This is a genomic window from Streptomyces flaveus, from assembly GCF_014647675.1.
Lineage (GTDB): Bacteria > Actinomycetota > Actinomycetes > Streptomycetales > Streptomycetaceae > Streptomyces > Streptomyces flaveus.
In genome coordinates this window covers 57,672-104,930 of sequence record NZ_BMPQ01000030.1, presented here as the reverse complement: position 1 = coordinate 104,930, position 47,259 = coordinate 57,672, and the positions used below count along the sequence as shown (strand labels likewise).

At 69.7% G+C, this 47,259-nt stretch carries 38 protein-coding genes and 1 pseudogene (1 of these 39 cut by a window edge); 25 read left to right on the top strand and 14 right to left on the bottom strand.

Annotated elements, in window-relative coordinates:
- The 3 genes from IEZ21_RS37860 to IEZ21_RS37850 form a co-directional block, all read right to left on the bottom strand.
- A partial coding sequence (locus IEZ21_RS37860; protein WP_246568549.1) for an aldehyde dehydrogenase family protein occupies positions 1-326 on the bottom strand: 326 nt, incomplete at its 3' end.
- Positions 323-1,249: a 4-hydroxy-tetrahydrodipicolinate synthase gene (gene dapA / locus IEZ21_RS37855; RefSeq protein ID WP_189326359.1), complete on the bottom strand. Its 927-nt coding sequence runs from the start codon at positions 1,247-1,249 to the stop codon at positions 323-325. The genes IEZ21_RS37860 and dapA, both read right to left, overlap by 4 nt.
- Positions 1,246-2,679: a fumarylacetoacetate hydrolase family protein gene (locus IEZ21_RS37850; protein ID WP_213089407.1), complete on the bottom strand. Its 1,434-nt coding sequence runs from the start codon at positions 2,677-2,679 to the stop codon at positions 1,246-1,248. The genes dapA and IEZ21_RS37850 overlap by 4 nt, the downstream gene beginning before the upstream one ends.
- Positions 2,680-2,872: 193 nt before the next feature.
- On the opposite strand from IEZ21_RS37850, the gene IEZ21_RS37845 reads away from it, so the two are divergent.
- The 5 genes from IEZ21_RS37845 (at position 2,873) to IEZ21_RS37825 (ending at position 9,234) form a co-directional block, all read left to right on the top strand.
- Positions 2,873-4,510 carry a PucR family transcriptional regulator gene (locus tag IEZ21_RS37845; protein ID WP_189326357.1) on the top strand — a complete coding sequence of 546 codons (1,638 nt, stop codon included), beginning with the start codon at positions 2,873-2,875 and terminating at the stop codon, positions 4,508-4,510.
- 203 nt (positions 4,511-4,713) lie between these two features.
- Positions 4,714-5,493: a class II aldolase/adducin family protein gene (locus IEZ21_RS37840; RefSeq protein ID WP_213089406.1), complete on the top strand. Its 780-nt coding sequence runs from the start codon at positions 4,714-4,716 to the stop codon at positions 5,491-5,493.
- Positions 5,494-5,562: 69 nt separating this feature from the next.
- Positions 5,563-6,915: an MFS transporter gene (locus IEZ21_RS37835; protein ID WP_189326355.1), complete on the top strand. Its 1,353-nt coding sequence runs from the start codon at positions 5,563-5,565 to the stop codon at positions 6,913-6,915.
- A 77-nt stretch (positions 6,916-6,992) separates the two neighbouring features.
- Positions 6,993-8,042: an MBL fold metallo-hydrolase gene (locus tag IEZ21_RS37830; RefSeq protein ID WP_189326354.1), complete on the top strand. Its 1,050-nt coding sequence runs from the start codon at positions 6,993-6,995 to the stop codon at positions 8,040-8,042.
- A gap of 148 nt (positions 8,043-8,190) precedes the next feature.
- Positions 8,191-9,234: a LacI family DNA-binding transcriptional regulator gene (locus IEZ21_RS37825; protein ID WP_189326353.1), complete on the top strand. Its 1,044-nt coding sequence runs from the start codon at positions 8,191-8,193 to the stop codon at positions 9,232-9,234.
- Between the two features lie 175 nt (positions 9,235-9,409).
- On the opposite strand, the pseudogene IEZ21_RS37820 reads toward IEZ21_RS37825, so the two are convergent.
- The 5 genes and pseudogenes from IEZ21_RS37820 to IEZ21_RS37800 form a co-directional block, all read right to left on the bottom strand.
- Positions 9,410-9,586: pseudogene (locus tag IEZ21_RS37820) on the bottom strand (alpha-L-rhamnosidase-related protein); the annotation flags it as partial.
- 131 nt (positions 9,587-9,717) lie between these two features.
- Positions 9,718-12,900 (bottom strand): family 78 glycoside hydrolase catalytic domain, encoded by a 3,183-nt coding sequence (locus IEZ21_RS37815; RefSeq protein ID WP_189326352.1) that lies wholly within the window; start codon positions 12,898-12,900, stop codon positions 9,718-9,720.
- Positions 12,901-12,972: 72 nt separating this feature from the next.
- Positions 12,973-14,244: an ABC transporter substrate-binding protein gene (locus tag IEZ21_RS37810; protein WP_189326351.1), complete on the bottom strand. Its 1,272-nt coding sequence runs from the start codon at positions 14,242-14,244 to the stop codon at positions 12,973-12,975.
- 55 nt (positions 14,245-14,299) lie between these two features.
- Positions 14,300-15,121 (bottom strand): carbohydrate ABC transporter permease, encoded by an 822-nt coding sequence (locus IEZ21_RS37805; RefSeq protein ID WP_033328768.1) that lies wholly within the window; start codon positions 15,119-15,121, stop codon positions 14,300-14,302.
- Entirely contained in the window at positions 15,118-16,065 is a 948-nt protein-coding gene (locus IEZ21_RS37800) for a carbohydrate ABC transporter permease (RefSeq protein ID WP_189326350.1), read from the bottom strand. The genes IEZ21_RS37805 and IEZ21_RS37800 overlap by 4 nt, the downstream gene beginning before the upstream one ends.
- Positions 16,066-16,425: 360 nt before the next feature.
- Between IEZ21_RS37800 and IEZ21_RS37795 the strand changes: the two genes are divergently transcribed.
- A complete protein-coding gene (locus tag IEZ21_RS37795; RefSeq protein ID WP_189326349.1) occupies positions 16,426-17,466 on the top strand; it encodes a LacI family DNA-binding transcriptional regulator in 1,041 nt (346 codons plus the stop codon).
- 126 nt (positions 17,467-17,592) lie between these two features.
- Here IEZ21_RS37795 and IEZ21_RS37790 read toward each other — a convergent pair whose 3' ends face one another.
- The 3 genes from IEZ21_RS37790 to IEZ21_RS37780 are packed head-to-tail and all read right to left on the bottom strand — an operon-like array spanning position 17,593 to position 20,300.
- A complete protein-coding gene (locus IEZ21_RS37790) occupies positions 17,593-18,279 on the bottom strand; it encodes a GntR family transcriptional regulator (RefSeq protein WP_189326348.1) in 687 nt (228 codons plus the stop codon).
- 30 nt (positions 18,280-18,309) lie between these two features.
- Positions 18,310-19,041: a cysteate racemase gene (cuyB, locus tag IEZ21_RS37785; RefSeq protein ID WP_246568547.1), complete on the bottom strand. Its 732-nt coding sequence runs from the start codon at positions 19,039-19,041 to the stop codon at positions 18,310-18,312.
- Positions 19,038-20,300: a dicarboxylate/amino acid:cation symporter gene (locus IEZ21_RS37780; protein ID WP_189326347.1), complete on the bottom strand. Its 1,263-nt coding sequence runs from the start codon at positions 20,298-20,300 to the stop codon at positions 19,038-19,040. The genes cuyB and IEZ21_RS37780 overlap by 4 nt, the downstream gene beginning before the upstream one ends.
- A 562-nt stretch (positions 20,301-20,862) precedes the next feature.
- Here IEZ21_RS37780 and IEZ21_RS37775 point away from each other — a divergent pair.
- A complete protein-coding gene (locus IEZ21_RS37775; protein WP_189326346.1) occupies positions 20,863-21,570 on the top strand; it encodes an SDR family NAD(P)-dependent oxidoreductase in 708 nt (235 codons plus the stop codon).
- Between the two features lie 300 nt (positions 21,571-21,870).
- Here the strand turns inward: IEZ21_RS37775 and IEZ21_RS37770 are convergent, their stop codons facing one another.
- The gene (locus IEZ21_RS37770; protein WP_189326345.1) at positions 21,871-22,566 is read right to left on the bottom strand and encodes a TetR/AcrR family transcriptional regulator; all 696 of its coding nucleotides are present in this window, start codon (positions 22,564-22,566) and stop codon (positions 21,871-21,873) included.
- Here IEZ21_RS37770 and IEZ21_RS37765 point away from each other — a divergent pair.
- Positions 22,546-22,947, top strand: a complete 402-nt coding sequence (locus IEZ21_RS37765) for an MmyB family transcriptional regulator (protein ID WP_189326344.1) — start codon at positions 22,546-22,548, stop codon at positions 22,945-22,947. The genes IEZ21_RS37770 and IEZ21_RS37765 overlap by 21 nt on opposite strands.
- A gap of 110 nt (positions 22,948-23,057) precedes the next feature.
- Here IEZ21_RS37765 and IEZ21_RS37760 read toward each other — a convergent pair whose 3' ends face one another.
- On the bottom strand, positions 23,058-26,030 hold the full coding sequence (locus IEZ21_RS37760; protein WP_189326343.1) for a SpoIIE family protein phosphatase: 2,973 nt from the start codon (positions 26,028-26,030) through the stop codon (positions 23,058-23,060).
- 199 nt (positions 26,031-26,229) lie between these two features.
- On the opposite strand from IEZ21_RS37760, the gene rutA reads away from it, so the two are divergent.
- Complete coding sequence (gene rutA, locus IEZ21_RS37755) at positions 26,230-27,294, top strand: pyrimidine utilization protein A (protein WP_189326342.1); 1,065 nt, start codon at positions 26,230-26,232, stop codon at positions 27,292-27,294.
- A 41-nt stretch (positions 27,295-27,335) separates the two neighbouring features.
- On the opposite strand, the gene IEZ21_RS37750 is transcribed toward rutA, so the two are convergent.
- Positions 27,336-28,964 carry a sulfatase family protein gene (locus tag IEZ21_RS37750; RefSeq protein WP_246568545.1) on the bottom strand — a complete coding sequence of 543 codons (1,629 nt, stop codon included), beginning with the start codon at positions 28,962-28,964 and terminating at the stop codon, positions 27,336-27,338.
- 329 nt (positions 28,965-29,293) lie between these two features.
- Here IEZ21_RS37750 and IEZ21_RS37745 point away from each other — a divergent pair, with 329 nt between their 5' ends.
- The 16 genes from IEZ21_RS37745 to IEZ21_RS37675 all read left to right on the top strand — a co-directional run.
- Positions 29,294-29,977 (top strand): LuxR C-terminal-related transcriptional regulator, encoded by a 684-nt coding sequence (locus IEZ21_RS37745; RefSeq protein WP_246568559.1) that lies wholly within the window; start codon positions 29,294-29,296, stop codon positions 29,975-29,977.
- Entirely contained in the window at positions 29,974-32,058 is a 2,085-nt protein-coding gene (locus tag IEZ21_RS37740) for an AAA family ATPase (protein WP_189326340.1), read from the top strand. The genes IEZ21_RS37745 and IEZ21_RS37740 overlap by 4 nt, the downstream gene beginning before the upstream one ends.
- Positions 32,055-35,204 (top strand): eCIS core domain-containing protein, encoded by a 3,150-nt coding sequence (locus tag IEZ21_RS37735; protein WP_213089405.1) that lies wholly within the window; start codon positions 32,055-32,057, stop codon positions 35,202-35,204. The genes IEZ21_RS37740 and IEZ21_RS37735 overlap by 4 nt, the downstream gene beginning before the upstream one ends.
- An 80-nt stretch (positions 35,205-35,284) precedes the next feature.
- Complete coding sequence (locus IEZ21_RS37730) at positions 35,285-35,650, top strand: hypothetical protein (RefSeq protein ID WP_189326338.1); 366 nt, start codon at positions 35,285-35,287, stop codon at positions 35,648-35,650.
- Between the two features lie 5 nt (positions 35,651-35,655).
- Positions 35,656-36,531: a Pvc16 family protein gene (locus tag IEZ21_RS37725; RefSeq protein ID WP_189326337.1), complete on the top strand. Its 876-nt coding sequence runs from the start codon at positions 35,656-35,658 to the stop codon at positions 36,529-36,531.
- A 32-nt stretch (positions 36,532-36,563) separates the two neighbouring features.
- A complete protein-coding gene (locus tag IEZ21_RS37720; RefSeq protein WP_189326336.1) occupies positions 36,564-38,591 on the top strand; it encodes a phage tail sheath subtilisin-like domain-containing protein in 2,028 nt (675 codons plus the stop codon).
- Between the two features lie 37 nt (positions 38,592-38,628).
- On the top strand, positions 38,629-39,063 hold the full coding sequence (locus tag IEZ21_RS37715) for a phage tail protein (RefSeq protein ID WP_189326335.1): 435 nt from the start codon (positions 38,629-38,631) through the stop codon (positions 39,061-39,063).
- A complete protein-coding gene (locus IEZ21_RS37710) occupies positions 39,063-39,431 on the top strand; it encodes a phage tail assembly protein (RefSeq protein ID WP_189326334.1) in 369 nt (122 codons plus the stop codon). Before IEZ21_RS37715 ends, IEZ21_RS37710 begins: the two co-directional genes overlap by 1 nt.
- Complete coding sequence (locus tag IEZ21_RS48535; RefSeq protein WP_373302354.1) at positions 39,425-39,595, top strand: DUF6760 family protein; 171 nt, start codon at positions 39,425-39,427, stop codon at positions 39,593-39,595. Before IEZ21_RS37710 ends, IEZ21_RS48535 begins: the two co-directional genes overlap by 7 nt.
- An 809-nt stretch (positions 39,596-40,404) precedes the next feature.
- Positions 40,405-41,091 carry a CIS tube protein gene (locus IEZ21_RS37705; RefSeq protein ID WP_189326333.1) on the top strand — a complete coding sequence of 229 codons (687 nt, stop codon included), beginning with the start codon at positions 40,405-40,407 and terminating at the stop codon, positions 41,089-41,091.
- On the top strand, positions 41,088-42,185 hold the full coding sequence (locus tag IEZ21_RS37700; RefSeq protein ID WP_189326332.1) for a phage late control D family protein: 1,098 nt from the start codon (positions 41,088-41,090) through the stop codon (positions 42,183-42,185). The genes IEZ21_RS37705 and IEZ21_RS37700 overlap by 4 nt, the downstream gene beginning before the upstream one ends.
- The gene (locus IEZ21_RS37695; protein WP_189326331.1) at positions 42,185-42,910 is read left to right on the top strand and encodes a phage baseplate assembly protein V; all 726 of its coding nucleotides are present in this window, start codon (positions 42,185-42,187) and stop codon (positions 42,908-42,910) included. Before IEZ21_RS37700 ends, IEZ21_RS37695 begins: the two co-directional genes overlap by 1 nt.
- Entirely contained in the window at positions 42,910-43,191 is a 282-nt protein-coding gene (locus IEZ21_RS37690; RefSeq protein WP_189326330.1) for a PAAR domain-containing protein, read from the top strand. The genes IEZ21_RS37695 and IEZ21_RS37690 overlap by 1 nt, the downstream gene beginning before the upstream one ends.
- Positions 43,192-43,200: 9 nt before the next feature.
- Positions 43,201-43,593, top strand: coding sequence for a GPW/gp25 family protein (locus IEZ21_RS37685; RefSeq protein ID WP_189326329.1), 393 nt, complete (start codon positions 43,201-43,203; stop codon positions 43,591-43,593).
- The gene (locus IEZ21_RS37680) at positions 43,590-46,553 is read left to right on the top strand and encodes a putative baseplate assembly protein (RefSeq protein ID WP_189326328.1); all 2,964 of its coding nucleotides are present in this window, start codon (positions 43,590-43,592) and stop codon (positions 46,551-46,553) included. The genes IEZ21_RS37685 and IEZ21_RS37680 overlap by 4 nt, the downstream gene beginning before the upstream one ends.
- 4 nt (positions 46,554-46,557) lie before the next feature.
- A protein-coding gene (locus IEZ21_RS37675) for a putative baseplate assembly protein (RefSeq protein WP_189326327.1) crosses the window boundary here: on the top strand, positions 46,558-47,259 show its start. The gene runs 1,206 nt beyond the window's last position; 702 of the gene's 1,908 nt are visible here — the first part of the coding sequence; it begins with the start codon at positions 46,558-46,560; its stop codon lies off the right edge, out of view.

Below are 47,259 nucleotides of genomic sequence, written 5' to 3'. Positions count from 1 at the left end.
CGGGCCTGCGTGATCGGCAGCCCGGAGTCGTACGACTCGAAGGCGGCGAGCCGGTAATGACGGGCCTCGACGGCGTCGGCGATCCGGTACAGGACACCCGCGCGCGCCCGGTTGGACAGCCCGGCCCACTCGGGAAACGCTGACCTGGCGGCGGAAACCGCCTGATCGACGTCGGCCGCACCGCCTGCCGCAGCCCTGGCGTAGGCCGTGTTGGACACCGGATCGGCCACGGGGAACGTCCGCCCGTCGGTGCTGTCGACCGGTTCTCCGCCGATCCAGTGCCGAATGACGGTCGGCAGGTTCTCGATGGTCGTCGTCATGGTCATGCTCCGATCGGTGCGGTGAGGTCGCCGCCCTCGGCGAGCAGCCCCCGAATGCGGGAAAGGCCCGCCTCGGTCGGGGTGATCAGCGGCGGACGGACGTGGGCGGAGGCGAGGCGCCCCTGCTGGGCGAGGACCCACTTGGCGGGGGCCGGGTTGGTCTCGACGAACAGCAGGTCGACCAGCGGGTGCAGCCGGTAGTGCAGATCGCGGGCCCCGTCGAAGTCGCCCGCTTCCCACAGCTCGTACATCCGAGCCACCGCGCCGGGCGCGAGATTCGCGACCGCGCTCACGAACCCGGCTCCGCCCAGCGCCAGCAGCGGCAGGCACAGCAGCTCGATGCCCGACCACACCAGCAGCGAGCGGCCGCAGGCGTGCAGTACACGGGAGAAGTGCTCGAAGTCCTTCGTCGTCTCCTTCACCCCGACGAAGTTGTCGAAGTCGGTGAACAGCCGCTTCACCGTCTCCGGTGCGATGTCCACCGCCGTGCGCGAGGGCACGTTGTAGGCGACGATTGGCAGGTCCGGGAACTCCCTCGCCACCGTCGCGTACCACTGATACAGCGCCTCCTGCGTGGGCCGCGCGTAGTAGGGCGTGATGACGAGCGCGGCGTCGGCGCCCAACTCCTGTGCTGCTGCGGTCATTTCGAGGGTCTCGTCGAGCTTTGCCGAGCCGGTCCCGGGCAGGAACGGGACGCGGTCGCCGATCTCCTCGACCGCCGTACGCATCCCCGCGATCCGCTCGGCGGCACTCTGCGCGCTCGGCTCCCCCGTCGAACCGCCCAGCGAGATGCCGTGCGAACCGGACTCCAGCTGGAAGCGGATCAGCCCGGCCAGACTGTCGTGGTCGACGGCTCCTTCGGCCGTGAAGGGGGTGACGACCGGGGCGATGGAGCCGCGGATCGTGGACGGGTCGCTGCGGAACTTCACTGTGTCTCTCCCTTGCACCAGGTCTCGTACGCATCCCGCCAGGCCGGGCCCAGCGGATACAGGCCGTCGACGCTCGCCCCGGCCCGCACCTGCTCGGTGATGAACCGCTCCTGCCGCTCCTGCTCCCGGCAGTCGACGATCAACTCCGCGGCGAGATCAGGGGGTACGACGACCACACCGTCGTCGTCGCCCACGATCAGATCGCCGGGCTGCACCAGGGCCCCGCCGCAGGCGACCGGCACGCCGGTGTCCCAGGGGACGTGGCGGCGGCCGAGCACCGACGGGTGCGCACCGCCGTGGAACACCGGCAGCCCCAGTGCGGCGACGGCCGCGCTGTCCCGCAGTCCTCCGTCGGTCACAACCCCGGCCGCACCGCGCTGCTGCGCGCGCAGAGCGAGGATGTCGCCCAGGGTTCCGGCGGAGGTGTCCCGCCGGGCGTCCATCACCAGCACATGGCCGGGTCGCAGCTGCTCGATCGCCCGCTTCTGGGCGTTCATGCCGGTGCCGTACCGCTCGAACAGGTCCTCGCGCAGCGGCAGATAGCGCAGCGTGTGCGCGACGCCCACCATGGTGGCCGCGGGGCTGAGGGGTCGTACGCCGTCGACCGACATGTGCGGCAGACCGTGCCGTCGTAGCTGCGCGCTGATCGTCGCCACGGCCACCGAGCGGAGGCCGCGGGCGAGGCTTTCGTCGAGAAACGGGCCGGGTACGTACGCGGATCCGTACGCCGACTCCTCCTCGGCCCGGTCCACCTTGGGCTGTGCGCCCCACGGTTCGAGGTCGTGGTCGGCGGAGGCGATCGGGCTGCGCAGCACTCCGGTGCTCAACCGGCCGTCGCCGACCTCGACTTCGACCACGTCCCCCGGCTCGGCCACCGAGGCGCCGGCCGGTGTGCCGGTGAGGATCACGTCGCCGGGTTCCAGGGTGACCAGCCTGGACAGATCCGCGACCAACTCCCCGAACGGGAACAGCAGGGTGTCGGTCGTGTCGTCCTGCACCAGCTCGCCGTTCACCCAGGTCCGCAACCGCAGCCCGGCAGGCTCCAGTTGGCGGGCGTCCAGCAACCGCGGGCCGACCGGCGTGAACCCGTCCGCGCCCTTGGAACGGAGGTTGGAACCGCGGTCGGCGTACCGCAGGTCGTACACGCCCGCGTCATTGGCGGCCGTCACCCAGCGGACGTACGACCAACCGTCCTCCGGCGCCACGCGCTGCGCGCGGGAGCCGATGACGAGCGCGATCTCGCCCTCGAAACCCATGAGTTGGCAGCCGCGCGGCCGGATGATCGCTTCTTCGGTGCCGGCCAGCGACGACGGTGGCTTGAGGAAGTAGGAGGGGTGGGCGGGGGTCCGTCCGCGCTCCTTGGCCCGGCTGCGGAAGTTGAGGTGGACAGCGATGATCTTCGATGGGGGGTTCCCCAAGGGATGTGGCAACGGGGCTCCTTCAGCTGCCGGGCGTCTCGCCGAGGCCTCGGGCGCGCTCGCGGGTCGATCCATCGGCCGATGACGGCCGTTCGCAGCGAGCATGCGCCGTGACGCAGCCCGCAACAATGTCGGCACCTACACTCACGAAGGCTCAGTGATGTAGATTCCGACACCCCTTGGATGCCTGAACAGGAGGGTCGGCATGACCGCGATACGCCTCGATCAGCTCGTCGAGGCCCTACAGGGCGGCGTCATCAGCGTGCTGTCCGAAGGCGATGCAGGCGCAGGCAGTGCGGGCGAACAGCCGGTCATCGGCGTCGAGTTGCTGGACTGCCCGGAGGCACTCGGGACCACCGCACCCGGACATCTGCTGCTCGGTGTCGGTCTGGACATCGGGGACCGTACGGCACTGGCCGCGGCCCTTCGGACGGCGGCGGACAACTCCTGCGCACTCGCCGTCAAGTGCACCGCTCCTGCACTCCCGGACGTGGTGGCGCAGGTCCGCGAGGCGGGAGTTCCCGTCCTGGCCGTCGAGCCGCAGGTGCCGTGGACGCGTGTCCAGCGCCTGGTCACGACCATCCTGGCCGCGCGCGCGGCGGGTACCGAATCCGGCGGTGGGACGACGGGCGGCGATCTGTTCTCCCTGGCCAACGCGGTCGCCGGAATCGTCGGCGGGGCTGTCGCGATCATGGATACGCAGCAGGTCGTGGTCGCCTACTCGAACCTGTCCGACCAGCCCATCGACGAGACCCGGCGACGCGGGATCCTGGGCAGGCGGGTGCCCGAGGACGCGCTCGCCGATCACCTGGACCGTGCGGTGTGGGTGAGCGACGCGGTCGTACGCCGGCACCGGCCCGGGGATCTGCCGCGCATGGCCGTGGTCATCAGGGCGGGCGAGGACGTGCTCGGTTCCCTGTGGGTGGCGTTCTCCGACGAGACCGCGGTCACCGACTGCGGGCCGGCCCTGCAGGAGGCGGCCCGGGTGGCAGCGCTGCACATGCTGGCGCTGCGCCGCCAGGTCGACGCGGAGCAGGAGAGGCGTGACCGCGCCCTGCGTTCCACGCTGGAAGGGCAGCCGGAACAGGGCGACCCGCACGGCGGCGTCCGCCTTCCCGCCGTACTGGTCGGGCTGGCCGAGACCGTACGGGAGACGAACGGCGAGGAGTCGTCGGAGGCCGGCCTCGCGGCCCGGCACCGCGCCGCTGCGATGCGGATGCTGGACCTGGCTGTCCTCGACGGCCGCTCCCTCGGTTACGAACCGGCGGCGGCCCTGCTCGGAAACCGCGTCTACGTGCTGCTGCCGGCCGCCGGTTCCGGCTCCGTGTCCACCAGTGTCCTGCTGGACCACCTCCTGGACCGGGCCGGACACAGCCTGCACAGGTCGTTCACCGCGGTCCACTCCCCCACCGTCGGGACGCTTCCCGCTCTCCTCTCCGACCGCCGCGACATCGACGCCGCGCTCGATCATCTCGGGGAGCAGCGCGCGGACCCGGGCGCGTACCGTACCGAGGACCTGCGGCCGGAGCTGGTGCTGCGGCGGCTCGTCGGGGCCGTACGCGACGAGCCCGAACTGCGCACCGGCATCGCGGAGCGCCTACGGGCACACGACGCCGAGCACGCCACCGACTACGCGGCCACGCTCCTCACGTATCTGCGGCACTTCGGCGATGTCGCCGCCGCCAGCGGCGAGTTGCACATCCACCAGAACACGCTACGGCTACGGCTGCGCCGGGCCGAGCAGCTCTTCGGCATGACGCTCACCGATCCGACGCGGCGCCTTCTGCTGACGCTGGAACTGACCGCCCTCGCGGGCCTGTCACAGCCGCCGACGGCGGAATGACGTAACGAGTGTCGTTCCTCTCACGACGGCACCCGCATCCGCCAACTGCCCAGCCATTATGTCGAATCGGACACTGTACGGCGGCTTTCGATGGCGACCTCGACATTGGCTCCCCAGTAGTCGGGCACCCATGCTCCTGCACACCGAGGGGCGCCGCCACGTACGTACCGGCGATGCCCATGGAGCGACCAAGGAGCACGGCAGTGACCGTTCTGGACACCCCGACGAGCACGGCGAAACCGGCGCGCATGAGCGATGCGGAGTGGCGAGCGCGGCTCGAACTGGCCGCGTGCTACCGGATCTTCGATCACCTCGGCTGGGTCGAGATGATCTTCAACCACATCACCGTGCGCGTGCCCGGCGAGGACGGGCATCTCCTGATCAACCCGTTCGGCCTGATGTACAACGAGGTGACCGCCTCGAACCTGGTGAAGATCGATCTCGACGGCAACGTCCTGTCCGACTCGGACTGGCCGGTCAACGAAGCAGGGCTGCTGATTCATTCGGTGATCCACGCCAACCGGCCCGACGCGCACTGCATCATGCACACCCACACCACCGCCGGCACCGGAGTCGCCTGCCTGCGCGGCGGGCTGGACCCGGACAACTTCTACGCCGCCCAACTGCACGACATGGTCGCGTACCACGACTTCGAGGGCATCACCGTCGACCCCGAGGAGAAACCACGCCTGGTGGCCAACCTCGGTAACCACGACCTGATGATCCTGCGCAACCACGGCCTGCTGGCGCTGGGGCCGACCCTGCCCGCGGCGTTCGCCTCCCTTTGGACCCTGCAACGGGCCTGCGAGATCCAGCTCGCCGCCCAGTCGTCGGGGCAGCCGCTGACCCCGGTGACCCTGGAGGCTGCGGTGCGCTCGACCAAGGAGTCCTTCCAGTTGGGCGACCGCACCCAGGCGGGCAGGACCTTGTTCGACGCGCTGCGCCGCAGGATCGACCGCATCGCCCCCGACTACGCCGTCTGACACCGCCACACGTCCGCACCCCCGTCCCCTCCCCGGGCCAACGACGCCCCGACGACGATCGGACTCCCCATGTCCCCATCCGCTCAGACATCCGGCAGCCAGAGTCAGCACCGCACCGTCGCGCTCGCCGCCATGGCGGGCACCACCATCGAGTGGTACGACTTCTTCATCTACGCCCTGTGCACCGGACTGGTCTTCAACAGCCTGTTCTTCGACGGGCTCGGCGAGAACTCACTGATCATCTCCTTCGCGACCATCGGCATCAGCTTCTTCTTCCGGCCGGTGGGAGCCGCACTCGCCGGCCACCTCGGTGACCGCATCGGCCGCCGCGCCATGCTGATTGCCACCCTGTTGCTCATGGGCGTCGCGACCACCCTCATCGGTCTCGTGCCGTCGTCCAGTTCCATCGGTACGAGCGCTCCGGTCATCCTCGTACTCCTGCGGATCCTTCAGGGGCTGTCCGCCGGCGGCGAGTGGGGCGGCGCCGCGCTGATCTCCGTGGAACACGCGCCCGCGGCGCAGCGCGGAAGGTTCGGGGCCTACCCCCAGCTCGGAGCCCCGCTGGGCCTGCTCCTGGCCAACGGCGCCCTGGCCGCCGTCACCGCCCTCACCACGGACGACCAGTTCCTCGCCTGGGGCTGGCGCATCCCGTTCCTGGCGAGCGTCGTCCTCGTCGCCGCCGGTTTCGTCATCCGGCGCAAGGTGGAGGAGAGCCCCGTATACCGGGAGTTGAAGGAGTCCGGGAGCCGGTCGCGCGCCCCGCTCGCCGTGCTGTTCAAGGACCACTGGCCGCTTGTCGTGGCCGGTGCCCTGCTGTTCGCCGCCAACAACGCCGTCGGCTATATGACCACGGGCGGCTACGTCCAGAGCTATTCGGTGAACCATCTCGGCATGGACCCGACGACGATCCTGATCGGCGTGATGGTCGCCGCGGTGGGCTGGCTGGTCAGCACCATGGTGGGCGGCCGGTTGTCCGACCGGTTCGGGCGCCTGCGCGTCTACCGGATCGGCTTCCTCATTCAACTCGCCTGGATGTTCCCGTTCTTCGCACTGCTCAACACGGCGAACATCGGACTCGTCGTCGTGGCGCTCGTCCTCTACAGCTTCGGCCTCGGACTCACCTACGGGCCACAGGCCGCCCTGTTCGCGGAGCTGTACCCCACTGCCGTCCGGTACAGCGGTGCGGCACTGTCGTACGCCATCGGAGCCGTCCTCGGCGGCGCCTTCGCCCCGATGATCGCCGAAGCCCTGCAGTCGAGCACCGGCACCGTGTACTCCGTCGGCGTCTACCTCGTGGGGGTCACGGCGGTCGGACTGGCCGTCACCTTCGTCCTGAAGGAACGCCTGGGTGTGCCGCTCGGCGACGCAGGGGCCGACGAGAAGGACGAGCAGGCGGCACTGACCACCTCGAGTAACCCCTGACCGGCGAAGAAGCCCCCCCACAAAGCCTGCCGCTCCCCGTCCCCACCCATCCCCTCACATCAAGGAGCCACCCCCCCATGAACGAGCCGCACACCGACGCAACCCGCCCGGCACTCACTCGCCGCCGCTTCTGGCAGCTCGGCGCCGCCACGGCGGTCACGGCCGGCGCGGCGGCGCTGCTCGCGGACCGCGCCGACGGGGCCCCGGCGGCCCCGGGCGACACCGCGCAGGACTACTTCGACCGGGCTGCCGAACTCGCCGGTGACAACCCGGTCTTCAAGAGCATCGTCAACGCGCTCACCGCCGGCTACACCCCTCCGCGACCCGCCGCTCCCACACCGCTGCGGATCTTCGACAACGTCGGGGTGGTGAGCGTCGGTTTTGTGTCCGCCACGGCGATCCTCACCTCACGCGGGATCATCCTCATCGACGCCCTGAACAATCCGGACGAGGCCGAGCAGATCCTTGTCCCGGGGTTGCGCGAGCTGGGAGCGGACCCGTCGACGATCAAGTACGTCGTGGTCACCCACGCCCACGGCGACCACTTCGGCGGCGCACAGTATCTGGCCGACACGTACGGCACGCGCGTCATGATGGCCCCGGCCGACTGGGACCTCCTCGCCTCCACCGCCCCGGCCAACGCACCCACCCGTGACCTGGACATCGCCGACGGCCAGAAGCTGACCCTGGGAGACACCACGCTCACGCTCCACCACACGCCGGGCCACACACCCGGCAGCGTCTCGCCGTTCTTCCCGGCCCGGTGGCAGGGCCGCACGCACACCGCGATGACCTGGGGAGGGACCAACCCGCCCACAACCACCGCGAGCAAGGAGACCTACCTCTCCTCCATCCTCACCTTCGCCTCCCGGATGCGGCGGGCCGGCGTCGACGTCGAACTGAGCAACCACGCATTCGCCGACTACGGCCTGGAGCGCATGGAAGAGCTGCGCGCCGCGCCCGACGGTCGCGACAACCCCTTCGTCATCGGCGCCTCCGGGGCACAGCGCTTCATGAAGGTCATGGAGAACATGCTGCGGGGCCGTATCGCCCAGGACCAGGAGGCGGCCACCACCGCGTCGACGACGACGGCAGCCGCGAGTGTGCATACCGCGGGTTGCTGCTGACGACCCCTGGCGCCCTCGGAACCGCCATTACGAGCAGGAAGAAGTTCAGCGACTTCTCTTGACGTGTGCCCTGCAACTGCGTAGACATGACCGCGCGGTCATGCAGTTGACCTCGTTCGATGCAGGCATACGGCTATGAGGAGACGTGATGGCACCAGGGGTGGGACGCACCTCGGACTCGCCTGCGCCGCGCAGCGCGGACGTGGCCCGTGTGGCCGGAGTCTCGCGCAAAACGGTTTCACGGGTCCTCAACAACGAGCCGTACGTCTCCGACGATGCCCGCCAACGCGTCCTCGCAGCCGCCGGCGAACTGGGCTACCGGCTGAACCACGCGGCCCGTGCACTGGCTTCCGGGCGTACCCGCTCCATCGGGGTGGTCGCTCTGGGTACGGCCGGATACGGAACCGCCTCGCTCCTTGTGCGCATCGAGCACGCCGTGCGGGACGCGGGGTACACACTGCGCGTGGTCAACACGCCGGACGGCGACCCGGAAGGGATCGCCGGCGCGGTGGAGTCACTCATCGAGCAGGGCGTGGACGGAGTCGTCGTCTCCGAGCCCGTCGTGGAAGGAGAAGTCCCCGTCCACGCCGACGTACCGGTCCTCTTCCTGGGGGCACCGCCGGCCTTCGACGCCGCCCGCACGCTGACCGTGGGCGTGGCCGCCCACCAGCTGGCGCGGGTTGCCACCGAACACCTGCTGGACCTGGGACACGTGACCGTCCATCACCTCTCCGGACCGCTGCGGTGGTATGCCTCCAAGGACCGCCTGGAAGGATGGCGGGCCGCACTGGCGGCACGGGACGCATCCGAACCACCTGTCGTCGAGGGTGACTGGTCACCCGCCTCCGGGTACGCGGCGGGCCGCGAGCTGGCCTCGGACCCCTCCGTGACCGCCGTGTTCGCGGCGGGTGACGAGATGGCCATCGGCCTCATCCACGCCCTGCGGGAAGCCGGGCGCCGTGTGCCGGAGGACGTCAGTGTGGTCGGGTTCGACGGCACTCCGGTCTTCGCCTACGTCACGCCTCCCCTGACCACCGTGCGTCAGCCCTTCGACGCCGCGGCACGGGAAGGAATCAGGCGGCTCGTGCACGCCATCGAGAAGCCGGACACCGACCTGCCGCCGGCGAGCGACCCACCGGTCGAACTCGTCGTCCGTGGCTCGACCGCGCCCCCGCCGCTCCACCAGGGCTAAGCGGTCTCAGGGAAGTGGCCGGTCTGCGGTACCGGCGCTGGTACCGCAGACCGGGGTGCTGCTCAGTGCAGCCGGGCGGTCAGGTGGTACCGGCCGGACGGGATCCGGTACGAGGCCACCCCGTCCGCGTGACCGAGGAAGCGCGCCCCCTCCACTCGCGCCAAGGGCGTGCGTCCCTCGCGGACGGCGTCGGCGGCGCCGGCCAGTCGCCGGTGAGGGGCCCCTGTCCGGCGTAGGTGTCGCCGGTCTGCTGCCGGATCCAGTCCAGGTAGCGGGTCATCGCGGGCCAGTTGCCCCTGACGACGGTCGCGTCACCGGTCATCTGCCACACGGTCCACGGCACGATGACACCGGCCCCTACCGACACGGCGCCGGCCGTCGCGGCGAGCACGGTTCGGCGACGTAATGCCGGTCCGTGTCGGCGGGGTGGAATTCCCTCGCCGACATCGCGGTCGGCATCGTCTGCACTGCGCCCTTCATGGCTCACACCTTGTCCCTTTCGGTTTTCCCGGAACCGGTCAGCGGGTCGCGGCCGGCGAACGTGTGCTTCCCCGAGCCGACGACGTGGGTGGCACGGTCGTCCGTGGGCAGCCGGACCTCCGCCGTGGTGTTCGGCGGGAGCTCCACGTCGAGCCGGAACCTGCCGTTCTCACGTATCCACTGCGCGGACACCACGCCGTACGGCGTGCGGTAGCTGCCCTCGGCGTGGGTGAGTCCGCCGACCGGGCGAGGGTCGATCACCAGCTCGCGGTAGCCGGCCTTGCCGCGCGCCTGGCGGATGCCCACCAGGCCGCTGTGGAACCACTCCTCGATCTGCAACAGGATCATGTGGTTCTTGGAGTTGCCCATGCCCCACTCTTCGGGAACGGTCGTCAGGCCGCCGGGGTTGGCGGTGGTGGGTGCCATGAAGTAGCCGTAGCTCGGGCGGGTGTCCTCCCGGAGGACGTCCCACAGGACGTCGTCGCGGCCGCCTTCGTGCAGGGCTCTGACGATCGGGGCAAGACCGAGGGTGCCGCCGCTGAGATGCGGCCCGCCCCCGAACGGCCGGTGGGCATGGACCAGTTCCACCAGCGCGTCGAGGACCTTCCCGCGTTCCCCCTCCGGCACGAGCCCTTCGTCCAGGGCGAGCGCCTGCGCGGCCTGCGTCGCCCCCGCACCGCCCTGGTCGCCCTCGGCGGTGTACCGGCCGAGCGCCGCGTTGTAGAAGGCGTCGTTGAACGCGTCCTTGATATTGGCCGCGAGGCTGCGGTACTCGGCCGCGTCGGCATCGCGCCCGATCAGCGTTGCCATCCGGGCCATCCGGTCGGCGATCTGGTGGTAGCCCCAGGTTCCGGTGATGCGGCCCGAGGTGTTCTCACTGGCGATCCAGTCGGCCAAGGCCGCGTCCACGATGTGGAGGTCCGCGCCTGTGCCGGCCTTCTTGGTCCTGATGTAGTGCAGGAAGGCCTGCATCTGCGCGTAGTAGCGGCTCATTGTCCGGGTGTCGCCATACGTCTCGTACGCCAGCCAGGGCACGAGGATGATGCCGTTGCCCCAGTTGATCTCGTCGCCGAACCGGCCGGTGTAGCCCCAGTCGTAGACCGGGGCCTTGAGCGCCACGTTGCCGATGTTGTCGCCGGCCCTGGACTGGCCCTCGGCCAGGTGGCGCTGCATGGTGCGCAGGTAGGCCGCGTAACCGAAGGTGCGGTGGAGGGATCCGAAGGGCTGCGCGTAGTCGGCCGGGTAGGCGAGTTTTTCGCGGCCGGGACAGTCCGTGAAGGTGGACATGGTGTTGCTCATGATCGAGTAACGGGCCATGCGGTGAATGCGGTTGATCCGGTCGTCGGAGGTCCGCACGGAGCCGGCGGCCGGCACGTCCGCGTGGATCTGCAGGCCGGTCACCGTGTCCCGGGTCGGTACGTAGCCCTCGGGCAGGCCGGTCACCTGCAGCCACTGCATGCCGAAGTAGTGGAACTGCGGGTGCCGCCGCTCGCCTCGCTTGTCGCCGTACGTCGTGTAGGCGGCGAACACGTGGGTGCCGCGCGCTGCGCCGCCACCCATGATCGACACCTGGTTGACGGTGCCGTCGGCGTTCAGCGACTCGGCGGGGTACAGCTTGACGGTGGTGCCGGACGGGAGCGAGCCGTCGAGTTCGAGCAGCGGCCAGCCGGCGAAGTTCTGCCCGAAGTCGAAGACCCACACGCCGGGTTGAGGCTGGGTGACACTGACCGGACGCAGTTTGTCGACGACCTTGAGCGGCTCGGCCACCCGCCAGACCAGTTCGGTGGTCAGGTTGGGCGGCGGGGCGATCGCGGCGTCGATCCAGCCCACGGCCGTGCCGTCGCGCCGCCTCGCCGACTCACCCAGGTCCGCGCCAGGGGCGGTCCAGGCGGGCTGCTCGCGCCGGGCGTCGTAGTCGGAGCCGGAGTACCAGTTGGCTGTGACGGTCGGGCCGAGAGCCGTCTTCCACGAGCGGTCGCTGACGACGGTCTCGACCGTCCCGTCGGCCTTCGTGAGTTCCAGGCGGGCGATCAGACGTGGGGGGACGGCGGCGCCCGCGCTCGGGTCGGTGCTCGCGAGGGAGTTGCCGGAGCCGGTGACGGCGGCACCGCTCTCGTGCCCGGAGGTGAGGCCGGGTTCGAAGGTGATACCGGTGCCGTCGGCGCCGGCGGTGCCGATCGCGGTGATGGTGCGTGACTCCAGGCGCTCGCCGCCGTCGCCGGTGTCGATGTTGACGGTGCCGCCGACGTGGTAGTTGGCCACACTGTTCACCTTGATCGTGGTGGCGTCCCGGGCTGCGGGCGCGACGAGGTTGCCGCTGCCCTTGAACTGGCTCTGCCACCAGCTGTAGGGGGCGGTGCGGCCGGTCCCGGGATTCGTGACGGACCGGGTCACCAACGCCGTGCCGTGGCCCAGTTCGACGCCCAGGGTGTTGTCGCCGAGGCGGACGAGGTGGGTGACGTCGTAGACCCGGTATTCGGTGGAGAGCTGGTAGTTGGAGTTGCCCGGCGCGAGCACCTCGTCGGTGACGGGTTTGTCGTTGAGCCGGGCGACGTGCAGTCCGGTGCCGGACAGGTACAGCCTCGCCCTGACGACCTTTCCCCGGCGCTCGTTCACCCGGAAGGTGCGGGCGAACACGGGCAGTGGCTGGTCGACGGTGCGGCCCGGGTACTCGATCCACCGGGCCTTGCCCCAGTCGGAGCGCTTGAGGAGCCCCATCTCCCATGAGGCGGGGCGGCTCCACGATGTCGCGTCGCCGTCGGTGCTCCACGCCCGCACCTGCCAGACCACCCGGTCGCGCGAGGCCAGTACGGGACCGTGCCATGCGACATCGGTCTGGGCCGAGGAGCGGACCTTGCCGCTGTCCCACAGCAGACGGCCCCTGTCGAGATCCTGCTCAGCGCGCGCCGCGCGGATCTGGTAGGCGGCCTGAGCCCATGCCGCGTCGGCGCCCACCACCCGCCAACTCAGTCGCGGGGCGGGGTCGTCGACGCCGAGCGGGTTGTCCTCGCGGCCGTCGACGGCGAGACCGGTGACCTTCGGCCCGTGTCTGTCGCCGTCCTCGTCGGCGTGGGCCTCCTGCGTGGGGAGGCCGGGGACGGTGGGCAGCGCCAGCCCTGTCGCGGAGACGGCCATGGTGCCGACCACCTGTCTACGGCTCACCGATCCGCCCGATATGCCGGACATGCCAAACCTCCGTTGATTCGATGCCCCCTGCGGGAATCCGAACGTTCGCTCACGTGCCGGACAGCTCCGTGGTCAGCTCCCGGCCTTGTAATCGGCGTCCATTTCCTTGAGGAGCTCTTCGGGCGTGGACTGGTCGCTGAAGATCTCCTGGAGTCCGCTGAGCATGGTCTGCTGCACCTTGGCGTTGGGCCAGAGCTGGTCCATGAACGGCACCGTGCGGCCCGCCCTGATGAACGTGGACAGTTCGGCCAGCGACGGGTCCACCGCATAGCCCGTGTCGGGCAGGGAGGGCAGACCGCCCTGCTTCTTGACAAACAGGTTCATGCCCTCGGGAGACATCACGAAGTTCACGAACTTCAGCGCGAGGTCCTCGTTCTTCGCCTTGGCGTTCACTCCGTAGCCCGCACCCGCCGCAGCCGGCACGATCGTCGCTGACGGATCGTCAGTGGCCGGCAGCGCCTTGAACGTGAACGTGCCCTGCGGGTTCTTCTGCTTGAGGAGGGCGATCACCCAGTTGCCCTGGATGATGCCGAGCGTCCTGCCGGTGGCGGCGAGGCCTTGGCTGGCTTCGTAGTTGGTGCCCAGCGGGTTCTTCTGGAAGCAGCCGGTCTTCTCCATCGTCAGGTACTTGTCCAGGGCGGTGGTCCACTGCGACTGGGCGAAGGTGGCCTGGCCGGTCTGCATCTTCTTGTCGAAGTCGCGGTCGTCGCCGTAGACGGTCGTGGCGACCAGCGCGTACTGGACGAGCTGGGTCACCCAGTTGTCCTGGTTGCCCAGCGCGAAGGCGGGAGTTCCCTTGTCGGCCGCGGCCCGGCAGAAGGCCAGCAGATCCTTCCAGGTGTCCGGGGGCGTGAGTCCGGCCTTCTCCAGGGCTTGTTGGTTGTAGACGGCGCCGATGCCGTTCTGCCCGAAGATCGCGTTGTACGTCTTCCCCTCGTACTGGGCGACGCTCTTGATCGCGTCCGGCAGCTCGGCGGCCCAGGGTTGGTCCGAGAGGTCACGCAGGTAGCCCGGCTTGGCCAGGACGTACGTGGCGCCGGGGTTTCCGTTGCCCGGCCAGACCGACATCACATCGGGTGCCGTGCCCGAGGACAGCTGGGTCCGGATCTGCTGCTGGTACTGGTCGGCGCCGCTGGTGGTGTAGCGGACCTTGACGCCCGGGTTGGCCTTCTCGAAGGCTTTCACGACGTCCTCGACGGATCCCTGGTCGACCGAGGCGAGCGTCAGGGTCTTGGAACCACCACCTCCGCCGGAGTCGCCGGCCTTGGTGCCGCCGCTACAGGCGGCAAGGAGGGCAGCGGCTGTCACGACGGCCGACAGGACCGTCGGTATGCGTGTCTTCATGATGTCTCCCTCGAAGAAGAGGCCACGGCCGTGGTGGACGGGTGGGACTCGCGCGTCATCCCTTCAGCCCTCCCGCGAAACCGTTGATGATGCTGCGCTGCAGCACGAAGTAGACGAGCAGGACGGGCAGGATGCTGATCACCAGTGCGGCGAAGATGAGGTTCCAGTCGGTGACGTACTGGCCGACGAAGCCGGCGATCGCGACCGGCATGGTCTGCTGGGCGCTGCCGCTCAGGTACAGCAGCGGGGTGAAGAAGTCGTTCCAGACGGCGACCGTGTTGAGTACCAGGGCCGTTACCGTGACCGGTTTGAGCATCGGCAGCACCACGTACCGGAAGCCCTGCAGGGGTGTGCAGCCGTCGATCAGTGCCGCGTCCTCGAAGTCACGGGGCAGGGCTCGCAGGAAGCCGACGTAGAGGAAGACGGTGAAGGGCACCTGCAGGCCGGAGTAGAAGAGGACCAGGGCCCAAGGGGTGCCGAGCAGACCGAGGTCCCGCATGGTCTGGTAGAGCGGCAGCGAGGCGAGTTGGAAGGGCAGTACCAGGCCCAGGAGGACCAGCAGATACGTGCCGCGTGACCAGCGCGCCGTGACGCGGGCCAGCGGATACGCGGCGAGCGAGGAAACGGCCAGCACGATGGTCACGCTGCAGACCGTCACCAGCACGCTGTTGGCCAGCGCACCGCCGAGCGCGCCTTGCTGCCAGGCCTGCGTGAAGTTGTCCAGGGTCGGCGAGGTGGTCGGCTCGATGGGCGAGGACGTGTCCGACGCCGGTCGCACCGCCAAGTTGACCAGGACGTACACGGGGAAGCCCACGAAGAGGGCGGCGGCGATCATCGTCAGTTCCAGCGCGAGGGTGCGCGGGCGGTAGCGGTTCATGACGCGGCCCTCTCGTTGCGGGACAGCACCAGGTACTGACCCGTGGAGGCGACCGCCACGATGATCGTGAGGACCACCGCGAGCGCGATGCTGTAGCCGAACTCGCCGAGCGTGAAGGCGTCCTTGTAGATCAGCGTGGAGATGGTGTCGGTGGCGTGTCCCGGTCCCCCGCCCGTCAACGCGTATACCTGGTCGAAGAGTTTGATCCCGCCGATGATCGACAGCATCAGGTTGATGGTGAACGCCGGAGCCAGCAGCGGACGGGTCACCGACCAGAAGCGCCGTACGGGACCCGCCCCGTCGATCTCCGCGGCCTCATGGATCTCCTTGGGCACCGACTGGAGCCCGGCCAGGAAGATGACCATCGAGTAGCCCGCGTACTGCCAGACGATCACTCCGACCACCGCCCACAGCGCGAGCTGCGGATCGCCCAGCCAGTCCTGCCGCGAGCCGTCGAGGCCGACCACGCCCAGCAGGCTGTTGGCCCCGCCGTCGGGGCCGAGCAGGTTGCGCCAGAGGTAGGCGGTGACGATCGGGGTGATCACGGCCGGAGCGAACAGGAAGACCCTGAGCACGTTCCGGGACTTGATGGCCGTGTTGACCCCGAGGGCCAGCAACAGGCCCAGCCCGTTCTGGAGGACCGTGATCGACACGGCGATCAGCAGCGTGTGCCAGATGGCCTGCATCGCGTCGGCGTCGCTGAACATGTCGGCGAAGTTGCCCAGCCCGACGAAGGAGAAGTTGGGGTCCAGGCCGTCCCAGTCGGTGAAGGCGTAGTACACGCCACGAGCACTCGGCACCAGGACGACGAAGACGAAGAGCAGCAGTGCGGGCAGCACGAACCACCAGGGGGGCGCGGTGCGCGGTCGGCGGGCGTGCGCTGCCGGCGCCGCGTGCGGGAAGTGGTCGTGGTCCGGAAGTTGCTCGTTCGGGGCAAGGGTCACAAGCGGGCTTCCTCCTTGAAACGTTTCAAACAGGTGGTGAGATCAGGGCTCCGGTCGACTGGGCACCGTGGGGCATCTGCCGGCTCGACGTCTTGGGGATATGGCCCGAAACCCAGTAAGGGCGTCCAGGGTGCGGTCCAGTGGGTAACGTTTTCCAAAGGGTGCTGCCAGACCCTAGAGAGCGCCCCGCGTGACGTCAAGATGCCGCGCAAGCTGCGCAACTGTTACGGCGGCGACACGTTCCACGGCACTCGACGACCCGCTGGGATGCGGCTCAAGGCTCACGACTGCGCCTCACTGAGCTGCAGCTCCGCCGTACACTCTGCGGCAACGTTCCCCACTTCGCCGGAGGGCACCGGGATGGAGCCGCCAGCACCACCTCGCCGCGTCACGATCGTCGACGTGGCACGTCACGCCCAGGTGTCCACCACCGCTGTCTCCAAGGTGCTGCGCAACGCCTACGGAGCCAGTCCCGAGATGCGCGCGAAGGTGCGCCGGTCGATCGACGAGCTCGGCTACCGGCCGCACGCGGGGGCCAGGGGCCTGCGCGGGCAGACGTACACCATCGGCGTGATGCTGCCCGACATCCGCAACCCCTTCTTCCCGGAGATCCTCGACGGGATCACCGGCCGGCTCGCGGACACGGACTACCAGGTCTTTCTGGGGCCTGGCGGCTGCAACGACGAGAAGGCGGAGGCACGCGTCACGGAGGCCATGATCGACCGTGGGATGGACGGCATCATCCTGATCGCCCCGGTGTCACCGCGCGCCCATATCGAACACGTCGCCTCCGTCGTACCGACCGTGGTCGTCGGCCGCCACGGGCATTCCCCGGTGTACGACACCGTGACGGACGACGACGTGACGGGCGCGTCGTTGGTCGTCGGTCACCTCGCCGACCTCGGCCACCGCCGGATCGCCCACATCGAGCACCACGAAACCGACCCGACGCGCATCGCGGAGATGCCCAACGCCCAGCGCGCCGACGGATACCGGCAGGCCATGCGGTCCTTCGGCCTCGCGGAGGAGATCGACATCGTCTCCACCACCTACACCCAGCAGGGCGGGTACGACGGTGCCAAGGAACTGCTCGCGCGCCGCCGCCCGCCCACGGCTGTCTTCGCCGGTGCGGACATCGTCGCCATGGGTGTGCTGGAGGCGCTCACCGAAGCCGGGGTGTCCGTTCCCGGTGACATCTCGGTGGCCGGCTACGACAACACGACGTTCGCCTCCTTCGGTCCGATTTCACTCACCAGCGTCGACCAGGCGGGCCACGAGATCGGCGAGAACGCCGCCCGCCTCCTCCTGGAGCGGATCGCCGACCGTCACAAGGCGCCGGTCCAGATCAAGCTCTCCCCCACACTGGTGCCGCGCCGGACCACCGCTCCTCCCCTGGAATAGAAACCATTCCGGAGTCCGGCAGCCTCCAGGGGACCTGATGTCGGCGTACGAGCTGAAGCGCAGAGCCGCGTACGGATGAACCGTTGTCGGTATGGAGCCCGGCCATTGCCGGCAGAGACCGGCTGCCTAACCGGTGGCAGGCTCAGCGAACTGGTTGGTGTCGAAGAGCTCGTTGATGTGTCCGCCGAGCTCGGACCAGTGGTGTCCGGAGAGTTCGGCGGCCGCGCGGGCGTCGCCGCCTGCGCAGACGTCGATGAGTTGGTCGTGGTGTTCGATGGTGTTGCGGCCGCCGAGCAGGGTGGAGAACTTGCGGTAGAGGATGCGGTGGATCTGCGGGTGCAGTTGCTCGACGATCCGGCTGAGTACGGGGTTGTCCGCGGCCGCGATGGGGACGGCGTGGAAGCGGTCGTCGGCGGCGAGCGCTGCGGTGGTGTCGTTGGCGGCGACGGCCCGTTCGAAGTCGTGATTGGCCTCGCGCATGTGCTGGAGGTCCTGCTCGGTCATGACCGGCACGGCTGTCTCGATGGCTAGTTGGTCGAGGGAGCGCAGGACGGCGAGGGTCTTTTCGACGTCGCGGCGGTTGAGGGTGGTGATGCGGGTGTAGACGCCGGGTTTGGCCTCGACCAGGCCGATGTCGGCGAGCCGGGCGAGCGCCTCGCGTACCGGGGTACGGCTGAGACCGAGGCGCTCGGCGAGCTCGCCGTCCCTGACCTTCTCGCCGGGGACGAGCTCTCCGCGCACGATGGAGTCGCGCAGCCGGTGGAAGACCTCGTCACTGAGGAGGCGGCGGGAGACAGGGCTGTCGAGTGACATATTGCGTACAGTACATCGCTCTTCCTCGCCCTATCCGGCTGCGCGATCGGTTCTGGCCCGGCGGACCAGGGCCTGGGCCAGGACGAGAGCCGGGTCGATGAGGGGGACGTCGACGGCGTCGGCGGGCAGCCCGAGGGGGATTTCGGTGCAGCCGGCGATCACCGCCTGCGCACCCTGTTCTGTCAGGCGCTGTGCGGCGCATGCCAGGAGCGCGGTCGTGGTGTCATCACGGATGCCCGCTTTCACCGCGTGGATGGCGGCCATGACCTCGCGGTCCTGGCTGGCGGCATCGGGCAGGACGAGACGGATACCGGAGCGGTCCAGCCACTCCTGGTACAGGCCGGCCCGGACGGTGCCGCTGGTGGCGAGCAGTCCGGCGGTGTGGACGCGGGGGCTCAACGTGGTGAGGTGCAGGGCGACTTCGCCGATCATGTGGACGATGGGCAGGCCCACGTGGTGGGCGATGCGCGGGACGAAGGCGTGCGCGGTGTTGCACGGGATGGCGATGACCGTGGCGCCCGCCTCACGCAGGACGCGACTGCCGTTGAGGAGCCAGGGAGTGGGGTCGGGGCCGTCGCCGAGCAGGGCCTCGGTGCGGTCGGGAGTGGTGGGGTCGGACCAGATGACCGTCCGGAGGTGGTCCTGGTCGCTGGAACCGGGAGTGGTCGCGACGAGCTTGGCGTAGAAGTCGGCGGTGGCGGCCGGGCCCATGCCGCCGAGGATGCCGATGATCTCCGCGGTGGCCGTGCGGGTGGTGGTCACTGTGCGGGTTCCTTCTGGAGGGCTGTGGCCTCGGGCTCGGCCGGGGTACGGGAGATTTCGCGGGTGCCGCGTTTGGCTTCGCGCCTGCTCTCGGAGCTGTCGACGACGGCGGCTGCAAGGGAGTTGCCGATGACGTTCACGCCGGTGCGGGCCATGTCGACGATGAAGTCCACTCCGAGGAGCAGTGCGACGCCTTCGGCGGGCAGGCCGACGGAGTTGCCGGCGGCGATGAGGACGACGATGGAGGCGGAGGCGACGCCGGCCATGCCCTTGGAGAGGATCACCAGCACGCCGACCATGAGCAGCAGTGCGGGCAGGGACGTGTCCGCGCCGTACGCGTTGGCGAGGAAGACCAGGGCGGCGGCCTGGTAGAGGACGGAACCGTCGGTGTTGAAGGAGTAGCCGAGCGGGACGACGAACGAGGTCGTGGACCGGCTGAGGCCGAACGCTTCGAGCTTGCCCATCAGCGGGGCCAGGACGGACTCGGAGCTGCGGGTGACGAAGGCGATCCCGGCCAGCCCGGCGATCGACTTCAGCAGGTCGACGTAGCGGATGCGGTAGATCGCGGCGATGAGCGGGAAGAGCACGCCGATGACGATGGCCAGGCCCGCGTAGACGACGGCGATGAAGCCGATCAGGCTGCGCAGGTTGCCGAAGCCGTAGTGGGCGACGTCGTAGGAGATGAAGCCGAGCACGCCCAGCGGCGCGATGCGGATGACGTAGCCGACGACCTTGAACATCACCGCGGCGACGGACTCCAGCACCGAAGCGAAGGGCTCGGATTTCTCTCCGATCGCGGCCATCGCCACGCCCACGAGGAGGGCGAAGACGATCGCGCCGAGCAGGTTGCCCTCGCCGAACGCGGCGAAGATGTTCTTCGGCACGGCGTGCAGGACCAGCTCGTGGAAGTCGATGCCCTGGCTCATGCCGTCCAGGCCCTTGGCGTCGGCCCTCTCGACGGGGGCGCCCTTGCCGATGCCCGTGAACTTGGCCAGGCCCACCGCGATCAGCAGGATGACGGTGGTGACGAGCTCGAAGTAGAGGATCGCCTTGCCGGCGATACGGCCGACCTTCTTGACCGACTCCATGCGGGCGATGCCCAGCACGATGAGCGGGAAGACCAGGGGCAGGACGACGACCTGCACCAGGTTCAGGAACACCTCCCCGAGGATCTTCATCTGCTCGCCCGCGGACGGGGCGAGGGATCCGATGAGGGCTCCGAGACCGACGGCGATGATCGACTGGGCTCCGATCGGCATCCGGAGACATCGCCGCCAGAACCCTGAGGGCCGGGTTGGTGGGGTGTCTGTGCTGGTGGGGTGGGGCTGCGCGGTGCTCATGAGACCTCCTGCCATATGCAATATATTGCGTTCTGCATGTTGGTCGGTAACACTGGAGCCGGAGGTGGCGGCCTGTCAAGGGGTCCCGCGTCGACATACCGGCTCACGTTCGGCGGCAGCGACGAGGAGCATCAGATGGCGCAGGGCGCACACATCGAGCGCGACCCGGCGGGAGGCAAGGAGATCATCGCCAACCGGGCCCTGGAGATCCTCGGCCACCCGCTGCGCCCCCGGCATCACCGCCAACCGCGAGCACCTCCACGACACCGCCCACCGCCCCGTCGGACTGTCGAAGTCCAGGTCAGCAGGCAGCCGCTCCTTCCGAACGCCGGCGCAGGGCAGGCCGATCCCATCAATCGGATTGGCCTATCCATTTTTATGTTACGGTGGCGACAGTGAACCGGAAGGGCCTATCCGATTCAAAAAGTGGATAGAACTATCCGACTTTCGCTGCCATGAGTCTTCCGAGAAAGGACTTGCTGTGACCAGCATCGCCATCGTCGGAGCCGGGCCCCAGATGGGCCTGGCCATCGCCCGCACCTTCGGCTCCCAGGGCTTCGACGTCGCCCTGATCGCCCGTAACCGCGACAAGCTCGACGACCTCGTCGGCAAGCTCGGCGCCGAGGGCATCACCGCCGCCGCGTTCCCCGCAGACGTACTCGACCGCAGCGCGCTCACCCAGGCACTCAAGGACACCGCCGCACACTTCGGCGGGATCGACGTCCTGGAGTACTCCCCGGTGGGGACGTTCGGCGTCACCACGCTGACCGCTCCGGCCACCACCGAACCGTCCGATGTGGAGTTCGAGATGAACTTCCAGCTCTACGGGGCCATCGCCGCCACCCGGGCGGTGTTGCCGGCGATGCGCGAGGCCGGCGCAGGCACCCTGCTCTACACCACCGGTGCCGGCTCGATCTGGCCCGACCCGCGGGTCGCCAACGTCAACGCCGCCGCCGCGGCGCTGCGCAACTGGGTGATGAACCTGCACAAGGAGCTGGCCGACGCCGGTACCGGCATCCAGGCCGCCCACGTCGGCATCGACTCCTCGATCGGCGTCTCCGTCATTCCCGGCGTGGAGGCGGCCCGGCCCGAGCAGATCACCCCTCTGTACTGGGAGCTGCACACCACCAAGCGCGACGAGGCCGAGCTCGTCTTCAAGCTCGACGACGACGGCTTCCCCCGCGACTGACAGCACACCGAGCCGTACCCGCCCCTCATCGAACCCTGATCGCGCCGCGGTGTTCCGGTCCGCGGCGCGATCGAGGAGGAGGGTTCAGTTCTGCCGGACATTGCCGACGGCACCACGACCACCGACCCGTCCTACGTCGACCCGGCACTGATCAACCCTCGCGCGGTACGTCGTCCGCGTTCAAGGACTTTCTGGCCCGCACGCGCGACGAGGAGGAACTCGTTGATGACCGCAATGCGGATCGTTGCCTCGTAATACTGCTGTTGTGCCGCGTCTCGGCACGGTGATCCGGCCCTGAGGTCAGCTGCTCTTGCCCGGCGGCGGTGTGGTGGTGCCCTGGCCGGCGCGGAGCATGGCCTTGTAGAGGGGTTCGTGCCCGGGTGAGGCGGGCAGGGGGCCGCGGGCGGGAGCCTCCAAGGACTGGATCACCAAGGCGACGACGCGTCGCCAGGCATCCGGGGCGGCGTCGCCGCAGGCGTTGACGACGCCGGCGTTGGCCATGTGGATCAGCACCAGGTCCGAGGGGTCGAAGTCCTCGCGCAGGCGGCCGGTGGCCTTGGCGCGGTCGATGAGGCGCAGCATGGCCTGGTAGGCCTCGCTGCGGCGGGCCTCCAGGACCTTGGCGGTGGGGAAGGTCATGGTCAGGACGTCGGCGAAGCCGCTGTCGGCAGCCTGCATCGCGCAGGCGGCCTCGATGTAACCGACGAAACCGTTCCAGGGGTCGGGGTCTTCCAGGGCGACGGTGACCGCGTCGGCGTAGGCGCCCATGCGGTCGGAGAAGACCGCGTCGACCAGCTCCTCCTTCGTGGGGAAGCGGCGGAACATGGTGGCGATGCCCACGCCCGCCTCGCGGGCCACGGAGGCCATCGAGGCGCTCAGGCCGTCGCGCGCGAACACCGTACGCGCGGCGGCGATGATCCGCTCCCGGTTGCGCTCGGCATCGCTGCGCAGCGGCTGAGCGGCGGGGCCGTCGGGATGGTGGGCGTCAGGAGTCATGCCGACCAGTCTAGCAATCGGATTGACCTATCCATTTTTGTTGCCGCGCTGGCCGAAGCCGCGCGCGAGCCCCACGACCGGGTCCTGCGCGAGCTCATCGGCGAACTGTCCACGCTCAGCCCCGAGTTCCGCACCAGGTGGGCCAGGCACGACGTCCGCATCCGCCACGAGGGCGTCAAGCGGCTGCAGCACCCCGAGGTCGGCCGCCTGGAGCTGACCTTCCGCGCTCTGGACCTGCCAGTGTCCAACCGGGCGGTGCACGAACTGACCTTCTACACCGCCGAGCCGGGCACCGCCGACGAAGACCGGCTCAAGCTCCTCACCAGCTGGGCAGCAACACAGCCCCCGGCCACAGAGCCCACCCGGCACAAGAGTCGCTGACCGCCTGCATCCGGCCACCAGCCACCAGCCACCGGCAGAAGCCCGCCTCGCTCTCACCGCGCCGTCCCTCCGACCGGATGAGCGTTCCGTACGTTCCAGGACGCGTGGGCCTACAGGCTCTGGTCCCCGAAGGGAAGCGCGTCCAAGTCTCCGTCGAAGTCCCCTGTGTCCAGGAACGTCAGGTCCAGGGAAGGGAGCGGCGGTTCTTTGTGGCTGTCGGGGCCGAGCAGGGCCTGTTCGGTCCAGATGCACTTCCCTGTCGGCGTGTAGCGCGTGCCCCAGCGTTGGGAGAGCGCCGTGACCAGTTGCAGGCCGCGGCCTCCCTCGTCGGTTTCCGTCGCGCGGCGGATGCGGGGCATCGTCAGGCTGCCGTCGAAGACCTCGCAGATCAGCTCGGCGCCGTGCAGCAGGCGCAGGCGGACCGGGCCCTTGGCGTGGCGTACGACGTTGCCCACGAGTTCGCTGGCCAGGAGTTCCGTGGTGGGCGTCAGGCCGTCAAGGCCCCAGGCGGAGAGCTGCTCGCGGACGTGGCGGCGGGCCTGGCCGGCCGCTTTCGGGTCGTCGGGGAGTGGCCAGGAGGCGATCTTGTCGCCGGTCAGGGCGTGGAGGCGGGCGATGAGGAACGCCGCGTCGTCGGCCGCCTGGTGCTCGGTGGGGAGCAGACCCTCCGTCAGGGTGTCGCAGAGGCGCTCCAGGTCCGCGTCGGTGCCGTCCTCGTGGGCGGTGTGCAGGAGTCGGGCCAGTTCCGCCATGCCCTCGTCGATCTCCCGCTTCGCCGACTCGACCAGGCCGTCGGTGTAGAGGACGAGCAGGCTTCCCTCGGGGACGGTCAACTCGACCGTCTCGAACGGCGGTTCCGCCGCGCCAAGGGGCGGGTCGGCGGCCAGCTCCGGGAAGTGCACGGTGCCGTCGGGGCTGACGAGGGCGGGCGGCGGGTGCCCGGCGCGGGCTATGGAGCAGACCCGGGTGGTGGAGTCGTAGAGCGCGTACAGGCAGGTGACGTACGACTCCTCGCCCATGCCGCCGACGATGTCGTTGAGGTGGCTCATGATCTCGTCGGGGGGCAGTTCGAGGTCGGCCAGGGTGTGGACGGCGGTGCGCAGCCGGCCCATCGTGGCCGCCTCGGGCAGGCCGTGGCCCATGACGTCGCCTACGACGAGGGCGACCTGTCCGCCGGAGAGCGGGATGATGTCGTACCAGTCGCCGCCCACGTCCATGCCCTGTCCGGCGGGGAGGTAGCGGGCGGCGGCCGTGCACGCGGGCAGGTCGGGCAGGCCCCGGGGAAGCAGACTGCGCTGGAGTTCGCGGGACCGGCCGTGCTCGGCGTCGTAGAGCCGGGCCCTTTCCAGGGCCTGCGCGACGAGGGCGGTGATCGTGGTCAGCAGGGTGCGCTCCTCGTCGGTGAGGCGGCGCGGACGGTCGAAGGCCACGACGCACACCCCGAACGTGTGGCCGGAGGCGGTCAGCGGCAGAAACGCCCAGGCCTGTTTGCCGGCGTGGCCGGGCAGGTCGGCCCGTCCGGGGTAGCGCGTGGCGAATTCCTGCGGGGAGGACAGGAACAGCGGCGTGCCGGCCAGGATCGCGTCCCAGAGCGGGTTGGGCTGGATCGGCTCGCGGCTGTCGAGCCGGTCGAGGAAGTCTTCCGGGTAGCCGACGGACCCGACGTTGCACAGCCGGTCGCCCTCGCGCACCTGCACCACAAGGCTGGTGGCGGCGAACGGCGGCAGCACCCGCCGGGCGACCGCGTCCACCACGTCCTGTGAGGTCGTCGCCTTGGCGAGTGCCGTGGTCAGCTCCGTGATCCGGGCCGCTCGTTCGGACACGGCGCGTTCGGCCACCCGGTGCTCCTCCGCGAGGCGCCGCTTCTCGGTGACGTCGGTGAAGTAGAGGGTGCGGCCGTCGGGTCCCGGGACCAGCCGCAGGTGGTAGCGGCGCCCGCTGTCCGGCACGTGTACGTCGAAGCCGGCGGGCCTCTCCTCGGCCGCGGCCCGTCGGCAGCGGCTCTCCAGTCCGGGGACCTGCCGGGCGGAGGGCAGGTCCCACAGGATGCGGCCGAACAACTCCTCCTCGGAGAAGCCGAGCATGCGTTCCGCCTCCAGGTTGGCGAAGGTGATCCGCCATGCGTCGTCCACCGCCAGGAAGCCGTCGCTCATGTGGCGCAGGGCTCGGCTGAGGGCGTCACGGGCGGTGCGGGGCTCGTTGCTGTCCCAGCCCACGCCGATCATCCGGTGGGCTTCGCCCTGTTCGTCGTACGTCGCCCTGCCGCGGGCCTGGGTCCAGCCCCAGGTTCCGTCCAGTTTGCGCACCCGGTACTCGGCCTCGTACACGCCGTGCTCCCGTATCGCCCCCTGCGCCGCCGCCAGCGTCGGCGCCAGGTCGTCGGGGTGGACGATCCTCATCCAGTTCTCGATCTTGCCGGTGAAGTCCTCGGGCCTGGTGCCGTAGAGCTCGAGGGCCGCCTCGTCCCAGATCAGGTCGCCGGTCTGGATGTTCCAGTCCCACGAGCCGACGCTGACCTCCTTCATCGCCTGCCGCAGGCGCTCTCCGCTCAGCTCCGTCTGGGAGGGCCCGGACGGCGGCGGCGCCTGCACCATGCGCTCCTCGGTCCAGGCGATCACGGCCCGCAGGAAGTCCCACTGCTCCGGGGTGGGCTCGCCCCCGTCGCCCATCAGGAGGGTGAGCGCGCCGATGCTGCGGTCCCCGCTGAACACCGGTAGGGCGGCCAGGCCGGTGCCGGGCCACGTGACGTCCGCCGCTTCCGCCGGAAGTCCGGCGGGATCGGGGCGGCCGGCCGGGTCGGCGAGCCCGTCGGATTCCAGCGGCACCCATACGCCACTGCCCTGGTGCAGGGCACGGGCCGGGGCCAGCGGGCCCTCCTGGTCGAGGATCTCCCAGGGGCGGGTGAGGGCGGGAGGGAGACCGGCCGCCGACACCAGGCGCAGCGCGGACATGGGGCCACGAAGATGAACCGTTCCGCCCAGGGCGCCCAACTCGCCCACCGCATGCTGGAGTGCGAGCCGGAAGAGTTCACTTTCCGTGACACCGGGGACAACCGTGCTCAGCAAAGCCAGCCGTGCGTTCATGCCGCGGACCTTATCGTTCTCATCTCGGTCAAAACCACGCTTCGCAGGATTCTCACGCTCATCCCCGGGCGGCGCCACAGGGTATCAACAGCGGTGAAGGTGAAGGGAGTTGGCTGAGCACATCGTCAACTCCCCGCCGTGTAACGGGAGTAACGCTCAAGCCCTGTGTAACAGGCTTCCCCACGGGCAGCCTGGCGGCATGGATATCGGCGTCTTCATCCCCATCGGCAACAACGGCTGGCTCATATCGAAGAGCTCCCCGCAATACATGCCCACCTTCGAACTGAACAAGGCCATCGTGCAGAAGGCCGAGGAGCACGGGCTCGACTTCGCACTGTCGATGATCAAGCTCAAGGGGTTCGGCGGCGAGACCGAGTTCTGGGACCACTGCCTCGAGTCGTTCACGCTGATGGCAGGCCTGGCCGCCGTGACGGAGCGCATCAAACTGTACGCCTCGACACCGATCCTCGTCCTGCCGCCGGCGATCGTCGCGCGCATGGCCGTGACGGTCGACTCGATCGCCCCCGGCCGGTTCGGCGTCAACATCGTCACCGGCTGGGCGCCGGGCGAGTACTCCCAGATGGGCCTGTGGCCCGGGGACGAACACTTCGGCAACCGCTATGCCCGGGCCGTCGAGTACGTCACCGTGATGAAGGAGCTGTGGAGCGAGGGCGTCAGCAACTTCAAGGGCGAGTTCTACGAGATGGACGACTGCGTGCTGTCACCGCGGCCGGCGAACGGGCACATTGACATCGTTGCCGCGGGCCAGAGCAACACCGGAATGAAGTTCGCCGCCGAGCACGCCGAGTACAACTTCGTCCTGGGCAGCGGTGTGAACACCCCGCTCGCGCTCTCGGACACCACGGCCACGCTCGTGGACGCGGCGCGGGAGACCGGCCGCGACGTCGGAGCGATGTCGCTGTTCATGGTCATCGCGGACGAGACCGACGAGGCCGCCCAGGCGAAGTGGCAGGACTACCACGACAACGCCGACCGTGCGGCGCTGGCGTACATGGCGGGGGAATCGGCCACGGACAAGACCGCCGACGACTCCTCGACCGCCCGCACCATCTCGCTGCCCGAGGGCGCCGTGAACTTCAACATGGGCACGCTCGTCGGCTCGTACGAGACCGTCGCGAAGATGCTCGACGAGGTCGCCGGGGTCTCCGGAACCAAGGGGATCATGCTGGTGTTCGACGACTTCCTCGAAGGCATCGAGAACTTCGGTACCCGCATCCAGCCGCTGATGCGGTCCCGGTCGTGAAGTCCCGCTCATGACCTGGCGGAGCCCGCCCCGCCTGCCGTTCAGCCCCGCTGGTGACCGAAGCGAGCACCTTTCAGGGTGAGGCCGTGCACGGCGGGGTCCACGCGGCGCTGGGGGTGAGTGCGCACCGGGGCGGGCTCGATCACCGCCGGGGGCTCATCCGCCTCCGCCATCCGGCGCAGCAGCCGTTCGCGCAGGTCGTCGGCGAGGTCCCGATGGGAGGCCAGGCCGACGAGGTTGTCCAGCTCGTAGGGGTCGTGGGCCAGGTCGTACAGGGCGGTCTCGATGTAGCGGTCCGCCGACGGCCGGCGCCATGGGTCGGTGTCGGGCGCGCTGACGTGGTACTTCCAGCGGGAGGTGCGGATCGCCCTGCCGCACTCGGCCTCGCTGATCTGGATGTACGCCTCGTCCGGCCACTCGGCCCCGGGATCGCGGACCATGGGCAGGAAGGACCGCCCCTGCATGTCGTCGGGCACGCCGATCCCCGCGGCGTCCAGCAGTGTCGGGGCAAGGTCCATGGTGCTGACCGGGGTGTCGATCGCCCGGCCGCCGTCGAAGCCGGGTCCGCGCACGGCGAGCGGCACCCGCACGGAGCTGTCGTGGCAGGAGCGCTTGTACTCGTCGTTGCGCGTCTTGAAGTGGTTGCCGTGGTCGGAGGTGAACGCGACGATCGTGTCGTCGAGGAGGTCCATGCTGCGCAGCGCGTCCAGCAGTCGGCCGAGCCCCTCGTCGACGCGGCGGATCTGCCCGAGGTAGCCGCCGATGTGGCGGTGCGCCGAGCCGCCGGAGGCCGACAGGGCGGCGAGGTCGGGCGGCATCCAGCGGCCCTGGTAGCGCTGCGCGTAGCCGTCCGGCGCCGGGTAGCTGTCCACCTCGTTCTGGTGGTGCGGCTCGATGAGGGAGCAGAAGAGGTAGAACGGCTCGGCGTGATGGTCGGCGGCGTAGCGTACAGCCGCGTCTAACAGGGCGTCGGAGCGGTAGCCGGGCAGGAGAACCGGCCTGCCGCCCTCGTCGTACATGACCGTCCTGTACGCGTCGGAGGTGAACTCCAGGGTGTTGGAGCCCAGCCAGGAGCCGTAGCCGCCGCGCTCCTCGGGCGGTACGGGGTCACTGCCCGCCAGGTGCCATTTGCCGAGATAGCCGGTGGCGTAGCCGGCCGCGCCGAAGTGATGGGCGAGGGTGCGGCTGTGCTCGGGCAGGGGGATGCCGTTGCGGAAGCAGCCGGTGGTCGTCGGGTACTGCCCGGTCTGGAGGGCCGCCCGCGCCGGGGCGCACACCGGCTGCGGGGTGATCGCCTGCACGGCGTGCGTACCGGTGCGCGCCATGCTGTCGAAGTTGGGCGTCAGGCCGAGCGGGTTGCCGTGCGCCCCCGTGGTGTCCCAGCGCTGTTGGTCGGTGAAGACGACGATGACGTTCGGGGGCCGTTCCGGCATGGCGCTCCTTCGGTTCGCATAGCTGGTCACGACCGTCTCAGATCGAGCCGCGGCGGATGAACGTCCAGGGCAGCACCAGCTCGCGCCCCTCCGGCGGTCCGCCGCCAGCCTGTCGAACAGCAGCCCGACCATCTCGGTGAAGTCCAGGTGCGGCTGCCCGACCGTGCTCAGGGCGGGTCTGGTGATCAGCCCCTCCTTCAGGTTCCCGACGCCGAGCACGGCGACGTCATGGGGCACGGACAGGCCCGGACGAGCACGCAGACGCCGAAAATGATGCGGTGCTGCCCCTCGTCATCAGCGAGTATCCGCCAAGCGTGACCGACACGAGCGGTGAAGTTCACGGCGGCCGTTGGCTTCAGCCGGTTCCTGATGTGATTGACGATACGTCAGTTACCAGTGTTGAAGTGCGGATTCCCAGAGGGGGACGGTAACTCGGCGGCCGAGTAAGGGATATGGCCAGTCCTGGCCGCCAATTCGTCGAATTTATCGGGACTTGGCTTGACATGGCGGCGCCCCGGCAGTCTGCTGCACAGGAGTCGGGGGGTGTGCATATGCTCCGGATCTTGGTGATCGCCGAGGTCCGACTGTATCGGGACGGTCTTGCGCAGATACTTGCCGCGCATGCCGATATCGAGGTCGTCGGAAATCTGCGGCACTGGAAGGACGCCGTTCCGCTGCTTGCCGTGGCGCGTCCGGACATCGTGCTGCTCGAGGCAGCACCCGCCGAGAAGGTCGCCGCAGTGCAGCAGCTCACCCAGGGGCCGGGCACGGTGCAGGTGATCGCCCTTTCCATCGCTGACCACGACGATGTCGTCTCCTGGGCAGAAGCGGGGATTTCCGGGTTCGTCACCCGGGACGATTCCCTCTCCGATCTCTTCGCCATCGTCCGGAGCGTGACCCGGAACGAGATGCCCTGCTCACCGCGGGTCGCCTCGGCACTGCTTCGCCGGGTCGGCGCACTCGCGACGCATCGCGCCGGGCCCGATGTTCGGCTCACCGTACGGGAGTTGGAGGTGCTCGGACTGATCGAGCGCGGACTGTCCAACAAAGAAGTGGGCCGGGCGCTCTGCATCCAGCTGGCGACGGTGAAGAACCATGTGCACAACATCCTGGAGAAGCTGCAGGTGACCCGGCGGGCGGATGCCGTGGCTGTGGCGCGGGGACTTACCGGGCCGCATCCTGGACTCCGCCCCGCACCCTCGGCCGGCTCGGGCCTGCCGGAGCGCCGGTCCAGCCCGAGCCTGCAGTGAACGAGGGCCTGTCGGCCGCGCTCGGCCGGCTCGATGTGCTGCTCGCCGCCGCCATCGACCTGGCTGAGCAGGCCTATGGCACCACCGCGGCGTCCGATCCCTTCCGCGGTCTGCACATCGACCTCGCAGAGGTCGAGAGGCTGCTCGCCCGCCCGCCGGGGCAGCCGCTGCTCACCGTGGACGCCGACGCCCATCCCCGCCCCGGCTTCACCGGCACCCGGATGGGAAGCCTTCAGGAGCGGTTCGGACTGTCCGGCTTCGATCTCGATGTCGTGGTCATTGCGCTCGCACCCGAACTCGACCTGCGTTACGAGCGGTTGTACGCATATCTCCAGGACGACGCCACCAAGCGGCGGCCCACCGTCGACCTCGTACTCAATCTGCTCTGCTCGACCCCCGAGGAGAAGGTCCGCCGCCGGGACCGCCTCACGGGAGACGCCCCGCTGCTGCGGAACAAAGTGGTGCGGCTGATTCCGGACACCGGTGCGGAGGCGCACGGAACGCCACTACTGGCGCACACCGTGGCACTCGACGCGCAGATCGTGACCTTCCTGACCGGGGGCGCCGGCCCGGATTCCCGGCTGGCCGAGTTCACCTCACTGCTTGACCCCACCGCGTTCCAGAATGAGTTGGCGCCCGAACTGCGACAGCTGACCGAGGCATTGACCGAGGCGGCGGGAAAGCAGGTCCCCCTGCGGGTGCACCTTCAGGGGCTGCCGGGCTCGGGGCACCGCCAGGTCGCCGAGCTGGCCGCTCTGGGGGCCGGCCGTCCGCTGCTCGCGGCGGATCTGACTCTCACCGGCCAATTCCCCGAAGATCTGGCCCGACTGCTGTTCCAGGAGGCCGAGTTCAGGGACGCGGTTTGCTTCGTCGGCGGCGTCGACACCCTGCTCACCGCGGCCCGCACCGCCGAACTCTATGGCTTCGTACGCCACCTCACCCACTCGCATGCCACGGTCGTCCTGGCGGGCGCCGAGCCCTGGCCCGCACTTCAGGGCGTGGACGGCGAGCCACCGGCCGCGGTGATCAGCGCTCTCTGCCCGCTGCCCGACGCACCCCGGCGCCGCACGCTCTGGCGCACGGAACTCGACCGCAATGGCCTGGAGTTGCCGGACGGCGAACTGGGTCTGCTCGCCGACCGGTTCCGCCTCACTCCGTGGCAGATCACCGAGGCCGCGACGCTGGCCGGCCAACTCCCCCGCCGGGCCGACGCCACCGCCCTGGAGGCCCTCTTCGCGGTCGCCCGCGCCCGCTCGGCCCACCAGCTCGGCCCGCTCGCCGACAAGATCGAGCCGGTCCACCGGTGGGGCGACATAGTGCTGCCCCCGGACGCCCTCGACCAGCTGCGGGAACTCTGCGACCGGGTCGCCCGGCGTGAACTCGTGCTGTCCGACTGGGGTTTCGGAGCCAGACTCTCGCTGGGCCGGGGCGTCAGTGCGCTCTTCGCGGGCCCGCCGGGCACGGGCAAGACCATGGCCGCCGAGATCGTCGCCCGCGAACTCGGCATCGACCTCTATCGGATCGACCTCTCCGGCATCGTCAGCAAATGGATCGGCGAGACCGAGAAGAACCTCGACCGCATCTTCCGTACCGCCGAGAACGCCAACGCGGCACTCCTCTTCGACGAGGCCGACGCACTCTTCGGCAAGCGCTCCGAGGTCAGGGACGCCCACGACCGGTACGCCAACATCGAAGTGTCGTATCTCCTGCAGAAGATGGAGACGTACGAGGGCCTGGCCATCCTCGCCACCAACCGCATCGAGAACCTTGATGAGGCGTTTCTGCGCCGGCTGGGGTTCGTCGTGCGCTTTCCGTTCCCCGACACGCTCCAGCGCCACCGCATCTGGGAACGCGTCTTCCCCGCGGGCGTTCCGCTGGCCGAGGAGCTCGACCACAGCGCCTTCGCGCACCGGTTCATGCTCAGCGGGGCGGAGATCAAGAACGTCGCCCTCGGCGCGGCCTACCTGGCGGCCGCGCGGGGCTCTGCGGTGACGAGCGCGCTGGTGCTGCATGCGGTGCGCCGTGAGTACGAGAAGGCGGGGCGGGTCTTCGTCGGGGACCTGGAGGGTGATGCGGGGTGAGGACTCATGGGCGTACGACATCCAAGGACAGCGAACGCACCACCACGCACCCGGCGCCGTCGCGTACCCAGCCTCCCAGCGTGCGGGCCTCGCTGCCTGCAACCCAACGCGCCTACGGCAACCGCGCCGTGGGGGCGCTCCTGGGCCAACCCTTGGAGCCCGGGCTCCGCTCGCGGCTCGAATCCAGACTCGGCGCCGACTTCACCGACGTACGCCTGCATGTCGATGCCAGGTCACCGCGGGAGCTGGGCGCTCCAGCGGTCACCCAGGGCGAGCACATCTACCTGGCACAGGGCGAGCACCGCCCGGACAGCGCGGCCGGGGCTCGGCTGCTGACGCACGAGCTGGCACATGTGGTGCAGCAGCGGGGGCCTGCTGGGACTCCCTTGGCCGCGGGCCGGGCGGAGGCCGAGGCGGATGCGACGGTCGCGGGCGGAGCCACCCCGACACCGGGCAGCGCGCCGGCGGGGGCGGTGCAGCCGGCGCCGCCGGTGCTCGGCCGGTTGCGCTATCCCGATCTGCCCTGGGACAGGGACCGCGCCAAGGCTCTCTCGATGCTCAGTCCGGACCAGCGGGGCCTCGTCGAGGGGGAGGAACGCGAGATAGCGGGGCTCAACAGGGAACAGGAACTGCGCCGCGCGGCTGAACTCCAGGGTGTGCCTGGGGAGCTCGCCGAGGAGGAGGCGGCGCCGACGGATCCTTCCCTGCTCGAACGGGCCTCGGGGTACGCGGCCTGGGCCGGCTCGACGATCACGGGGCACAGCAACTACACCTTGGTCCGGGATCGGGTCCCGAACCAGGAGGGGGCAGAACTCGCCCACGCCATCTGCGAACACACCCGTAGTCACGGAGAGATCGCGGACGCGCTCGAAGGCTCGGACAATCCCGAACGGGTGGCGGCGGCCATCATGCGATCCCCCATGCTCTCCTCATCACTCCCCCTGAAGCAGCTGGCCGGCACTCCCGACGGGCGCCGCCTGCTCGATCTTCTGCACAGACACCTCACCGCGGGCATGACAGGGCCGGTCGGCGGCCTGTTCCGTGGCGCACTCCCCATTCCCCTCCTGGACGACTCGGACCAGCTGATGAAGGGGGCGGCCCGCGTCATGCAGGCGCGGCTGTCCGCGACGCCGGTCGAGCGATGGGCCGAGGCCGCCGCCCACCCGGAGAAGGTCCCTTTCCTCCCCTTCCAGATGCAGAACTTCAACAAGTCCCCGCAGTCTCCCCTGGAGGCATGGTTCATCCCCGGGGGCAAGCTGCGGGTGCGGCTGCGCAGCACGACCGTGACCGACTATCCCGAGGAGTGGCAGGGACTCAAGAGGTTCAACGCCGTGACGGTCGACCTCGACCCCGACGAGATCATCGCCGTGCGCCGCTACGACCAGGGGGGCCGCCTACAGCCCATGCCGGCCCGGGGTCTGCTCCAGTTGCACCAGGAGTTCCTGCAGAACGCCACGAGGAAGGTGCAGCTTACGGGCAGCATCGGCACGGGCATCGCGGGCGGAGCCGCCGGCGCGACGACGAAGCTCGGCAAGGCCCTGCTGTGGGGAGACCGGGCATCGCTCGCCCTCGCGGCGGCCGCACCGCTCGTCGACGAGAACCGCGACTGGCTGAAGGAGAACAAATTCGAGGGCGTCCTCGACACCTTCGACTTCCTGAACGCGGCGAGCCAGTGGTACGGCCTCGGGCGCATGGCCATGGCAGCACCGGAGCTCCTGTACTCGCTGCACAGGCGGCGTACGGAGTTCAGGAAACGGCGGCAGGAGCTGGGCGAGTCGGTGCCACGCGAGCGGGAGGCCGTGCTTGACGCGATCGAGCGGCAGCTCGCGGCGATTCCGGAGCCCAAGCCCGGGCCGGATCCGGTACGCCGGGCATCGGCGGACGAGAGTCCCGGCCCTCTGGCGCGAACGGATCAGCTACTGGTCACCTCCAAGTCGAGCCAGGAGATGGAACGGGCGGTGTCCGCCTACAGACGGAGCCAGGGCCTGGACATGGCGCGGAGGCTGTCCGCCTTCGAGCAGAGCCATGAGCCCCCACCCCTGTCGACCACCCCGCAGCGGAATCTGGACTTCGAACGGGAGGGCTTCACCGTGCAGGGGTCTGGGCCCCGGCGATCCGGAAGCCGTGGATCCGGAGGCCGTGCGGCCGGTCCAGGAATGACCGCAGCTGCCTCAGGAAGCGTCAATACGCCTCCCATCTGGACGTCTCTGCTCCCCGAAACCCAAACCCCGCCCCGTCCTGCCCACGACACCACCCCGTCCGGCTGGACGACCGGGAACGGCGCCGAACCGCAGTCCACTTTCCAGGCCTACGCGCCGGATCCGATACCCAGCGTCGGCTCCAAGAGGCGGTCCGCCGACGCTCCGGCCGCCACGACCGCGCCGGAACCAGCCACGGCGCCCCGCGCTGCGACCGGTTCCGAACCGACCCAGCAGGCCCGGCCGTCAGGTGACGCCCTCGACGACCCGACCCCCCTGCGCCTCCCCGGCGAGCGGTCCAGGGAGCAGTCCGGGGGCCTGACAGCTCCAGGGGCTCCGTCCTCCGGCCCGATGACCGCCCCCCGAGCCGAGGGCGGCGGGCCACGGTACTTCCCGCCCGCACGCACGACGCCGCCCCCGGTCGCCGAGCCCGAGGAGGAGCGAACGCCGCTCGAACTCGCCAAGAAGGTCCCCCTCCTCAAGGTCCGTCGCGGCGTCTTCCGCATGACGCCCGAGCTCCGCGCGCTCTTCCGCGACCTCCCCATCTATCTGGATCCGGTGAAGAACGAGTGGATGGACAGCCCAGGGGTCCTGCAACCCGACCACTTCGTACCGGTGACGTACATACTCAACGAGATCATTGGCCCCCAGCGGATCAATCTGCTGACCAACGAGCAGATCAGCGCACTGCTCACCTACGAGGGAAACATCGCGGCGTTCCCAGCCCCCCAGAACTACTCGAAGCAGGGCCTTCTTCCCTCCCAGTGGCGCAAGTTCAGGGACGAGGACATCGACCCGGCATGGTCTGAGCAGGCCTACCGCTTCGAGCAGGAGATCATCGCTGAGCTGACACACAAGATGAACGACTACATCATCGCCAACCAGGCCGCTGCGGCGAAGCCCAAGAAGAAGAAGACCTCCGCTCCCGGGGATCCACACCCACCCTGAATCCAAAGTAGCCCCCAAGGCCCATACCGAACTCCCCCGCCCCGGACCAGACTCGGGACTCCGCTGCGGAGGGAACCGACGTGGCCGACATCAGGGTCGTGCTGATCGACATGCCGCAGCTGCTGCGGCAGATTCTCCAGGACGTCATCGACGCCAGTCCCGGGATGACCGTGGTCAGGGCGCATCCGCGCCGGGTGCCGTTGGTCGAGGCTGTCGACCGGGATGCCGCTCAGGTCGTGGTGTTCGGGCAGGAGTCCCTGCAACTGGCCCCCGAATGCCGGGAGTTGCTAGAGCAGCGGCCGCGGGTACAGGTGCTCGCGGTCTCCAGGGACGGGGTGCGGACCACGTTGTACGGGCTGCGGCCGCACCGGGAGTTGCTCGGTGAGCTGGAGCCGGAGCAGCTGGCCGATGCCATTCGTGGTGTGGCCGCGCGGGCGGAGTGGTGAATGCGATGGAGACGGAGACCGATGTCGCGCTGCGGGAGCTGTTCACGGAACGGATGACCTCGCTGGGAGCCGGTGGGCCCGGCGGAGTCGCACCGGAACAGCTCGGTTTCGGGCCGCCGGACATCGACTGGGCCCGTGACATCACCCCGCTGGCGCCCAAACTGGCGCTCAATGTCTATCTCGTCGATGTGCGTGAGAACCGGGCACTGCGGTCCAACGAGCGGGTGAGCTCCGTACAGGCAGGCCGGACGGTCCGGCGGCAGGCCCCGGCGCGGGTCGACTGGCACTATCTGATCTCGGCCTGGAGTGCGTCGTCCGACCGCAGGACCGCCACCCAGGCCGAGCACACGGTGCTCAGCGAAGCTGTGTCCGTGCTGATTCAGGCACAGGTGCTGACCACGGCGGACGGCGAGTTGCCGATCGAGGTGGCGCCGCCGGGCGGTTTCCCCGAACTCGCCGACTTCTGGGGCTCGATGGGGGAAGGGCACCGCTGGCGTCCGGTGATCCTGCTGATCGTGACCACCGCGGTGGCGCGGGCGGCCGAGGCCGTCGCGCCGGAGGTGACGACACGGTTCACCGAGTACCGGGTCGCCGGCGAGCCCGGCAGCGCGGAGACCCGGATCCAGATCGCGGGGGTCGTACGGGACACGGGGCTCGCCCCGCCGGTTCCCGTCGCCGGCGCCTGGGTGCAGCTGGAGACCGTGGGCCTCGCCCCGATGGCGGCGACCCGGACCAACGGACGCGGGGAGTTCACCTTCCTCGATGTGGCGCCCGGCACCTACCGGTTGCGGCTGCGGGCCCCGCACCACGACGAGCCGCCGGCGACCACCCCGATCACCGTGCCCTCGCCGACCGGACGCTACGACCTCGCCCTGCCCTGATGCGGGCCGGACGGAACCAGGAGTGATGCAGCATGACCCAGGCCGGCTATCCGGGCGTCTACATCGAGGAGTTCACGCCCGGCAGCCCCATCGCGGGCATCAGCACCAGCACGGTCGCCTTCCTCGGCACCGCGAAACGCGGCCCGTCGAACCGGCCGACCCGGATCAACAGCTGGGACGCCTTCAAGGCGGAGTTCGGCGACTTCCTGGCCGAGCGGCCGGCCGGGTATCTCGCCCCTGCGGTCTACGGGTTCTTCCTCAACGGCGGCCAGGACTGCTTCATTCTGCGGGCCTCTACGGCGGGGTACTCCTCCCTCGAGCTGCAGGGGCAAGGCGCGAAGAGCGAGCCGGTGCTGGACATCGAAGCCGTCGAGGAAGGCGTGGGGGGCGACGCGATCGAGGTGGAGGTACGCCACTCCAGCCTGCTCGCCGATGTGTTGGCGGGAGCGGGCCCGGACCTGGCTGTGCACCATGTTGCAAGGAAGGTCAGCGCAGTGGGACTGCCGGTGGTGGCCGCCGACCGAGCGACAATCCCCGTTGTGAACAACGCCGGTTTCCTGGTGGGAGAACAGGTCTGGCTGGACGACTCAGAAGACCCACACGTCGCGCCCCGCCACGAGAGCACCGTGGCGGGCACGCCCGACAACGACAAAGTGGTGCTGGCCGACCCCGTGCTCGGCGCGGCAACCTACGCCAATGGCACGCTGCGCTCCGTCGATCTGCCACCGGGCCGACGTGACCTACTGGTCGAGCTACCCGACGACGTACGCCTCGACCGCGCCCTACCGCGCGGCGCCACGGTGACCATCAGTAAGGGCCCCGCGAATCCGGACTACCGCACCGTCGAGTCGACCACCACGCACAGCGGCTGGGGCAGCATCACCCTGGACCGAGGTCTGTCGCGCAAATTCGTGACGACCGGCGCCCCACCCCGAGTCGCCTCCCTGGAGTTCGATCTGATCGTGCGCAAGGGGGGCCTGCCGGTGACGTACGACCATCTCTCGATGAACCCCGAGCACCCCAACTACTCCGAAAGTGCCGTCACTTCCAACCTCATCACCGTCCGGGAACACGTACCCCCGCCGGAGGCGCCTGCCGACGATCCCCGTCCGAAGCAGGTCCAGGTTTGGACGCGCCTGATCGACGGCAAGGACGACGACCGCCCGGTCGCCTGGTCGGACCTGACGAACGACCCCACGGACGAGCTGACCCGCCTCGACCCCTACGGCGAGATCGACATCGTCTGCATCCCCGGCGCCACCAGCCGAGAAGCCCAAGCGGCGCTCGTCACGTACTGCGAGCAGAAGAAGGACCGGGTGGCGATCCTGGACTCCGCCCCGATCCCGCGGGGGGACTCGACGAACAACGAAGTGATCGCCCAGGCCAACGGGGTGCACGGCGAGAACCTGGGTTTCGGCGCCCTGTACTACCCGTGGATCCGGGCCCGCAACCCGCTGACCCGGCGCCTCGAACTCTGGCCCCCGTCGGGCCATGTGGCCGGCGTCTACGCCCGTACGGACGCGACAGACGGCGTACACACCGCCCCAGCCAATGCCACGCTAAACGGCGCCCTCGGCCTGGAGCGGCTGCTCAGCAACGCCCAGCAGGCGCCGTTGAACGGGGCGGGCGTCAATGTGCTGCGCGTCTTCCCGGGCCAGGCGACCCCTCTGGTGTGGGGCGCGCGGACCACCGCCGACTCCAAGAGGAACGCGAACTGGCAGTACGTGAACATCCGCCGGCTCTTCATCTATCTGGAGAAGTCCATCGAGGAGAGCATCCAGTGGGCCGTCTTCCAGCCCAACAACCTCGCTCTCTGGCAGGAGTTACGCCGCACCATCGGCGACTTCCTCACCAAGGCATGGCGGGACGGCGCGCTCTTCGGTGCCACCGCCAGAGACGCCTTCTACGTCCGCATCGACGAGGTGCTCAACCCGGAGAGCGAGCGCGCGCTCGGCCGACTCGTGATCGAGATCGGCGTGAAGCCCACGTATCCCGCGGAGTTCATCGTCATCCGGATCGGTATCTGGCAGGGCGGCTCGGAGATCTCCGAGAGCCAGTAGCAGCCGCAGACAGCAGTCGCAGACCAAGGAGGCCGCCATGGCGCCGACCGCACAGCGGGTGGATCCGCTCACCAGCTTCAACTTTCTCGTCACCATGAACGGCCTGACCCGGGCGGCGTTCCAGGAGTGCACCGGCTTCAGCTCCTCGATCGATCTGATCGAGCACCGCGAGGGCGGGGCGCCGTATCCGGCGAAGCTGGCCGGACTGACCAAGTACGGCAATGTGGTGCTGCGCCGCGGGATCACCGACGACCTCGAGCTGTACGAGTGGCATCTGGCCGCGGTCAACGGCGACATCCAGCGCCGCAACGGCTCCATCGTGCTCCTGGACCGCAAGGGCGAGGAGAAGGCCCGCTGGAACTTCTTCGACGCCTGGCCGCAGCGCTGGGAGGGACCGGCGCTCAACTCCGAGAACAGTGACATCGCCATCGAGACCTTTGAGCTGGCGGTCGAGCGGCTGGAGCGGGCGTGATGATGCTGCAGACCGAGCGCGAGTTCACGCTTCCCCGCGGCTATCTGGACGAGGAGGGCACCCTGCACCGCGAGGGTGTGATGCGCCTGGCCACCGCGGCGGACGAGATCCTGCCCCTCAAGGAGAGTACGGTCCAGAAGAACCCGGCGTATCTGACGGTGATCGTGCTCTCCCGGGTCGTGACCCGGCTCGGCACGGTCAAGCTGATCACTCCGCCGCTGATCGAACGGCTCTTCGCCGCTGACGTGGCCTTTCTGCAGGACCTCTACAACGAGCTCAACGGTGACGACTCGGCCGCCCTGGCCGTCGAATGCCCGAGCTGCAGGCACCGATTCGAGGTGGGGCGTACGGCGGCGGGCAGATCGTAGGTCACCCTCTCGCGGAGCTGTACGAGGAGGTGGCCTTCGTCGCCTACCACTTCCACTGGAGTCTGGAGGACATCATGGCCCTCGAACATGCCGAGCGGCGGCGCTGGGTGTCCGGGATCTCCCGCATCAACCAGCGGATGAACGAGGCGACGACCCATGAATGAGGGGATGTTGGGCCTGAGGACCAGGACGGTGAGCTGCGTGGGCAGTGGCTGGTCCGGGCGAATCAACGGCTTCCGGTGCGCTGTACGGACACTGCGTCCGGCAACGGGCCACGGCATGGCCCGCCGCCTGGTGCGCTGGCGCCCGGTCCTCGGCACGGGCAGCGTCATCGCCCTGCACCCGGCCGCGACAGCATTCGTCTTCCGACACCTCGGAGAGCAGCGCCGGCAGTCGACGGGCGCGCGCATCCTCGTACAAAACCGGCATCAAACAACGCTATTTGTACGGCAGTTGGTGACACGAACGGTGATCCACGGGCAGCCACCCGGCCCGACCCCGGAGGAACAGCGGCAACCCGCGCGACTGATCCGGGCCGGGACGCCACCCCCCGCCCCTCGCCCGCCGCATCCACCCTCGCCGCCCACGCTCCGAGCCTCGCTCACCGTCAGGCACATTCGGTTGTACGTCCACGAGCGCATCCACCAGCCGCACCTGACACGGGAGCCCAGGCCGGCCCCTAACAGGACACCCAACCGACCCAGCTCCCCGGCGCCTGAAGCGATCAGCCTCCCGCACCGCACCCGACGCCCCCCACTCGTAGTCCGCACGACCGCCAACCCCACCGGCCCACCGGTCCCGCACCCGGGCGCCGTACGGCATCCAGATCCGCGCCCGCCACAGCCCGCTCCACCGGCCGTCGGGGACCCCGCTCCCCCACCCACCCCCGACCTCGACCGCCTCACCGACCAGGTGCTGAGCCGCATCGAGCGCCGCGCCATCGCCCAGCGCGAGCGCTTCGGGAGGAGCTGAGATGGCACTCGAGCACGCGAAGATCACCCGTATCGGTGCCGACGACGGCATCGAGGTTCTCTTCAATCCGAGCGAGTACCGGATCGGCAAGGCCAACAACTTCGCGCAGGCCGCGGTACCCGGACTCGGCGCCCCCTTGCTGCAGTTCGTCAGCGGCAATCTGCGCACCCTGGAGATGGAGCTGTTCTTCGACACCTACGAGGCCCATCGCCATGCGGGGACGCAGATCAATCCACCGCTCAGCGATGTCCGCGTACTGACCCGCCCGGTGGTCGACCTGATGGCGATCGATCCAGAGACCCATGCGCCGCCGGTGATCCTCTTCGCCTGGGGTGATCTCACCTTCACCGGTGTGCTGGCCCAGGTACAGCAGCGGTTCACGATGTTCCTGGAGTCCGGGGTGCCGGTCCGGGCGCAGCTGGAAATCACCATCAATGAGTGGACCAGTGAGCTGACGGAGGCCAAGGAGGTCAAGCGGCAGACCGCCGACTACAGCCGGCGCCACGAGGTGGGCAGCGGTGAGACCCTGGCCGCCGTCGCCCGCCGGTTCTACGGCGATCCGGCCAAGTGGCGCCCGATCGCGCTGGCCAATGGGGTCATCGCACCGCGGCGGCTTCCGGTCGGGACGGTGTTGACCGTGCCTCGACTGCCGTACCGCGATCCGGTCACCGGCGAGGTGTACTCATGACCGCCCCAGCCGCGGCCCCGGGCGACACCCACTACGTGCCGGACTTCGAACTGGCCCTGGACGGGCAGCCGGTCCCGGCGGAGCTACGGGCGCGGATCATGGGCGTACGTTTCGAGGAGGCCCTCGAGGGCGCCAACCGGGTGGAGATCGAGTTCGCCGATCCGGATCTCGGGATCCTCGATCGGCCGCTGCTCGATCTCGACACCTCGCTCCAACTCGCCCTGGGATATCGGCCGTCGGGGATCCACCGGGTCTTCTCCGGAACCGTCACGGGCCTGGAGACGACCCTGCCGGCGACCGGCATGCCGGTGCTCCTGGTCAGTGGGCACGACGCCACCAGCCGGCTCAGCGAAGGCACCAAGGAGCGCGGCTTCCCCTTCTATCTGACCGATGCGGTGATCGCCTCGATCGTCGCCGCCGAGAACGGGCTGATCGCGCTGCCCGATGTCGCCGCATCGATCGCCACCGGGCTCGGGGCTGCCTTCAGCAAGCGGCCTCGCTTCCAGCACAAGCAGAGCGACTACGCGTTTCTGCGCCGGATCGCCACCGAGTACGGCTTCGACATGTGGGTCGACGGGGCCTTTCTCAATTTCCGGCTTTCGCTGCCCCGGCTGCCCGTTCCGGAGATCGAGCTGCGCTGGGGCGAGTCGCTGCTCGAGTTCGCGCCGCGGATCACCAGCATCGGGCAAGTCGTGCGGGTGCGGGCCCGGGTGTGGGTGGAGTCGCTCAAGACCCAGCTGTCCGTGGAGGTGGACTGGGACGGGGAGCGGATCAGGACTCGGGTGCGGCCCGCGGTCCTCGGTGAGCAGAGCGAGGAGCTGCAGGCGAGCATCGGGATACCGGACATTCCGCTGGAGAGCCCCGTCGACGCCATCAAGTTCGCCGTCGCCGAGCTGCGCCGCAAGCTCAACAACCGGGTGACGGCGAAAGGCAGCGCCCTGGGCGACCCCCGGTTCCGGGTGGGCCGCACGCTCTCCATCGCCTCGGTCGGCAACCGCTTCAGCGGAGCCACCTACCGGCTCACCTCAGTGGTGCACACCCTTGACACCAACGGCTATCGCACGGCGTTCCAAGTGCGCCGGGAGGTCATCTGATGCCCGAACTGGATCTCATGGGACTGCTGCAGGGCCAATACCGGACCTATGCCAGCGACCTGGACGCGACCGCCCAGCCGGTTCTCGGCGTCACCATCGGCGTGGTCACCGCGGTCGACGACGAGCAGCACCTCGGCCGCGTCAAGGTCCAGCTGCCACTGCTTTCGGAGCGGGTGGAGTCGGCCTGGGCGCAGATCGCCGTGCCGTGGGCCGGGCAGCGGCGCGGCAGCTACCTGCTGCCGGAGGTGAATGACGAGGTCCTGGTCGCCTTCCGGCACGGAGACACGGCGTATCCCGTCGTGGTCGGCTTCCTGTGGAACCCCAAGGATCCGCCGCCGCAGGCCTCGCCGGAACGGAACATCCGCGAACTGCGCAGCAAGACGGGCCACTTGGTGCGGTTCGACGACACCGACGGCCAGGAGAAACTGACCGTGGCGAGCCACGGCGGCCTGGAGATCACCCTGGACGACGCCACCAAGCAGGTCACCATCGCCGCGGGCGGCCCCTCGCCCCGGGCCCGGGTGGTCATCGAGACCGACGGCCAGCGGATCTCGATCACTTCACCGCAGGGCAATATCTCCCTCCAGGCGCCCATGGGCGAGGTCTCCATCGAGGGCGCGAGCATCAAACTGCAGGCCACCTCGGGCGTCACCATCTCCGGCAACCCCGTTCACCTCAATCCGCCGGTGTCGGCCCTGCCGTCCGTCTCGACGGGGGTGGGCTGATGCCCGCCGCGGCCCGCATCGGTGACCCGACGACGCACGGCGGTGCCCTCGTGCCACCGCCGCGTGCGGTCGGCGTGTTCGTCGAGGGGCTGCCTGCCGCGGTCGCCGGTGATCTCCATGCCTGCCCCATAACCCCTTCGCACCCGGCCAGTTCACCCCTGATCGCGGGCAGTACGAGCGTGCTGGTCGGTGGACTCCCCGCGGCCCGCGCCCTGGTGGACACCACCGGGTGCGGGGCCGCGGTCATGCAGGGCGCCGCACGAACGCTGATCGGCGGGTGAGGTGAGCCGATGGACACCGGATTCCTGGGCCGCGGTTGGTCCTTCCCGCTCGCCCCCGGCACGGATGGCGATGTGGCGATGGCGGCCGCCGAGGAGGACGTACGGCAGGCGATCCTGCTGATCCTGCAGACCGAGCCGGGTGAGCGGTTGATGCGCCCCGACTTCGGTTCCGGGCTGCGCTCGCTTGTCTTCTCGAAGATCGACACCGGCACTCTCGCGCTCGTCCGGCACCGGGTGGAGATGGCGCTGACCGCGTGGGAACCTCGGATCGATCTGCGGCAGGTGGCCGTGACCAGCGAGGAGCCGGGCGCGCTGCTGATCCGGATCGACTATCGGATCCGTACCACCAACGTCTTCTACAACCTCGTCTTCCCGTACTACCTGAGGGAGGGCACCCCATGAGCGGCCCGGGATCCGGTACAAACGGCGCTCGCCCCGCCGCGGCCGCAGAGGCCCTGGCGGGACTCCTGCGGCGCAGTCCCGGCTACCTGCCGGGCTGGCGGCCCGAGCCGGGCACACCGGGCCATGCGCTGCTCGAAGTGCTCGCCCAGTTCGCGGGCCTGGTCGACGAAGGGCTCGGGCAGATCCCGGACAAGTACCTCCTCGCCTTCCTCGACGCCACCGGCACCACCCTGCTGCCGCCCGCGCCGGCCCGTGCGCCGCTCGTCTTCACGCTCGCCGAGGACGCGCCGACGGATGTGGCGCTGCCTGCGGACTCAGAGGTCGCCGCCGTGGTGCCGCCGTCGCTGCCGGGCTCGCTGGGGGCCCCGGGACCTGAGGCGACCACTGGGGTGCCGCCCATCTTCGCGACCGAGCAGACTGTGTCACTGGTCCGGGCCCGGCTCGCCTCGGTGTACAGCCTCACCCCGGGCGCCGACGAATACGCCGAGCACGGCGCCCAACTCACCGACGGCTTCGTGCTGTTCGATGACACCCGGCTCCTGCCCCACCATCTCTATCTCGGCCACGCCACCCTCTTCGAGCTGCGCGGCGCGGCCGACATCACGCTCCAGGTGGGCGTCGCCCGCCAGGGCACCCCGCAGGAGTCGGCTGCGGCCGTGGAGCTGTGCTGGGAGTATCTGACGGCGGCCGGCTGGCAGTCCTTCGAGCCGGTGGTGGACCAGACCCACGGCCTGCTCAACGACGGCGCGGTGCTGCTGCGCAAGGTCTGTGGCGCCCCGCTGGTCAGGGGTGTGGTCAATGGGGTGGAGAGCTACTGGATCCGGGCCCGTGCGATACGTCCGCTGCCGCTGCCCGGGACGACCGGCGACGCTCCGCTGCCGCGCATCGACGCCCTGCGGGCCCGGGTCACCCTGACCAAGGCGGGGCTGCCGCTCGACGCCGCGGTCAACGACGGCGTACTCCTCGACACCAGCAAGGACTTCCGGCCGCTCGGCCCCGAGCCGGTGGTGGGGAGTTCACTGCTGATCGCCTGCGACGAGGCGTTCAAGCGGGAAGGCGCCCGGATCGGCCTCTCGGTCGAGCCCTCCACGGCCAACCGGGCCGCCGCGGTCGCCGAGCGCAGCCTGGTGTGGGAGTACAGCACCGGTGACGGCGGCTGGACGCGCTTTCTGCAGGGCAGCGCCGAGCAGTTCGAGCAGGGCGACGCGCACCGGGTCGAGTTCGGCCGCCCCGTCGAGTGGCGCTCCCAAGTCGTCGACGGGCAGGACCACTTCTGGCTGCGCATCCGACTGACCGCGGGCGACTACGGCCGCACCGAGGTAACCGGCGGCGTACTGCGGCGGCCCGATCCGCCCGTCCTGGCCCGGATGACGGTCTCGTACTCCTACGACACCGGACCGACGCGGCTCGATCAGGTCCTGACCCTCAACCGCTTCGACTTCGCCGACCGGACCGGCGCCGTCCGCTGGGGGCGCGAGTCCTTCCAGCCACTGCAGCCGGTCCCGGACCGAGTGCCGACCGTGTACTTCGGCTTCGACGCGCCGCTGCCGGTGGGGCTCGTCAGTCTGTACGTCCACGCAGGCACCGGTGACGACGCGGGCGCCGCGGCCGGCGCTTCGCCGTTCACCTGGGAGTACCGGTCGGCCGACGGCTGGGCGGAGCTGCCGGTTCTCGACGGGACGGGGGGTTTCCGGCGCAGCGGGATGATCCAGTTCGTGGGGCAGTCCGACATGCGGGTGGCGCCGGGGCCCGGGCGGCCGCTGTTCTGGGTGCGGGCCCGCTTCAAGGCCGCCGAGTCCGTGCTGGAGCCGCTGCCCGTCGCGGGGCTGTATCTCAACGCCGTGCACGCGACCCATCGCGGAACGGTGCGCCGCGAGATCGTGGGGCGCTCCGACGGGTCGGCCGGGCAGAGCTATGCGCTGCGCAGTCCGCTGGTGCTCGCGGAAGAGTCGGTGGAGGTGCAGGAGTGGCGGGGGACGGGATCCGCTTGGACGGGCCTCGTCCAGCAACTCCCGCCCGACACACTCCGTTTCGACCGCGACGGCAACGACCGGGTGACGGCGGTGTGGGTGCGCTGGCAGGAGCGACCGCAGCTGTACGGATCGGGTCCCGGCGACCGGCACTACACGCTGGAGCGGACCACGGGGCTGCTGCGGTTCGGCGACGGCAGGGCAGGGGCGATGCCGCCTCCCGGGGCGGTGGTGACGGCGAGCTACCGCTTCGGCGGCGGACCCGAGGGGAATGTGCCGGCGGGCACCATCACTCAGCTGCACAGTGCGGTCCCCTATGTGCAGTCGGTCGGCAATCCGGTGGCCGCGAGCGGCGGGGCCGCTGCCGAGGACACAGCGCCAACTGCCATACCGGAGGCAGGAGTTCGGGCTCGGGGGTCACAGCGACTACGCCACCGCGACCGTGCCCTGTGTGCCGTCGACTACGAGTGGCTGGCCAAGGAAGCCTCCCCGGAGGTGGCCCTTGCGCGCTGCCGGGGCACGACCGGCGCCGTGCAAGTCACGGTCGTCCCCTGGGGTTCGGAACCGCAGCCGCGTCCCGGCGCGAAACTGCTGCGCCGCGTCCAGCAACAGCTGGCCCGCCGGGCGCCCGCCGCGATCGCCCCAGGCATCGGCGTCGTCGGGCCGCGCTATCAACCGGTCTCGGTGGCGGTCGAGTTCACGGTGTCCGGGGCGGACGGTGCCGCCGCGGTGGAGGAGCGGCTGCGGGCGGCGCTCGACCGATTTCTGCATCCGTTGTACGGCGGTCCAGGCGGGGCGGGCTGGGCCTTCGGCGAACCGGTGCCGCTCTCCAATGTCGCGGTCGTCGTCGAGTCGACCCCCGGCGTGGACTTCGCGACGGCGCTGCAGCTCAGTACCGACGGCTGCGTGCACGGGGAGTCCGCACCCATACCCCCCGACCATCTCCCTTCCGCAGGGCGGCACTTGCTCAAGCCGCGGATCCGGGAGTGACGCCATGCCGCTACCGCTTCCGAAGCTCGACTCCCGCACCTGGCAGGAGCTGACCACCGAGGCGCGCGAGCTCATCGCGCACCGCGCACCGGGCTGGACCGACCACAACGCCCACGATCCCGGCATCACCCTGATGGAACTCTTCGCCTGGCTAACCGAGTTGGAGCTCTTCCAGCTCGACCGGGTGCCGCCCGCGGCGCTGCGCGGCTTTCTGCGTCTGGCCGGGGTGGAGCCGCGGCCCGCGGGGGTGGCGACCACGGTGGTGGCGCTGCGCCGGGCGCCGGGGAATGCGGGGGCGGTGGTGCTTCCGGCCGGGCTCCAGGTGTGCGACACAGAGCGGGTGACGGTTTTCGAGAGCGTACGACGGTTGAGTGTCTCACCTGCCTGGTTGGAGCTTTCTGGGGCCGAAGGGACCTCGCGGGGGCGGCTGTTGGCGGAGGCCGGCGAGGAAGACGGGGGACGGCCCCTCGACGTCACGGGCGCCAACCTCGCCGAGGGCCAGTCGCTGTGGCCGTTCGGTGAGCGGCCTCGGGTCGGGAACGCGCTGCGGCTCGGGTTCACGGAGCTCCCGGCCGGCCCCGGTGACGAGCTGAGCCTTCAGGTGTGGACTCCGGAGTGGGAGACGGATCGGGGTACGGGAGGGCGGGCGCACTACTGGGCCCGGACGGTGTGGGAGTACCTGGACGGTGGCAACTGGGCCCCGCTG

Excerpts from the sequence above, each read along its gene's own strand:
- IEZ21_RS37845 (WP_189326357.1), top strand. The coding sequence starts at position 2,873 with ATGACCGCGATACGCCTCGATCAGCTCGTCGAGGCCCTACAGGGCGGC.
- IEZ21_RS37835 (WP_189326355.1), top strand. The coding sequence starts at position 5,563 with ATGTCCCCATCCGCTCAGACATCCGGCAGCCAGAGTCAGCACCGCACC.
- IEZ21_RS37830 (WP_189326354.1), top strand. The coding sequence starts at position 6,993 with ATGAACGAGCCGCACACCGACGCAACCCGCCCGGCACTCACTCGCCGC.
- IEZ21_RS37825 (WP_189326353.1), top strand. The coding sequence starts at position 8,191 with ATGGCACCAGGGGTGGGACGCACCTCGGACTCGCCTGCGCCGCGCAGC.
- IEZ21_RS37815 (WP_189326352.1), bottom strand. The coding sequence starts at position 12,900 with ATGTCCGGCATATCGGGCGGATCGGTGAGCCGTAGACAGGTGGTCGGC.
- IEZ21_RS37810 (WP_189326351.1), bottom strand. The coding sequence starts at position 14,244 with ATGAAGACACGCATACCGACGGTCCTGTCGGCCGTCGTGACAGCCGCT.
- IEZ21_RS37805 (WP_033328768.1), bottom strand. The coding sequence starts at position 15,121 with ATGAACCGCTACCGCCCGCGCACCCTCGCGCTGGAACTGACGATGATC.
- IEZ21_RS37795 (WP_189326349.1), top strand. The coding sequence starts at position 16,426 with ATGGAGCCGCCAGCACCACCTCGCCGCGTCACGATCGTCGACGTGGCA.
- IEZ21_RS37790 (WP_189326348.1), bottom strand. The coding sequence starts at position 18,279 with ATGTCACTCGACAGCCCTGTCTCCCGCCGCCTCCTCAGTGACGAGGTC.
- IEZ21_RS37780 (WP_189326347.1), bottom strand. The coding sequence starts at position 20,300 with ATGCCGATCGGAGCCCAGTCGATCATCGCCGTCGGTCTCGGAGCCCTC.
- IEZ21_RS37765 (WP_189326344.1), top strand. The coding sequence starts at position 22,546 with ATGGTGGGCGTCAGGAGTCATGCCGACCAGTCTAGCAATCGGATTGAC.
- IEZ21_RS37770 (WP_189326345.1), bottom strand. The coding sequence starts at position 22,566 with ATGACTCCTGACGCCCACCATCCCGACGGCCCCGCCGCTCAGCCGCTG.
- IEZ21_RS37760 (WP_189326343.1), bottom strand. The coding sequence starts at position 26,030 with ATGAACGCACGGCTGGCTTTGCTGAGCACGGTTGTCCCCGGTGTCACG.
- rutA (WP_189326342.1), top strand. The coding sequence starts at position 26,230 with ATGGATATCGGCGTCTTCATCCCCATCGGCAACAACGGCTGGCTCATA.
- IEZ21_RS37725 (WP_189326337.1), top strand. The coding sequence starts at position 35,656 with ATGGAGACGGAGACCGATGTCGCGCTGCGGGAGCTGTTCACGGAACGG.
- IEZ21_RS37720 (WP_189326336.1), top strand. The coding sequence starts at position 36,564 with ATGACCCAGGCCGGCTATCCGGGCGTCTACATCGAGGAGTTCACGCCC.
- IEZ21_RS37715 (WP_189326335.1), top strand. The coding sequence starts at position 38,629 with ATGGCGCCGACCGCACAGCGGGTGGATCCGCTCACCAGCTTCAACTTT.
- IEZ21_RS37710 (WP_189326334.1), top strand. The coding sequence starts at position 39,063 with ATGATGCTGCAGACCGAGCGCGAGTTCACGCTTCCCCGCGGCTATCTG.
- IEZ21_RS37705 (WP_189326333.1), top strand. The coding sequence starts at position 40,405 with ATGGCACTCGAGCACGCGAAGATCACCCGTATCGGTGCCGACGACGGC.
- IEZ21_RS37700 (WP_189326332.1), top strand. The coding sequence starts at position 41,088 with ATGACCGCCCCAGCCGCGGCCCCGGGCGACACCCACTACGTGCCGGAC.
- IEZ21_RS37695 (WP_189326331.1), top strand. The coding sequence starts at position 42,185 with ATGCCCGAACTGGATCTCATGGGACTGCTGCAGGGCCAATACCGGACC.
- IEZ21_RS37690 (WP_189326330.1), top strand. The coding sequence starts at position 42,910 with ATGCCCGCCGCGGCCCGCATCGGTGACCCGACGACGCACGGCGGTGCC.
- IEZ21_RS37685 (WP_189326329.1), top strand. The coding sequence starts at position 43,201 with ATGGACACCGGATTCCTGGGCCGCGGTTGGTCCTTCCCGCTCGCCCCC.
- IEZ21_RS37680 (WP_189326328.1), top strand. The coding sequence starts at position 43,590 with ATGAGCGGCCCGGGATCCGGTACAAACGGCGCTCGCCCCGCCGCGGCC.